This is a genomic window from Psychrobacter sp. TB55-MNA-CIBAN-0194, assembly GCF_040309505.1.
GTDB lineage: Bacteria > Pseudomonadota > Gammaproteobacteria > Pseudomonadales > Moraxellaceae > Psychrobacter > Psychrobacter fozii.
Window position 1 is genome coordinate 1 of sequence record NZ_JBEOOW010000007.1, and the last position, 57,671, is coordinate 57,671.

General features: G+C 42.3%; 42 protein-coding genes and 1 other RNA gene (1 of these 43 running past the window's edge). 17 read left to right on the forward strand and 26 right to left on the reverse strand.

Features of this window, described 5'->3' with window-relative positions; translation table 11 throughout:
* The 6 genes from AAEY75_RS09430 to AAEY75_RS09455 all read right to left on the reverse strand — a co-directional run.
* On the reverse strand, positions 1-884 hold an 884-nt coding region (locus tag AAEY75_RS09430), incomplete at its 3' end, for an Ig-like domain-containing protein (protein ID WP_352259455.1).
* A gap of 83 nt (positions 885-967) precedes the next feature.
* Positions 968-1,930, reverse strand: a complete 963-nt coding sequence (locus AAEY75_RS09435) for an OmpA family protein (protein WP_352259456.1) — start codon at positions 1,928-1,930, stop codon at positions 968-970.
* Positions 1,931-2,305: 375 nt separating this feature from the next.
* On the reverse strand, positions 2,306-2,914 hold the full coding sequence (locus AAEY75_RS09440) for a class I SAM-dependent methyltransferase (protein WP_352259457.1): 609 nt from the start codon (positions 2,912-2,914) through the stop codon (positions 2,306-2,308).
* A gap of 165 nt (positions 2,915-3,079) precedes the next feature.
* Positions 3,080-7,213: an ATP-dependent RNA helicase HrpA gene (gene hrpA, locus AAEY75_RS09445; RefSeq protein ID WP_352259521.1), complete on the reverse strand. Its 4,134-nt coding sequence runs from the start codon at positions 7,211-7,213 to the stop codon at positions 3,080-3,082.
* A gap of 288 nt (positions 7,214-7,501) precedes the next feature.
* Positions 7,502-8,260 carry a hypothetical protein gene (locus tag AAEY75_RS09450; RefSeq protein WP_352259458.1) on the reverse strand — a complete coding sequence of 253 codons (759 nt, stop codon included), beginning with the start codon at positions 8,258-8,260 and terminating at the stop codon, positions 7,502-7,504.
* Positions 8,261-8,317: 57 nt separating this feature from the next.
* A complete protein-coding gene (locus AAEY75_RS09455) occupies positions 8,318-8,926 on the reverse strand; it encodes a DUF1543 domain-containing protein (RefSeq protein ID WP_352259459.1) in 609 nt (202 codons plus the stop codon).
* A gap of 297 nt (positions 8,927-9,223) precedes the next feature.
* Between AAEY75_RS09455 and AAEY75_RS09460 the strand changes: the two genes are divergently transcribed.
* Entirely contained in the window at positions 9,224-9,730 is a 507-nt protein-coding gene (locus AAEY75_RS09460; protein ID WP_352259460.1) for a hypothetical protein, read from the forward strand.
* Positions 9,731-9,770: 40 nt separating this feature from the next.
* Here the strand turns inward: AAEY75_RS09460 and AAEY75_RS09465 are convergent, their stop codons facing one another.
* A complete protein-coding gene (locus AAEY75_RS09465; protein WP_352259461.1) occupies positions 9,771-10,559 on the reverse strand; it encodes a metallophosphoesterase family protein in 789 nt (262 codons plus the stop codon).
* 140 nt (positions 10,560-10,699) lie between these two features.
* The gene (locus AAEY75_RS09470) at positions 10,700-12,121 is read right to left on the reverse strand and encodes an SLC13 family permease (RefSeq protein ID WP_110923844.1); all 1,422 of its coding nucleotides are present in this window, start codon (positions 12,119-12,121) and stop codon (positions 10,700-10,702) included.
* 446 nt (positions 12,122-12,567) lie between these two features.
* Between AAEY75_RS09470 and AAEY75_RS09475 the strand changes: the two genes are divergently transcribed.
* A complete protein-coding gene (locus AAEY75_RS09475; protein ID WP_197217348.1) occupies positions 12,568-12,720 on the forward strand; it encodes a hypothetical protein in 153 nt (50 codons plus the stop codon).
* 53 nt (positions 12,721-12,773) lie between these two features.
* Here the strand turns inward: AAEY75_RS09475 and AAEY75_RS09480 are convergent, their stop codons facing one another.
* Entirely contained in the window at positions 12,774-13,472 is a 699-nt protein-coding gene (locus AAEY75_RS09480) for a YoaK family protein (RefSeq protein ID WP_197217349.1), read from the reverse strand.
* A gap of 145 nt (positions 13,473-13,617) precedes the next feature.
* On the reverse strand, positions 13,618-14,424 hold the full coding sequence (locus tag AAEY75_RS09485; protein ID WP_110923842.1) for an enoyl-ACP reductase FabI: 807 nt from the start codon (positions 14,422-14,424) through the stop codon (positions 13,618-13,620).
* A gap of 342 nt (positions 14,425-14,766) precedes the next feature.
* On the opposite strand from AAEY75_RS09485, the gene folE reads away from it, so the two are divergent.
* Positions 14,767-15,363, forward strand: a complete 597-nt coding sequence (gene folE / locus AAEY75_RS09490) for a GTP cyclohydrolase I FolE (protein ID WP_227681373.1) — start codon at positions 14,767-14,769, stop codon at positions 15,361-15,363.
* Positions 15,364-15,462: 99 nt separating this feature from the next.
* On the opposite strand, the gene msrB is transcribed toward folE, so the two are convergent.
* The 12 genes from msrB to ffs form a co-directional block, all read right to left on the reverse strand.
* Positions 15,463-16,686, reverse strand: a complete 1,224-nt coding sequence (gene msrB / locus AAEY75_RS09495; RefSeq protein WP_197217351.1) for a peptide-methionine (R)-S-oxide reductase MsrB — start codon at positions 16,684-16,686, stop codon at positions 15,463-15,465.
* A gap of 290 nt (positions 16,687-16,976) precedes the next feature.
* Complete coding sequence (locus AAEY75_RS09500) at positions 16,977-18,296, reverse strand: iron-containing alcohol dehydrogenase (protein WP_352259462.1); 1,320 nt, start codon at positions 18,294-18,296, stop codon at positions 16,977-16,979.
* Positions 18,297-18,630: 334 nt separating this feature from the next.
* Complete coding sequence (locus AAEY75_RS09505) at positions 18,631-20,295, reverse strand: ABC transporter ATP-binding protein (protein WP_352259522.1); 1,665 nt, start codon at positions 20,293-20,295, stop codon at positions 18,631-18,633.
* Positions 20,296-20,302: 7 nt separating this feature from the next.
* A complete protein-coding gene (locus tag AAEY75_RS09510) occupies positions 20,303-21,334 on the reverse strand; it encodes an ABC transporter permease (protein WP_352259523.1) in 1,032 nt (343 codons plus the stop codon).
* A gap of 50 nt (positions 21,335-21,384) precedes the next feature.
* Positions 21,385-22,455 carry a microcin C ABC transporter permease YejB gene (yejB, locus tag AAEY75_RS09515; protein ID WP_110923836.1) on the reverse strand — a complete coding sequence of 357 codons (1,071 nt, stop codon included), beginning with the start codon at positions 22,453-22,455 and terminating at the stop codon, positions 21,385-21,387.
* A gap of 58 nt (positions 22,456-22,513) precedes the next feature.
* Positions 22,514-23,293 carry a hydroxyacylglutathione hydrolase gene (gloB, locus tag AAEY75_RS09520; protein WP_197217354.1) on the reverse strand — a complete coding sequence of 260 codons (780 nt, stop codon included), beginning with the start codon at positions 23,291-23,293 and terminating at the stop codon, positions 22,514-22,516.
* A gap of 87 nt (positions 23,294-23,380) precedes the next feature.
* Positions 23,381-25,213, reverse strand: a complete 1,833-nt coding sequence (locus tag AAEY75_RS09525; protein WP_352259463.1) for an extracellular solute-binding protein — start codon at positions 25,211-25,213, stop codon at positions 23,381-23,383.
* Positions 25,214-25,480: 267 nt separating this feature from the next.
* Positions 25,481-26,605 (reverse strand): 3-phosphoserine/phosphohydroxythreonine transaminase, encoded by a 1,125-nt coding sequence (gene serC, locus AAEY75_RS09530; RefSeq protein ID WP_352259464.1) that lies wholly within the window; start codon positions 26,603-26,605, stop codon positions 25,481-25,483.
* Between the two features lie 166 nt (positions 26,606-26,771).
* Positions 26,772-27,632 carry a hypothetical protein gene (locus tag AAEY75_RS09535; protein ID WP_352259465.1) on the reverse strand — a complete coding sequence of 287 codons (861 nt, stop codon included), beginning with the start codon at positions 27,630-27,632 and terminating at the stop codon, positions 26,772-26,774.
* Between the two features lie 156 nt (positions 27,633-27,788).
* Complete coding sequence (locus AAEY75_RS09540; protein WP_352259466.1) at positions 27,789-30,650, reverse strand: M48 family metalloprotease; 2,862 nt, start codon at positions 30,648-30,650, stop codon at positions 27,789-27,791.
* A 72-nt stretch (positions 30,651-30,722) separates the two neighbouring features.
* Positions 30,723-31,319, reverse strand: coding sequence for a LemA family protein (locus AAEY75_RS09545; protein ID WP_110923829.1), 597 nt, complete (start codon positions 31,317-31,319; stop codon positions 30,723-30,725).
* Between the two features lie 295 nt (positions 31,320-31,614).
* Positions 31,615-31,711, reverse strand: an RNA gene (gene ffs, locus AAEY75_RS09550) — signal recognition particle sRNA small type.
* A 261-nt stretch (positions 31,712-31,972) separates the two neighbouring features.
* Here ffs and AAEY75_RS09555 point away from each other — a divergent pair.
* Positions 31,973-32,686 (forward strand): SIMPL domain-containing protein, encoded by a 714-nt coding sequence (locus AAEY75_RS09555; protein ID WP_197101422.1) that lies wholly within the window; start codon positions 31,973-31,975, stop codon positions 32,684-32,686.
* Between the two features lie 139 nt (positions 32,687-32,825).
* On the opposite strand, the gene AAEY75_RS09560 is transcribed toward AAEY75_RS09555, so the two are convergent.
* The 3 genes from AAEY75_RS09560 to glnA form a co-directional block, all read right to left on the reverse strand.
* Positions 32,826-33,578 (reverse strand): DUF4124 domain-containing protein, encoded by a 753-nt coding sequence (locus AAEY75_RS09560; RefSeq protein ID WP_197217365.1) that lies wholly within the window; start codon positions 33,576-33,578, stop codon positions 32,826-32,828.
* Positions 33,579-33,920: 342 nt separating this feature from the next.
* Positions 33,921-34,706, reverse strand: coding sequence for a hypothetical protein (locus AAEY75_RS09565; protein WP_197217366.1), 786 nt, complete (start codon positions 34,704-34,706; stop codon positions 33,921-33,923).
* A 193-nt stretch (positions 34,707-34,899) separates the two neighbouring features.
* Positions 34,900-36,309 (reverse strand): type I glutamate--ammonia ligase, encoded by a 1,410-nt coding sequence (gene glnA, locus AAEY75_RS09570; RefSeq protein WP_110923825.1) that lies wholly within the window; start codon positions 36,307-36,309, stop codon positions 34,900-34,902.
* An 839-nt stretch (positions 36,310-37,148) separates the two neighbouring features.
* Between glnA and AAEY75_RS09575 the strand changes: the two genes are divergently transcribed.
* From AAEY75_RS09575 to AAEY75_RS09595, 5 genes are all read left to right on the forward strand, one after another.
* Entirely contained in the window at positions 37,149-37,772 is a 624-nt protein-coding gene (locus AAEY75_RS09575) for an anthranilate synthase component II (RefSeq protein WP_197217368.1), read from the forward strand.
* A 95-nt stretch (positions 37,773-37,867) separates the two neighbouring features.
* On the forward strand, positions 37,868-38,989 hold the full coding sequence (trpD, locus tag AAEY75_RS09580) for an anthranilate phosphoribosyltransferase (RefSeq protein WP_197217370.1): 1,122 nt from the start codon (positions 37,868-37,870) through the stop codon (positions 38,987-38,989).
* 178 nt (positions 38,990-39,167) lie between these two features.
* Positions 39,168-40,037, forward strand: a complete 870-nt coding sequence (gene trpC / locus AAEY75_RS09585; protein WP_197217371.1) for an indole-3-glycerol phosphate synthase TrpC — start codon at positions 39,168-39,170, stop codon at positions 40,035-40,037.
* Positions 40,038-40,152: 115 nt separating this feature from the next.
* Positions 40,153-40,884, forward strand: coding sequence for a Smr/MutS family protein (locus tag AAEY75_RS09590; RefSeq protein WP_197217373.1), 732 nt, complete (start codon positions 40,153-40,155; stop codon positions 40,882-40,884).
* A gap of 149 nt (positions 40,885-41,033) precedes the next feature.
* Positions 41,034-41,666: a DNA-3-methyladenine glycosylase family protein gene (locus AAEY75_RS09595; protein WP_352259467.1), complete on the forward strand. Its 633-nt coding sequence runs from the start codon at positions 41,034-41,036 to the stop codon at positions 41,664-41,666.
* 100 nt (positions 41,667-41,766) lie between these two features.
* Here AAEY75_RS09595 and AAEY75_RS09600 read toward each other — a convergent pair whose 3' ends face one another.
* Positions 41,767-43,758 carry a mechanosensitive ion channel family protein gene (locus tag AAEY75_RS09600; protein ID WP_352259468.1) on the reverse strand — a complete coding sequence of 664 codons (1,992 nt, stop codon included), beginning with the start codon at positions 43,756-43,758 and terminating at the stop codon, positions 41,767-41,769.
* Between the two features lie 405 nt (positions 43,759-44,163).
* Here AAEY75_RS09600 and AAEY75_RS09605 point away from each other — a divergent pair, with 405 nt between their 5' ends.
* From AAEY75_RS09605 to AAEY75_RS09640, 8 genes are all read left to right on the forward strand, one after another.
* Complete coding sequence (locus AAEY75_RS09605; RefSeq protein WP_201551120.1) at positions 44,164-46,101, forward strand: TonB-dependent receptor; 1,938 nt, start codon at positions 44,164-44,166, stop codon at positions 46,099-46,101.
* Positions 46,102-46,450: 349 nt separating this feature from the next.
* Complete coding sequence (ahcY, locus tag AAEY75_RS09610) at positions 46,451-47,875, forward strand: adenosylhomocysteinase (protein ID WP_194196629.1); 1,425 nt, start codon at positions 46,451-46,453, stop codon at positions 47,873-47,875.
* Positions 47,876-47,888: 13 nt separating this feature from the next.
* Positions 47,889-48,737 (forward strand): methylenetetrahydrofolate reductase [NAD(P)H], encoded by an 849-nt coding sequence (metF, locus tag AAEY75_RS09615; RefSeq protein WP_110923817.1) that lies wholly within the window; start codon positions 47,889-47,891, stop codon positions 48,735-48,737.
* Positions 48,738-48,972: 235 nt separating this feature from the next.
* Complete coding sequence (locus tag AAEY75_RS09620) at positions 48,973-49,839, forward strand: 16S rRNA (uracil(1498)-N(3))-methyltransferase (protein ID WP_352259469.1); 867 nt, start codon at positions 48,973-48,975, stop codon at positions 49,837-49,839.
* A 62-nt stretch (positions 49,840-49,901) separates the two neighbouring features.
* Entirely contained in the window at positions 49,902-51,605 is a 1,704-nt protein-coding gene (locus tag AAEY75_RS09625) for a putative bifunctional diguanylate cyclase/phosphodiesterase (protein ID WP_352259470.1), read from the forward strand.
* Between the two features lie 392 nt (positions 51,606-51,997).
* A complete protein-coding gene (locus AAEY75_RS09630; RefSeq protein WP_110923814.1) occupies positions 51,998-53,791 on the forward strand; it encodes an acyl-CoA dehydrogenase C-terminal domain-containing protein in 1,794 nt (597 codons plus the stop codon).
* A 313-nt stretch (positions 53,792-54,104) separates the two neighbouring features.
* Positions 54,105-55,889: an acyl-CoA dehydrogenase C-terminal domain-containing protein gene (locus tag AAEY75_RS09635; RefSeq protein ID WP_352259471.1), complete on the forward strand. Its 1,785-nt coding sequence runs from the start codon at positions 54,105-54,107 to the stop codon at positions 55,887-55,889.
* A 247-nt stretch (positions 55,890-56,136) separates the two neighbouring features.
* Positions 56,137-57,671 carry the 5' portion of a site-specific recombinase gene (locus AAEY75_RS09640; RefSeq protein WP_352259472.1) on the forward strand. The gene runs 919 nt beyond the window's last position, so only the first 1,535 of its 2,454 coding nucleotides appear in the window; it begins with the start codon at positions 56,137-56,139; its stop codon lies off the right edge, out of view.

Consider the following 57,671-nt stretch of genomic DNA (forward strand, 5'->3'; position numbering starts at 1 on the left):
GTGTCGTTACCCAATACGTCAATCAATACGGGCTGGTTTAATGGGCCTGATCCTACGTCATCTACTGCAACGGGGGCTGATTGTATATAGTCAACGGTAATGGTCGCTTGGTTAGATTTCAAGCCAGTACTGTCTGAAACCACATAGCTAACGGGAGTTGGATCGCCAGTAAATCCTGTTTCTGGCGTAAAGGTAACCACACCTGTGTCTGGGTCAACAATCCATTCGCCTTCGCCTGGTACGGTTAATGTTGTCACTTCAGAGCCATCAGCCGGATCAATGAGCTTGACGCTGGTTGGGTCTATGTCGCCATCAGGGTCGGTGTCGTTAGCCAAAACATCTATAACTACAGGTTGTCCCACCGTACCGCTTTGGGTTTCACCTATTGCTGATGGTGCGCTATTCTCGTCATTATCATCATTACTATTATAGCTAGCAATCAAACCTACCAAACCGAGCCCTGCTGCTGCAGGAATCCACCAAGGTATGGCTGCAGCAATATATTCTTCTCCACCCAAAGCTTGTCCTTCTACATCACCATTTTCTAACTGCGTGACATAGTCATACGTTTCACCAGTATCTGGAATGTAGTAATAATACTCTCCATCTTCAGCAATACCGACTAATGCACTGTCTGGATTGTCATAAAAACCTTCTATGATGAGATCGCTATCTTCACCGTTTTCTTCAAATGAGACATGTAAGTCATTCTTAATGCGTTTGGTAATGATGTGATTAGGTGCACGGTTAATCGCGGTATCATGAAACTCGTAATTGACTTTATCTGTCGCTTGGATGACTGTTGGCACGCCATCTTGGGTCACCACTTCTATTTGGTTGACGGTCTTATGCACATCGTTCGTTTTTACGATTATAGTATTCATGTTATTACCTTCTTTTTTTAATTCAGTGATACCGCTTAGTATTTCTAATTAGGCAAGTGTGGTTGCCTATGCATCATTTTTTATTAGCTGCTTGTGCGCTCTTCAACTACTGCAACCACACGACGATTGAGCTGACGTCCTTCTGCGTTATCGTTACTGGCTCTTGGCTGAGACTCACCATAGCCAATGGCAGTTAAGCGTTCAGGCGCAATCGAGAACTGTGTTATCAACACTTCTTTGACGGCATCTACGCGGCGCTGTGATAAAGCTTGGTTGTAGCTGTCACTGGCACGGCTATCGGTATGACCTTCGATGGTCACGACAGTATTAGGATATTTCACCATAAACGCGGCCAACTCAGATACTTTAGAATAATATTCAGGGCGTACTATGGATTTGTCTGTCTCAAACAAGACTTCAAGTTCAATGGTTACTTTTTCAGCGAGTACAGGTACAGTCGGTTGCACAATAGGTGGCGGTGTTACGACAGGCGCTGGGCAGTTAGGTACCACTCGGCTGATTTGATGCGTTTGATAGCGTTTAGCATCTAGTAATGGTAAGGCACTTTCAGCGGTTATCTGATCAAGCTTACTTTTGCCTGTGTCGTCCATATCTACATAAAAGAAATAGGTTTGACCGCCTACCAGCTGATAGTCTTTTTTGTCTGCTAGTAAGTCATTGTCTTTAAAGACAGTAGCATGTGCACTAACTTGATTGGTACCAACACAAGAATTGACGACGGTATAGTTACCAGGATGCAAGCTGACTTGGAATCTATTATTAATGGATAAATTGGCACTGGTTTGTTCTACATCATCATCATTTTTGCGGATAAAGACCAGTCTCGTTTCATCAGTATCAACGTTAGCAGCCAAGATTTTTTGGAAGTCAGTATCCACTTGGTTGTTCCATGTTACGTTACCCACTCGCCGGCTGTCGCCTTCATTATCAACACTACTGTGACCGGTCATGGCGCAAGCTGACAGACTCAATAAAAGGGCTGGCAATACGATAGCCGCTGTCATATTCTTGAATACTCTTTCCATGGTTCATTCCTAATTCATCAATGATTTGTGGGTAACTTTTCTGAGTTTTTCTAACAATACGCTATATTTGAGCTATGAACTTACATTAAGACAGTTTTTTTATGAACATACTTATTCAAAATAAGTATATCCGTATTATATTTGGCAAAAAAATACACATAATTTATGTGTAAGAAAGTAATAATGTATAATTACACATAACTCTGATGTATTGATTATATATCAATACTCACGATTCGTCATGTAACACAGCCAAACATTAGTCTAATTTTTCAAATGAAATATTCACTCACTCAGGATATATATAGCTTGGCTCGAGAAAAAATTCTTAATATTATCTAATAATTTTTATAAAAATAAATTACTTAACTTTTATTATTCTATTGATTCTTTTTTTCCAACAAACTGCACGACAGCACTAAGTCCTTGATGACGTTTTCCCTCTGATACCATACGCAGCTTTTCGACACCCATGATTTCTGTAAGCCCTGTGAGTTCACTCTGAAAATGATGTAGCGACCCAAAGCGCTCTATTTGACTCGCAGGCGGTCCTCCGATAGCATCTGTCTCTAGCTGCTCTTTGGTATAGGCTTCAACAATAAACACACCATTTGGCTTTAGAGCAGTGACAATCTGCGCATGTATATGTTGACGTAACGCGTCAGGTACATGTGCCCAGATAGAGACAATAGCATCCCATTTATTGGTACCAAAGGGGTAATCGGCCAAATCTGCCACTTGAGTTGTGATTATCACTCCTCTATCTTTTGCCAACTGTGTCGCTTTTGTCAGACCCACTTCGGACATATCCATCGCAGTAACGTTATAGCCTTGCTGCGCTAAGAAAACGGCATTCCTACCCTCGCCCTCTGCCAGACATAATACGTGCCCACCTGTGGGAATCTGCTCAAACGTTTCTCTCAAAAAATCATTAGGCTCTTTACCAAATGCAAATTCTGTGCCGCTATAGCGTTCGTCCCACATGTTTATCATCCTTTTTGTTTGAGATTATCTCTTACTTTGACGGTAGCTTACATAAGATAAGCACAAAGCATTAGTGAAATAGTCACTGTTGAATCAGTGGTTTAAAACTCGTCACACTACCAAGTTTTAAAAAACTTATGATTGTTTAGCACTATAACTATCTGACTAACTCACCTTATCCCACATCTTACTTAGACGCTTGGGTGATACTGCCATACGAGTTTTCATTGGCTGGGCAAATAGCTGAATACGATACTCCTCCACCATCCAGCGGTAGTCACTAATGGCGTCTTTGTCCGCACGCCCTGCTAGTCGCTCCATATGTAAATCTAATGCATAGACGCCATCCAGATCCGCATCCAGATTGTGCTCAAGGCGTTCAAGACGAACCTCTAATGCTTCTAGATAACGTGGATACTGTTGCCAATGGCTATAATCCATACGATAGACAAAATCAGCCAAATGTAAATCTTCTAGCTGATCTTCAATATCCTCGATAGACTCACCAAATATCTCCCGATCTAGCATCAATAATCCTTGGCGAATACGTTGCCATCGGGTATAGACGTTTTTAAGCGTTTTGATCACGCTTTGACCAGTCAATAAAAAATTGCCAGCCACGACTTCTAAGGTTTTCTCATACTCAGCTGAGGTAAACGGTAGCTCCTCAGCAAGCGCCACCGCAGTATCATCTGCATTTTCAGGCAAGTCTGTACTGTGATCAAATAATATATAATGCTCTTCAAGCGCCGCGTCTAATGCTGCATCGATGATGATAGTCTTAAGCTTACCCATATCGCCAAGTGGTGCAAAAGCCAATTTAAAGATACTGTCAACTTGACTAGTAAGCTGCTTTTTCTTTGCGCCAAGCTTGCTCTTAATTAAGGCAAGTACTCCGATACGATGCGCCTGTAATGCCGCATTAACATCCGTATATTGATGAATCGATACCGCTTCACCTGCTTCATCAGCGACCAAAGCCGCAAACTGCTTCATCACCACGCCTGCACTATGATGGTTTTTGCTAAAGGCAAAATGTTCAGGGAATTCAGTATGTGCCCCTTGCTGCTCATTAACGGCTTGACGGGTTTCACTGGCATGTCGAATCTGCAACGTTTGCAGGTCACGACCTTTTTCGATAATACGGTTTTTATCATCAACCACACAGATTTGGGGCTGTAAGTAGCGGTCAATCGTAGACGGACTAAACTTCTCTGGTGTCACTGACATAATACCGCGACGATTGAGCGCTTGGCAGAGCTGCTTCAATAGTCCTTGTCCACCAGCAGGTTGCAACTCGTCAAACAAACCATCAGCCGTATCAGGAATAGGAACTATCTGACGACGGATATCTTTGGGTAATGACTTAAGTAATTGCAGCACTAGCTCATAGCGCCAGCCAGGCACGCCCCACAATAGCTCGATGGCATCAAGCTGCGGCAACGCGACAAGCGGTACGCGAATGGTCACACCATCATCATCACTTGCTGGGTCAAAGATATAACGTAGCGGTAATTTTAAATCACCCAACTTCCATACTTCTGGGAAGTCTCCCGTGGTCGGTGCTTGGCTATTAAGCACATCATCATCGGTAAAGAATAAATGCTTGGTGTCAGATTTTTCGACCTCAGCGCGCCAGTCTTCAAAAGATTTACGACTGGCAATATGCTCAGGGATTTTTTTGTCATAAAACTGGTACAGCGACTCTTCATCGACCAACAAATCACGGCGGCGTAATTTATCTTCAATACGTTCGATGTCTGCGATTTTATCCATATTGTGCTGTAAAAATGGCGCTTGACGACCCAAGTTACCAGTGACCAGACCATCACGTATAAAGATTTCACGTGACTCGCTTAGATTGACTTGCTCATAATTGGTCAGCTGCTTACTGATAATAATCAGACCAAATAAACTAATCTGTGCGTAGGCTTTGACGCGACCTGTCTTTTTCGACCAATGCGGCTCAAAGTAGTGATACTTCAACAAGTCACCAGCAGCGGAGATAATCCATTCTGGTTCAATCTTGGCCACCGTGCGCATAAATACCTGAGAGGTTTCTACCACCTCAAACGCCATCACCCATGGTGGTATCTGCTTAAATACCGTACTGGCTGGAAATATCTTGGCTTTTTGCTGGCGAGCCGCGAGATATTCGCCACGATTTTCAGTTTTGTGAGCGATAGTAGATAACAGACCTGTCATCAACGCACGATGCAGGTTCGCGTACTTAACGGCCTTTAGCTCTTCATCTTCAATCGCCGTAGGGTCGCTAGTAGTAGCCTCTAGCGCCTTGCCCTTAGCAGCAGCTTTGGCATCATTGACATCGGTAAGCTTTAAATCAGTGACCATTTGCACCAGTTGGCGATGCGTCTGATGCCACTCTCGTACACGTGGAAAGCTCAGATAATTTTTCTTAGTAAACTGCTTGCGCTGATTACCAGACAAATTATTGCCGTTTTCGTCTTTTTCAAACAACGCTTTCCATAGGCTTAAATAGAATAGGAAGTCAGAGTCATCTTGGCGAAACTCAGCATGCTTTTGATCAGCTTGCTGACGTTTATTAACAGGACGCTCGCGTGGGTCCTGAACTGCAAGTGCGGCGACAACGATGAGCATTTCACGAATACAATCAAAGTCAGAGCCCGCGACCAACATACGTGCCAGCCTTGGATCGATCGGCATACGTGCCATCTTTTGACCAGTAGGCGTCAAGGCGAGATGATCAAGACCTTTTTTTGGTTTTGGCTTATTGGTTTTATTCGCAGAAGTGGCTTCAGTTTTAGAAGTAATGGCTCCTAGCTCGTCGAGCAATTTATGCCCGTCCGTGACCAAGCGGCTATCAGGTGGCTCAATAAAGGCAAAATCATCGACACTACCTAAGCGAAGATTGGCCATCTGCAAGATAACTGACGCTAAGTTGGTTCGTAGAATCTCAGGTTCAGTGAACTCTGGACGACCGCTAAAGTCTTCCTCGCTATAAAGGCGAATACAAACACCCGGAGCAACTCGACCACAACGACCTTTACGCTGATTGGCTGCTGCTTGTGAAATCGCTTCAATAGGCAAACGCTGTACGCGTGAGCGGTAGGAATAACGAGAGATTCTCGCAAAACCCAAATCAATGACATAGCGAATACCGGGTACGGTCAGCGCTGTCTCAGCCACGTTGGTCGCGATAACGATACGTCGACCACGACCAGACGGTTGAAAAATACGCTGCTGCTCTTCATAGGTCTGCCGCGCAAACAAAGGTAATACTTCGGTGTGCTTAGGTCCATGACGCTCTAGGACTTCTTGTGTCTCACGAATCTCGGCTTCCGTCGCGGCAAATATCAAGATATCTGCCTGATCAGCATGGCCTTTGCTTTGCGCATCACTGAAGCACTCTTCTACTGCGGCAACGATGGCACGTGGCAAGTTCTCTTCAAAGTCATCATAACTATCATCATCGGAGCTCGTAACAGGCTCATCAGTGAGTGGGCGATAGCGCACCTCCACTGGAAAGCTTCGACCCTCGACATTAAAGATTGGCGCAGGCACTTTGCGTTTAAGTTTGGCATCGTAATGACTAAAGTATTCACTAAAGCGCTTGGTATCTAGCGTCGCTGAAGTAATAATGACTTTTAAATCAGGACGCTTGGGCAGCATCTTTTTCAGATAACCCATAATAAAATCAATATTTAAGCTACGCTCATGTGCTTCATCGATAATAATCGTATCGTACTTACTCAAAAACCGATCATGACCCAGTTCAGCCAATAAGATACCATCGGTCATGAGCTTTACGACCGATTGTGCCGACCCTTGCTCATTAAAACGAATTTTAAAACTTATGGTATTCCCTAAGGGTTCGCCCAATTCTTCTGCAATACGGTTTGCCACGCTTCTCGCTGCTAGACGCCTTGGTTGCGTATGCCCTATCTGTCCTTTGATGCCACGTCCTGCTAGCATCGCAAGCTTTGGTAACTGCGTCGTCTTACCAGAACCGGTCTCACCTGCGACGATAATGACTTGATTATCGATGATGGCTTGAATCAAATCATCAGCACGTTGACTCACGGGCAAATCAAGGTTTAGCTTGGCTGGCAAGTCTGCAGGAATGCTATCAATACGTGTCTGTACTGCCTCTTGAGAGCGCGTTTTTATTTTGTCGTATTGCTCACGTTTTTTCGTTAACGCTTCATTGGCTTTTTCGTTATTCTCTTTTTTACTCAACACAACGGCACGTGCCAGCTCTCGCTCTAGACGCGTTAAGTAATAGCTATCTTTGGCGAGTACTGGTAAATCAGCGCTCATATGAGATTGAGCAGCTGTTTTATCACTGCTTGATGTGGCACTGTTTGGTGTGGCACTATGCGATGTAATACGTAAATTTTCGTGATTTGTATCATCACTTTCTTTATTCGGATTAGTGGTGCTATTGGTTTGACGAGTAGCATTTTCGTCAGATGCTTGTGTGGTATTCTCAGAATTATTGGGCATATTTACTTAGGCTATTTATTATTTAAAAGTGTTTAGATTATGGGGGTAATTTAAGTGCGATTCAAGTTGGTTCTGATGTTTGGTTGGTAACCAAAAAGGCGTTTACTGGTTTTCAAAGCGCTCAGTCAAAAGAGATTCAAGCTCGTCAGTCATAGGTTTAAATTTAAAATGCTCTGGCTCCATTTGAGCAATCAAAGCATACTGATCATTTTCAATCGAGTTATTTTCACAAGAAAAATGATTCATCTCCTGACCAGTGATGGCATTAATAATATAAAAAGAGGTATCGCCGTCTTCATACTGTGTCAAATTATAATAATTATTTGGATCCCGCATAGTGATATCAGTAGAATTGAGGTACTTCACATAATAGGCATCTTCAGTAGCTTGCTGTGCTTCTAGCTTTAAAGGGTTACCTTGAGTGGCAAAATAGTACTTGAGCATATAACCAATATCGCTATTAATCACATCCAAACGTAAATGCTCACCGTCTTCCGTGACACATTGATATATTATAAAGGGTTCATACACACGTGGACTAGTGGTCGTGTTTTCATCTTTCACACTCTCCCATTCCATGCCCATAATAGGTGCATCTAACATGACACCTCCCTCTTCCATCAATTTATAACCTATCGGTACGTCTTGATCATTTACCATAGATTGAGAGCTTGATAACTCACTGTTATCTTCTATAGCCTTTTCAGCCTCGTTACTTGATACTCCTGTAGTGTCATCAGATTTTTCTGGTTCATTCTTATTATTCCAGAACTCTACAGCCACTAGAACAGTGAACATTCCTATTCCCATGCCAATACCTGCAATAACCCACTTAAAAAATCCTTTCATGAAATTTTGCAAATATGCTCGCCCTATTTTATTTTTGTGGATGAGTTATTTATTCAATAATCTTGTTAATTATAATGCCAATTTTTTTAAATTCTTGATACTCAAATAGCCGACATATTCTTTATCTGCTAAATCCTCATCTATTGCTTTATCGACAACATCGATAGGCTCAATCACTAACTGAAAGTTTGATATCAGATCATTCACGTTATATATATCGTCTATATCTACTTCAAACTTATCATCAATATGTGAAGCAGCATCAAAAGGTGAGTTGCTATCTTCAAAAGTAAACTGCTGATAAAAAGCACTCTGTTTTGCTTGTTTGATAGCACCTGCTTGATTGGAGGCAACGATGAGTAACTTATAATGAAATTCTTCAAAACTGCCCTGCTGGTATCCACCGAGATTAATGAAAAACAGCTTTAAGTCTTTACTATGATCAGTTTGATTATCAACTTGCTTACTGGGCTCAACCAATTTAATAGCATGACCATCAACGTTGGTAACCGCACGATACGAGTCAATATGCCACTTGTTTTTTACTTCTGGCCAATGCTCATTGATATCTGCGATTAATTCACTCACCTGGTTGGCCACACCAAAAAAAATATCGTGCTGCTCAATCAAGCGACCTTTGGGCCGAGCACCCAGTTGAATCATATATAGGATTGGCATAAATCATTGCCTTATATCGTCATTCCACTATAAAAGTATGACAGCGTTAACCTCGCTTGAAGTATCAAATATACATCTACACTCGGTTGCCTTGTACTACTTCTAAATTGAATCGACTATAGGTAAAGTTATTAGGATGCACTTTGGCTTTGAACAACTGTCTTACTATTATTATCTTCAGCATATGAGCATGTTGCCAATGATAGAATACTTATGTATATTTTCAAAACTCTAGATATCATGAGAGTTTTCTCTACGTTCTTAATAAAGCGCAATCAATCATAAAGAAGACTCTAGATGAAAAAGTCGTTACCAGTGGTAAAAGTAATGTTTGCAGCAATCATGACTTTGTTAGCACTGTTTTCAATAGAGACTTTCTTTCAGAAAGAGTTAAAACTCACCTTTAAGGCCACCTATCACAACATTATTAAAGTCGAGGTTAAGTACCCTGATTCGAAAAATACAATATTGGTTTACGACGTACAACATCATCCTGAAAAAATTACCGCCATAGTCAATGATATAAACATACAAAGCTATAAATCATGGATAAGAGCCAATGGTGGTAAAGAAACAGGTGGTGTCGTCGGTATTTCTCTTTATGACAACACCAACCAAGCAGTTGCGAGTTTTTCTTTATCTCCAGATATACTACTGGAACGAGGAGAAAATCATAGACAGCTTGGTGTCAGTGGTTTTTATAGACTTATAAACCTAAAAGACTACCCAGCATTACAAGAAGTCTGGTGCAACCCTATAAATACTGGCACCTACAACAGTTTTGTACAAAACAAACTATGCTGAATACAATGTAAAACATCAATTATTGCTCTAAATAATAAGCTTACAACACACGCCCCGTTCTCAGTGCAAATGCCCAATCTTCTCGACCATTCTTTGAAGCCAATTGAGCAGCAGCCTCATAATCGTAAGGCACCTTAATATGTTCGGTTTGCCAGCGCTTCCCCTGCTCGGTATCAACACACCTAATGATTGCATAACTTGCATGAGGAGAATAGGTCTGCATTCTATGGACATTAGGCAAGTCATCTTCGTAGGCGGGATAACCAACGCTACCAGTATTGATAACCATTTGATCGGTCGATAGCTTTACCGTACGTGGGATATGAGTGTGACCACATACGACAACGGCACTATCAATACCATTGAGCAATGCCAGAATATCTGCATCGCTACGTACTCTCGGTTGACCTGTTTCTATATTTTCTAACAGATATACCATGTCATCCGTCGGCGACCCATGACACAGATAAACGTCTTTGCTTAAATAGCAATCAAAAGGCAAATCTTGCATCCATTTTATCGCGGCGGCAGGCAAGTCTTCGATAATAAAATCTAGCGTTGTATTACTCTCAATATCTGCCGCTGTCGCCTCATATATCTGCCTATCTTGGTTACCGCAAATAGTAATAATATCATCTCGATAGGTCATCAGCAGCTCATAAGTTGCTTTCGGCGCAATCGGGCCATACAAAATATCACCAAGATTGACGATTTGTTCTACATTACGACGCTTTATGTCTGCAAGAACCGCCTCTAGAGCAAAGACATTGCTATGAATGTCAGAAATTGCAGCGATGGTACTTATCTGCTGATCATCAAGGTTCATCATATTACTTACCTCCTCTCACCAATAAGATCTTATACAAATACTAAGAAGAAAATATTAAAAACCTCAGAAAGTAAAAAACCCGATGTTTAAGCATCACTTAAAACATCGGGTTTGGTTTCATTACTATATTATTTGCTAAGCTATATTAAGAAAAAATATGCCCACAGCCCCACAACAAAGGTGGCGATAATATTAAGAATGATACCGGTACGAATCATCTCTGTTTGCTTGATGAGACCTGTACCAAACACAATAGCATTCGGTGGCGTCGCAACTGGTAGCATAAAGGCACATGATGCACCAATACCAATGACCAATACCAACACTTCATGTGGCAAGCCCATCTGCTCTGCAATAGCAGCAAATACTGGCACCAACAATGCAGCAGATGCTGTGTTAGATGCAAACTCAGTTAAGAAGATAATGAACGCAGATACCGCAATCATCACAACAACCAGTGGTGCCGAAGACAAGGCATTAGCGACCGTTTCACCCAGTACTAGAGATGCACCTGATACTTTTAACACTGTCGACAGCGCAATACCGCCACCGAACAGCATGAGAACACCCCAATCCGTATTGTCAGAGACTTGCTTCCACGATACCAATCCTAAACTCACCACTGCTGCCGCTGCCGATAAAGCAATGATGGCATCTGTATCAGTGATATCTAGTGCTTCACCAATTTGTTTGGAAAATATCCAACTCAACGCAGTAACAATGAAGACAATAATCGTCACCACACGCGGTTTGTTCCAAGCAATAGGCTCATCTTCTACGATCACGATTTTACGATTTAGATTAGGTTTGAGGAACACATACATCGCACCTAATAATAGTGGCAATAACACCAACATCATAGGTATACCAAACTTCATCCAGTCAATAAAGGCGATATCCAGTGCCTTTGCTGCGATAGCATTAGGTGGCGAACCGACGATAGTACCCAAACCACCCAGACTTGCCGAGTAAGCAATACCTAGTAGGACAAATACAAACGTACCACGATCTTTTTCACGATCGACCTGTGTCAATATCCCAAGCGCTAACGGTAGCATCATCGCCGCAGTGGCCGTATTCGATATCCACATTGACAAAAATGCCGTCACGCCAAATATCAAAAACACAGCAGTGTTTAGCTTACCACCTGACATCGATAAAATCTTTAATGCGATTTTTTTGTCCAATTGCTGTACATGCAAGGCGGCTGCCAAAGCAAAACCACCAAAGAACAAATAAATCGTCGGACTAGCAAAACTCTCTAAACCGATTTTGGCATCGAAGTCTGGTATGCCAATCAGTGCACCCACGACCACGACCAATAGCGCAGTAATGGTAACGTGTACCGCTTCCGTTAACCACAGCACGCCAATGAAAAACAACAAGGCTAGCCCTTTATTGGCATTAATATCGAATGGCAACACATTATAGATAATCATAGCGACAATCGCCGCAATAGCGACAACAATCAATCCTTTACCAGTACCCTTTGGAAAGGTATCGGTAAATAAATACTCATTACCATCGTTAGGTAGATGGCTGTCTAGTTTTTGCTCTGACATAAAACGTCCTTATTTCCTCAAAGACAGTGTGAAAATGCCCTACATATGAAGGCAACTATAGTATTCACTTTGTCATTAACCCAAAAAAATACGTGGCTATCATAGCAGATATATGACAGAAAAATTAATTGACAAATTACTTAATAAGTTTATACCAGAACATTCTTTTAACTATTCTTAATGCTCACATATTTATTAGCAATGAGTTCTATGTTACCTGTGGCGTAATTATGCATTTTATCTATGCACTAGAAATAGAAGCGCACCATTGAAGACCTATATAATCTCTGGTTACATATATTCACTAAACAAGTGTACACCGTATGTATACAAGAGTATAGCCGTCTCTCATACTGACAGTCGAGCTAAATAATAGTAGATATCTCAAAGCCTATTTCTATTAGAGATTTATGCTAGAAATACATAAAAATAAACAGGAGCACTTTATGACAGATGCAAATAAAACTGACTCAACCACAAAAATGGCACCGACAGACATCAATCAAGACGGTCTAGCCAAAGAAGATCAGCAACGTACTGATGACTCTGCATTAGATATGATGCAAGGTATGCACGAACATGAGGACCATGAAGAATAAAGCGAAAAATAAATGACCGCTTCATGTTTAAAACAAAAGAGAATAGGCGCTTATTATGATGATGAGCGCTTTTCAGATCTTGGCAGTCTTTTTTCTGGCAAGTGATCTGACGCATAGTTATATATAAATGCTGCTGTCAGTACGATAGTGATAGGCACTAGCAACGCGCCATAGCCTACTTTGGCGTACAAAAATGCCCCGACGACACTGCCACCGCAAAAGCAATACCAAATAATAGCTTGGAAACCTAGTGTCGGCTTGCTGATCGAACGACCTGCCAACCAATTACCAATCGCTGCGCCCATGTCTGACGTCAATCCTGTGAGGTGAGTGGTACGGATGACGGCACCGCTATAAGTAGCAACCATGGCATTCTGTAATCCACACGCCATCGCAGCGGCTAACTGTCCTAAATAATCGTGCTGTTGATACAACCAATAGCTAATCAGCAGTAATGACGCCTCAAGATATAACGCACGGCCATAACGTTTACCCAGCTTTAAAGGTGCTTGGCCTATCACGAAACCACTCAAGACCGCACCCGCTAAAAAAGACAGCAGCAGCGCACCAATATACAAAATACTGTGCACATCTAAATAAGCAATCGCTGATGCAAATAAGCTCACATTACCAGTAACATGAGAGACTGATAAATTAGCAAAGCCCATCAATGCAGCAGTATTGACGCAGCCCGCACTAAACGCAAGCACTGCACCACCCCACAATATCCACTTTGGTAGTTTAGTTATCATATTCACTGCCTGAACGCTAACTTAAAAATAGCCCCTAGTATAAACCAAAAAAGGCAGCCAATTGGCTGCCTTCCTTATTTCTTAAACGCTATTTTTTAAACAATGCTATTAATTACCTAAGAATACTCTCAATTATCTAAGACAGTTACTTTGGTTCGTCCAACATCATTAACTGCTCGCTAATGGCAACGGTATTAAAACCAGCATCAACAAACATAATTTCACCAGTAATCCCAGATGCCCACGGAGATAATAAGAACAATGCAGCATTACCTACTTCTGTCTGGGTAATGTTACGTTGTAGTGGTGCGATTTTTTCGCTGACATCGAGCATTTTACGGAATGATTTGATACCACTAGCAGCAAGCGTACGGATAGGACCTGCTGAAATCGCATTAACACGGATGCCTTCACCGCCCATAGAGGTCGCAAGATAGCGTACACTGGCTTCAAGACTGGCCTTTGCCATGCCCATGACATTGTAGTTCGGCAATACTGAGATGCTACCTTCATAAGTTAATGTCAGCATAGAGCCGTGACGCATGGCTAGCAATGCGCGAGCTTCTTTGGCTAATGCAACAAAGCTATAGCTTGAGATATCATGCGCAATATGACTGCCTTCACGAGTGGTCGCGTTGACAAAGTCGCCATCTAGCTGATCCATCGGTGCAAAGCCAATTGCATGTACCACACCGTCAATACCATCACCCCAATGAGCAGTCACTTGCTCAAAGCAAGCAGCAATAGACTCGTCAGATGCTACGTCACACTCTAGTACCAAATCTGCTTCGAATTTTTCTGCAGCCATATCCACACGTTTTTTGATCTTATCGTTTGGGTAAGTCAAAATCAGTGAAGCACCTTCACGGTGTAGCGCTTCTGCGATTGCCCAAGCGATAGAGAGTTTACTTGCAATGCCCGTTACGACAAATCTTTGTCCTTGAAGTAGCATAGTATTTCCTTTTGAATCGATCAAATTTATTGATATTAAAAAATTATTTAGAGTTGTTATATATGACAGATAGCCAGTGATAATTAAACACAAATGATAGGTGAACTATTATACACGAATTAATTTAAGTAAACAGTCGTAAACTAGATTTGCCTACAATGGTGCCTAATATTGATTAAACATTGAACTACGAACCACAGCAGTATGAAGTTAAGCAGATTTCAAGTATAATCACAGCCCTTCCCAGCTTGCACAATTTTTATAATAATCCTTTACAACCATTGTTTGTAAACAAGGATTTAGCGTTAAGCTACACCCACATTTTGGATGGCTGCCAAACTTATGAGTAACACCCTAACAATAACATCAAATTACCAAGAGAGCGCCGATTCTTATCGTCAATTGATCGGCTCAACTGGTGAAGACTTGCACCGCCCTGGTCTTGAAGAAACACCCATGCGTGCCGCAAAAGCTTTTGCCCATTTAACCCAAGGCTATCATCAGAACTTAGATGAAGTCGTCAATGATGCGCTGTTCCCATCGAGCAATCGTGAGCTAGTATTGGTACAAAATATTGAGTTTTATTCATTGTGCGAGCATCATATGTTGCCGTTTCATGGTATCGCACATGTCGGCTATTTACCTAACGGACAAGTCTTAGGCTTATCAAAATTTGCCCGTATCGTTGATATGTTTGCCCGTCGTTTGCAAGTTCAAGAGAACCTAAGCGAACAAATAGCACAAACTATTATGGAAGTCACTGGTTGCCGCGGCGTCGCTGTCGTGATGGATGCCGCACATATGTGTATGATGATGCGTGGTGTAGGTAAACAGCATTCCACTACACGTACGATGTCGATGTTAGGCGAGTTTGTCCATGATAATCAAGCTCGTACAGAGTTTTTGAGCGCGATACCTAAGCGTCAACCTGCTTTTTGATTATTAGCATAAAGAGTCATTAAATATAGAGTCATTAAATATTCAGAAATAAGAAAAGGACGCATTAGCGTCCTTTTCTTATTTTAGTTCTGTCAAAAGTTAAGAAGCAATTGGTTTTACGTCATCAATCCAATCACCGTAACCTTCTTTTTCCATATCTGCTAATGGTACAAAACGCAGTGCTGCTGAGTTCATACAGTAGCGCTTGCCTGTTGGTGCAGGGCCATCATCAAATACATGACCGACATGAGAGTCAGCATAGCGACTACGAATTTCCGTACGAACGGAGAAGATACCGCGATCTTCTTTTTCAACGACCATATCTGTGCTTAATGGACGAGTAAAGCTTGGCCAGCCTGTTCCAGACTTGTATTTATCACGAGAAGAGTACAGCGGCTCACCTGATATGACATCGACATATAAACCAGGCGCTTTATTATCCCAGTATTCATTATCAAAAGCGCGCTCAGTGCCCTCTTCCTGAGTCACCTTATACTGAATATCACTGAGTGATTTCTTTAATTCACTCTTGGCAGGTTTTACAAAGGTCTTTGAATTAAAACCAGTAGTAGCCACTGCGGTATTTGAAGGTGTGGTTGATGTATTTACTGTCACACTACCAGCAGCTGGTTTGAACTGACTAAAATCCAACTCATAGTTTTTACCATATACGCTCTCGATAAACTGGTAGCGACCAGAGTTGAAGGTATACGCTTTATAACGAAGTGGGTTCTTTTTATAATAATCTTGATGATAATCTTCTGCTGGGTAAAAGGTACTGGCAGGAACGATTTCTATCACCACTGGCTTGTCATAGACGCCAGAGTCTTGCAACGCTTTTTTCGCCGCTTCTGCCGTTTGCTTTTCTTGTTGATTATTATAGAAAATAGCAGGTCGATACTGGGTTCCACGATCTACATACTGGCCGTCAGCATCGGTTGGATCAGCGATACGCCATAATGCTTGTACTATGCCATTATACGTTATTTTCGTCGGATCATAATATACTTGTGCCGCTTCCGTATGACCGGTACCACCTGCCGATACCTGTTTATAAGTTGGATTCTGAGTCTCACCACCTGTATAACCTGATACCACTTCCACAACACCAGGTATCTTCTCATAACCCGCTTCTACACACCAAAAACAGCCGCCAGCGACTGTTGCCACAGCCAAATTAGGATCTGTAGGCGCATAAGGGTTATTACCAGTGGTTGGTGGCGTGGTCTTCGCAGTATTTTCAGTGGCAGCACAGCCGACAAAGAAGGTACTGCTCGCCGCAACAACCATAGCAGCGACCTTGGTGTTTAGTTTGAGGTTCATTAGAATATCCTAAAAATAATGTTATGGAGTGAGGCTACACAGTTATCATAACCCTTGTGTGTCACTGGAATACACCTAGTTTGTTATAAAAATTTAACGTAGATTAAAAACTCTGTACTTAAACTGAACAATCATCGTCTAATGTTTTTGGTTTAAGCTATTTCTTAGGTTTTTACTTTCGAATAGCGGTTTTTTGAGTATTTATAAGCTAAACCCATACAGCGTAATAACGGAAAAAGAGCACGCTACACTGGTGGTAGCATGCTCTTTTTATACCGCATTTATATATCTTAGGCTACTTTAGTACTTTCTGTTTTGTCATTCATACAGTGATCACTTGCCTGCTTGATCTTTATCAAGATATCTTTTATTTCAAATGCTGTGAGGTAAAGTGGTACTGCATAGGTATCACTGACCTCTTTTGCAGCGGCTTTAACAATATTATCAAAATCACTGGTTTGTAAGCCATCAACAGTAGGGTCTATATTTAAGTCTGTAATTAGCTCACGTACTTGAGCGATTAGATAATCCGTTATTGCACTGTCAATACTGTCACTTCCAGCTGCTTGATCTGTGTTTACTATGCCTGTTTTTCTAGCCAATGCCGCCAGTCTTTTTTGGCTTGCTTGACGGTTCACATCCAAAACATAAGGCAACACAATAGCATTTGCACGACCATGAGGAATACGATAATACGCTCCTAACTGATGAGCAATCGCATGCACATAACCGAGACCAGCTTTATTAAAGGCAATACCACCATAATGAGCAGCCACACCCATCGCTTCTCTTGCTTTCAGGTCGCCACCGTCCTGATAAACTATCGGTAAGTACTGCATAACAGACTTGACCGCAGAGGCCGCATAATAGTCGGTCTCTACGCTAGCGTTCACACTCATCCATGCCTCTAACGCATGTGTCAGTACATCGATACCCGTATCAGCGGTAATATGAGCTGGCATGCCTTTCATAATAACCGGATCAATCGCAGCTGCTAATGGTACCATTCTAGGATCAATAGAGAGCGCCTTTTGATGTGTCTTGTCATCAGACACTACCGCACCGAGTGTGGCTTCTGAGCCAGTGCCCGCCGTCGTCGGCACACAGTACAGCGGAATGGCGGGTTTTCTTGCTTTGAGGATACCAATGAGCTGCTTAGGTTCGCAGCGATTACCCTGCGACATCGCCATCATTTTGGCAGCATCAATGACCGAACCGCCACCGATGGCGATGATTGCATCGCATTTTGCTGCTATAGACTGGCGTAGTCCTTCTTCGATGACTGCAAAAGTAGGATCTGGCGTAACACCATCATAGACATGATAGCTGATATTTTTTGCGTCTAGATAATCGGTGACTTTCGCAGGTATACCAAGCTTATTTAGTACCGCATCAGTGACAATAAAGACATTGGTGCTGCCTTCATTGATGAGCATATCGCACAGCTCATGACAGGAAGACTCACCGACGAACAGCATTGGTCTTCTGATCGAAATGACGTAAGAAAATGCCTTCAGCACTTTGGCGCGAGTCTTAGCAACGGCGACATACCCTGCATGTTGCAATCCAGTGCTACCTACTAATTTCGAAATACTATTTTGCTTCTTCATGGGTAAACAGTCCTTTTAATAATACCAAAATAGTAATAACAACCATTTTAATCAGCGACTAAAAGCCATTAGTAAAGTGACAGCACATCTATATAGTCAATCCTCTATAAATTGGATACGGTGTCAGTCTCGCTTAGTCTACGACTTGTAGTACTTTCACTCGGCTTCCTTGTATCCAAATTATATTGAACTAACTATAGTGTCAAAGCGTGCCTTAATATTTACGCTGAAAAAACGATGCTCTATCCTTAGTTTATCACTGCTATCCATATGATATCGCTATTAATATGAACTGCTACAGTCAATTCCATTTATGTCAGGTCTGATGTCACGACTAAGTGCTACTCGCCTGTAGTAAACGCCTGACATACGGATGTTGCGGATTATGAAAAATATCTTCAGTACTCCCTGACTCTACACACGCACCGTCTTTTAATACCATAATTTTTTGACATAGCGCCCGCACGACTTTTAGGTCATGGCTGATAAATACATAGCTAATTTGCAGTTTTTGCTGAATCTCACGTAGTAAATTAACCACTGTCACCTGCGTGGTACTGTCCAGCGCAGAAGTCGGTTCATCCAATATTAATAGACTTGGCTGCATGATAAGCGCCCGTGCGAGTGCCACACGTTGTCGCTGACCACCAGACAACTCATGCGGATAGCGCTGCGCAAACTCAGCTGATAAATGTACGGTAGCCAAACTATCAATGACTGCCTGCTGACGAGTGGCCTTATCGACACCTTGGACGAGCAACCCTTCTTCAACGATTTGCATCACTGTCATACGAGGATTGATACTGGCAAACGGATCTTGAAACACCATCTGAATCTGCGAGCGAAAAGTGCGTAGCTCACGTTTCGATAATGCCGCAATATCTTGCCCATTGACTATTATCTGTCCATCAACACGCGCCGTATTACCAAGTAACTGACTTAAAGCAAGCGCCGTCGTCGTTTTTCCAGAGCCGGATTCACCTACGATACCCAGTGCCTGTCCTTTATGCAGCGTTATATCTAGACTTTTAACCGCATCAAACCAACGCTTTGTACCGCCAAATAAGCTTTTTTCCATTGGGAACTGTACTTGTAACCTATTTACTTGCAATACCGTTGACGGCTCACTTTTATTATCATCCAATATAATTAACGCTTGACCAAAATCCTGCTGGATAAGCGTGCGGGTATACTCTGCTTTGGGCTGATTAAATACAGCGGCCGTTTGTCCTTGTTCAATCGTCTTTCCTTGGCTCATAACGATGACATCATCACTATAACGTCTGACCAAATTGAGATCATGACTGATAAGCACCATTGCCATATTATGCTGACGCTTTAGATCGTCTAACAGCTCAAGAATCTCATGTTGCAAGGTCACATCAAGTGCCGTAGTCGGCTCATCAGCGATTAAAATATCAGGCTGCTGTGCCAATGCCATCGCAATCATGACGCGCTGACGCTGACCACCTGATAGCTCATGCGGATAGCGATTCATCTTATCAGCAGGATCGGTAATATTAACATCGTCTAGCAAGGCGATACTTTGTTCGCGCCATTGCTTTTTAGGAATACCACTTAGGCGCAGTGACTCAGCAATTTGTTTAGCGACCGTATGTAGAGGATTAAGCGCAGTCATTGGCTCTTGAAATACCATGCCAATACGCTGCCCACGCACAGCACGTAGTGCCGTGTTCCGCCCTTTACCATTAGCTACCGGCAATGCTGTCATACCTGCTGAATCTGCCAGCTGTACCTTGCCTGTAACGGTTAAGCCATCTGGTAATAATCCCAGCAGCGCGAGACTGGCTATTGATTTACCAGAACCTGACTCACCAACGATAGCTAGGGTTTGCCCTTGCGTCAGCTCATAAGACAACTCATCCACCAAAGGCACGCCCCCATCGGTATGAATACTGAGCTTATCTACCGACAGTATGACTGTGTTTGTTGCCTGACCATTATTTTTATTTAATCGGTTATTTTTAGCAGTCGTCATTGTCATATTAAGAGCGCCTCGGATCAAATGCATCACGTAGCGCTTCGCCAACGAAGATGAGTAGCGATAAAATAAAGGTCAAACTGAAGAACCCAGATAAGGCCAGCCACGGTGCATCCAGATTATTTTTACCTTGTACCATTAGCTCACCAAGCGATGGTGAACCTGGCGGTAAACCGTATCCTAAAAAGTCTAGTGCCGTTAAGGCAATGATATTCGCCGTTAAAATAAAGGGCAATTGCGATAAACTTGAGGCCAAAGCATTCGGCAAAATGTGTCTCAGCATAATCTGGCTGTCCGACACACCAAGATTGCGAGCAGCTCGGATATAATCAAAGTTACGCGCGCGCAAAAACTCTGCCCGTACCAAACCCACCAGACCCATCCAGCCAAACAATAGCATCAGGGCAAACAGCATGGTGATACTTGGACTGAATAAGCTGACCAAAATAATAATCATAAACAGCTGAGGCATCCCGCCCCACACTTCCATAAAACGCTGCCCGATTAAATCAACCCAGCCACCGTAATAGCCTTGGATGGCACCGACAATGATACCTATCAATGCGCCTGCAAGTGTCAATGCCAAGCCAAATAGTAAAGACACTCGCAATCCATAAAGTATGCGTGCCAGTACGTCACGGCCTAAGTCATCCGTACCAAGCCAGTTTTGGGCGTTAGGTGCCGCTGGATAAGGAATGCCTAGCTCTACGTTGGGTGTCTGATCGGCAAAGGGAATCGGCGGCATAATATAAAAGCCCTGCTCATCAATCAATGCTTGCACCGCAGGATCTTTGTAATTGGTTTCGGTTTCAAACACACCACCAAAAGTCGTTTCAGGATAAGCCTTTATAACAGGAAAGTAATAGTCACCTTGATACTGCACCAGTAGCGGTTTGTCATTGGCAATCACATTGGATGCCATACAAATGGTAAATATCAGCGCAAAAACAAATAGCGAGATAACACCAAGGCGATTTTGGCGAAAACGGTTTAGGCGTGCCTGCCAGATAGGATTTAGCCGACGTTTTTTTGGCATAGAAACAGGAGAGTCAGATGAGGGTATTGAAGGTAATAGATGACTTGACATTAGCGCCCCTCAAAATCAATACGGGGATCAATCAAGTGATAACTTAAATCGCTGATTAATTGTAATAACAATCCCACCAAGGTAAAGATAAATAACGTACCAAAGATTACTGGATAATCGCGCTGTTGAATGGCTTCAAAGCCAAGCAAGCCCAAACCATCTAATTTGAAGATAATCTCAATCAGAAAGTTACCGGCAAAGAAAATACCAACGATAGCGGCTGGAATACCAGCGATAATGATTAACATAGCATTACGGAAAACATGCCCGTATAACACTTGCCGCTCTCCTAAACCTTTGGCACGAGCGGTAAGCACATATTGCTTGCCTAACTCTTCTAAAAAGCTAAATTTGGTCAAATAGGTCAAGCCAGCAAACCCACCGACCGTACTTGCCAATAAAGGCAATGCCAAATGCCAAAAATAATCTTTCACTTTTCCAAGAGCACTCAATTGGTCAAAGTTCTCGGAAGTTAGCCCTTGTAGTGGAAAGATATTCCAGTAGCTGCCACCCGCAAAGAACACCAGTAGTATGACGGCAAATACAAAGACGGGTATCGCATGACCGATAGCGAGCAGCATAGCCGTTGCTTTATCAATCCCAGAGCCATGATGCATGGCTTTATAGACCCCGAGTGGAATCGCTATCATATAAATTAGCAGCGTACTCCATAGCCCAAGCGAGATTGATACTGGTAGCTTCTCTACAATGAGGTCGGTTACTGTCTGACCTTTAAAAAACGACTCACCAAAATCTAGCTGGGCATAATTCTTTAGCATCAGCCAAAAACGTTCGGGGGCCGATTTATCAAAACCATATTGCGCATTAATCGCTGCCACCATCTCTTCAGATAGACCGCGCGTACCCTGATACGTGCTGTTATTGCTACCTGCACTGCCCGCACCAATATTACCAGCCAGCGCATTGTCTTTTGCGCCTTGTTCAATAAGCGCAAGCTGCTGCTCAACAGGACCGCCGGGGGCTGCTTGTACAATGACAAAGTTTGCGAGCAATATTAAAAATAGCGTCGGTAATATCAACAGTAATCTTTTTAAGATATAACGACCCATAACAGCAGCTTCCTAACATAACAAACATGACGATAGAGAAAACGAGCGGTGAACGCAGTTAGAAGTTATTTTTTAACTCACGTAAAGCAGCAAATACGGTCAAAGACTTATCATCGTTGATGCTCATTTTAGCCTTCACACCTGCTATCACACTGGGCTCTTGTGTACGTAAGAATACATTTACCATACGCTCATGCTCTAGGGTCACAGGTAATGTCGGCATACCTTGTGCGGTTTGCGCTTCTGCTTGTGCCAATGCTTGCTGCATTGCCTCATTGGCAGGCTCAATCGACAATCCAAAACGTAAGTTACTGGCCGTATATTCATGCGCAGGATATAGTAGCGTCTCAGCAGGTAGACCATTCAAACGCTTAAAGCTGTCATGCAATTGCTCAATCGTACCGGTAAATACACGTCCGCACCCTGCACTAAATAGCGTGTCACCACAGAAGCAATGCTTTCGCCCATCGATATCTAAAATATAGGCCACATGGCTCGCTGTATGACCAGACACATCCCAAACCTGTGCGGAGCAGCCCCATGCACTTACCGTACTGCCGTCTTTGATAGTTTGATCTTCATCGACATTATGCTCCGTATGCGCCACTAGGTGAGTCATCGGATAAGACTCTTGTAGCGCTGCGACGCCGCCGATGTGGTCATGATGATGATGCGTGGTCCAGATAGACGTCAGTTCTAGATTATTTTCTTCTAGGTAGGCAACGACAGGTTCAGCCTGACCTGGATCAATGACAATCGCTTGCTTATTGTTTTCATTAATCAATGTCCAGATATAATTGTCATTGAACGCTTTAATCGGGTGAATACAAATACTCATGGTAAATCCTTACGAATAGTTATCTCTGTTGCTTAATTTTTATCAGATGTTTTTGTGAAACGCTTCAACATTCAAAATTGTTGATTTTTACTTTTTTAAATAGGTATTAATACGAGCTTCTGCTGCTTTATCCGTCCACCAGTAGTCGATGCCGACAGCATTGGTAGGCAGTTTTTCTGTATGGCGGTATTGATTCCAGTAGGCGACATTGGTGCCTGACTTTCCATATAGTGGCACTAAATAATGACCAGCACGTAATAAGCGGTCTAGCACTTGGGTATATAGCACAATCTCTTCACGATTCTTAGCACGACCCAACTTGTCTATGACATCGTCGATTGCCACGTTTTTAATACCCGCTGTATTTCTATTACCTGCTTGGTCAGCTGCCGCGCCACCCCAAAAGCTGGCCTGTTCAGCGCCAGGAGATAAGCTCTGCGCAAATACATCCACCACCATATCATAATCAAAATTGCGCATACGCTCATAATATTGCGGGCCATCGACTTGACGCAAGGTCGTATCAAACCCTAAACGCTTCAAGTTGCGAATGTATGGCAACAGCACTCGTCCCATGGTTTCGCCTGTCATCAAAATCTCAATTTGAGCAAGCTGTCCATCAGGCTGATACAGCTTCATATCCTCATAATAGAAACCCGCATCTAGCAATAGCTGACGTGCCTCTAATAGCCCTTGACGATTAAAACCGCTACCATCAGTAGTAGGCAACTGCCATTCTGCCAATACAGCCTGACGTTGTATGGGTTCAAGCTTAGATAACAAAGGGGTTAGCACTTGCATCTCAGCAGTAGATGGCGTATTCGTGGCAGCAAGCTCAGAGCCATGAAAGAAGCTCTGTAAGCGCTCATATTGCCCATGAAATAAGGTTTTATTCATCCATTCAAAGTCATAAGCCACCGTCAATGCCTGACGAACACGAATATCTTGAAAGATTGGCCGACGCATATTCATCACCAGACCTTGCATCGGTACTGGATTTTGACTGCTTATCGTCTCTTTGTTAATCAGTCCTGCTTTTACCGCAGGGAAATTATAACCGGTTGCCCAGTTAGACGCTTTGTTCTCAGGGCGGAAGCGATATTGACCAGATTTAAAACCTTCAAACGCAATCTCATCACTTTGATAATACACAAACTTAATTATATCAAAGTTATAACGACCACGATTGACCATTAAATCACGTCCCCAGTAGTTGGAATCGCGTATATAGCTGACCGCTCGCCCTGCATCTACACGTCCGAGCTTATAAGGACCACTGCCCATCAATGGCGTTAGACTAATCTTCTCAAAATCAGCATCGATAGAGGATTTGGCAAAGATAGGAAACTGCCCGACCGTTAACAAGATTTCTTTATTCTCATCAGACACAAAGACAAACTTTACTCGTTGCTTATCCAGAACTTGAACGTCCTTAATATCACCCAAATAGCTGCGAATATACATCGGGCCTTTGTTCAATATCGCGTCAAAAGTGGCTTTGACATCATCGCTAGTGACTGGCGACCCATCCCAAAATCGTGCAGCAGGATTGATATGATAAATAATCCAACTGGTGTCATCAGGGTCATACGTCACCTTGCTTGCTAGCTGCGGATACATCGTAAAGGCTTCATTTAATGAGCCAGTCATCAAGGTATCATACAGATAGTCGGTACCAGCCATTGCCACACCAGTGGTCATCCATTTATTGGCAGCATTAAAAGTGCCACGCGCATCGAGCGAGAGCGTGCCGCCTATCGGTGCATTTGGATTGGCATAAGGCATGAATGTTGCGTCAATATAGTGAGTAGGACTGTTATGACCAAGCGCAGTCATGGTGATTGGCGCTGCGATACTGACAGGTATACAGCTCACTGCGGCAATTAGCATTATGGCTTTTAGCATGGTGTTTTTTATCATAATAAAGTTATAACAAGCCCTTTTGCCAAACTAATGAATATATTTAGAATTTAACTAGTGACTGCATGCTAATTGAAAACTCGCTAAGCATGATAAGTTGCACAAAATTTATCATAACAAACTTCAGTTTTTTAACCTAATGGTTTGCCATGCAAAATGTGTGGTATTACAAACCATTCATCTATCCACCAAGCAAACATGCTGATTTTAGACAAAAAAAGACGCAGCTCATAAAGTTGCGTCTTTTTTTCTAAAACTGGTGCTGATTTAAGCGTGCTTTTTTTCAAAGGCAATCATAAAATCAACCAGTTGCTGTACCCAGTCTAGTGATACGGCATTGTAGATACTGGCACGCATACCGTCCACATCACGGTGACCTTTTAGGTTCATCAAGCCTGCGGCGGCTGACTCTTCTAAAAACACTTTATCAAGACTGCTGTCTGCCAAGGTAAACGGCACATTCATAATAGAACGATGTTTAATGGCTACTGGATTGTTATAGAAATCGCTGTCATCAATCGTTTTATAAAGTAAGTCTGCTTTTTGCTGATTAATCTTGCCGATAGCAGCCACGCCGCCTTGCTCTTCTAACCAATCAAAGACCAGTCCTGCCAAGTACCAAGAATACGTTGCTGGCGTGTTTGACATAGACTCTTTTTCGGCTTGATGCTCGTAGTTCATTAGCAGCGGACACCACTCACTCGCCTGCCCTAATAGATCCTCACGAATAATCACAATAATCAGTCCTGCCGGACCAATATTCTTTTGTGCACCCGCATAAATCATCCCAAATTTAGAGACGTCAATTGGCTGTGACAAAATGCAAGAAGACATATCAACGATAATCGGCGCATCGACTGTTGGCGGCTCAAATATTTGCAAGCCATGAATGGTTTCATTAGCACAATAATGGAAATATGCCGCATTTTCACTTAATTGCCACTCACTTTGATCAGGCACATCGGTAAAGTTACTTTCTTTACCTGTTGCGACCACGTTAGTCTCGCCCAGACCCAGTTTGACATAGCGATCAGCTTCTTTGATGGCCTTGCCTGACCAAGCACCTGTCGTTAGATAATCTGCGCGCCCACCATTCAATAGGTTTAATGGAATCGCTGAAAACTGTAAGCTAGCGCCGCCTTGTAAAAACAGTACTTTATAATTATCTGGAATGTCCATCAACGAACGCAATTTCGCTTCAGCTTTTTCCGTAATAGCAATGTACTCTTTACTACGGTGACTTACTTCCATGACCGACATACCGCTTCCCTGCCAATCAAGCAACTCGTCTTGAGCGCGTGATAATACAGCAGTTGGTATCGTAGCAGGCCCCGCTGAAAAGTTAGGCACACGGTTAGGAGCGACGGTATTGATAGTTGATGTGGTGGTCATAGTCATTATCCTAAATATGATGAAATCATCGTTGTTTGTTGGAGCGTAAAAGTTGCCTATCAAAATCACTGTAAAAGTGACTTTCGTTGTTTTTATTTGCTAATGTCTGTTGTTTATGCCGATAGTTTATACAAGTAATTTATGACTACACCAATGGTCAGATGGCTTAACCTGATAACTTTTCCCACAGCTGGCGCTTTAAGCTGCTATCAGTGAGCATTTCATCTAACGTGGGCACAGCCGTAAGCGTCGGATGCTCAAGCCCTTCAGGCAATTCAGTCAATGCTACCACTTGTATTTCTTCACTGCGGCCAATTTTAAAGACATACCCAGCAAGACTGGCATTGGCAAGCTCTGCGGTATCCATTCCTTCACAAATAGGAAAAGAGGTGGTCTCACAATCGATGGATAACGCTTGGGTAATATTTTGCCATAGCTTTTGACTGTCATTATTGAGTGCTTGGATATCAACCAAAACTACCCAGTCGCCATAACGACCGCCTTGCAAATCAAATGGTGCTACTTTTTTAAAGCTATCATCGTTACTTATATGCGCAATAGGACTCTGCCCGATAGCAGCAATGGTTTGTTGGGCTATGTCGTTTACGAGGGATTTGACAGGTACATCACCTACAGCTTTGACGCTAGTATCAAAACTATAGGTGACAGGGCTTTGTTCGTTAGGTGATTCTAACTCTACATCACTAGCATCATGGTAATAGTTGCGCGTGGCGTCATCATCGATGGCCGCTGATACAGAATCAGCAAATGCTATATTTGACATCTCGATGCTCGCGGCATTATTACTTTGCTGCTCTATACTTGGTTGTTCAGTGTTAGTAACAGACGACACAGCCTGAGTAGGCGTATCAATTGTAGAATCAGAAATAGTAGGCGCAGAGATATCTGCCATATTGATAGTGGCGGAGCTTGGCTGCACCCACTGATTGATACCCATAATCGCTAAAATTTGACGCTGCTGCATACGATGTTGCAATACAATTAGCGGGTCTGCAATGTCACTCATACGTCTTTACTATCCTACTCATCTAAGATGGGTTTACAGAATATCTGTATTAAAAAATGTCAAATAACAACTTAAATCATGCAACTTCTAGCCAGCCCAATGCGTGTCAAACAATGCCTAAACACTTCGCTCAGTCATAGCATTCAGTCATAGCATTCAAAAGAGCTTTCGAACGCCTAGCCAACGCTCTGCTAACAGCATTAGGCAGTCATACTCATCTTGACTGACTATCGTATCGTGTAACATCACTGTATGCAATGTACTCAGCCATTGCTGGTAATTATTATAGGTGTAACTCTCACTATCCGTATCATTATAATCTATTTGATTGAGGCTCTGTTGTCTCTCTTGATAATTATCACGGCGTTTGGCATCTATTACAGACGACTCAACGGTGGATGCTATGAACACAGGCACAGTCTCTATTAATGCCAATAGCTGAATACTATTGAGGTTTTGAACAGTCAACAGCAACCACTGTAGATTGGCATCGCTAATGGCTGCTAAATCAATATCAATCAAGCGTGCATGGCGGCGCAAATCCACGATATAGTGGGCCACACTAGCATCGTTATAGTCAAGCATTGAACTATCTAGCGCTGATGTCATTTGGCCTTTGACATCTTTTGATAAACGATATGCTAGTAAAATTAGCAGCGTTCTCTTAACATCGTTCAGTCGAGTAAACACTTGACCTGAAGGATCAAGCTGGGCATATATACCCTTTGTGCCAACTCGCAATGTGTGCTGCCATGACTCATATTTTCGTATCTGTGACGGCTCATCACTTAGCACCGTAGATAGTACCGGTAACAGCTGTTGTAAATGCAGCGCTTGCCATAATGACAAAATAGAAGGCATCCAAGACGCATCACTTTTGGCATCAGCTGATGCTGACTGAATACTATGCGTAAGAAAATCTTTGTCCGCCATCTTATCTGCTAAGTCTATACTCAGATCAGCAGTTAGCTGGCCGTTAAAAAGTTCAGTGATACCTTGTTGATAGCGCATAAGCATCATACGACATTTTTTCTGCTGACTATAATATTGATAGCTTTCATTGCTATGGCTACTCTCATGCTTCAGACGTAGCTCTGCAATCACGCTTTCGGATAAATTATGCTGACTCAGATTTTTTATGGCAGTTGTGATTAGCGCACTGTCTAATCGTCGATCAATACTCGCTACGGTTTCTATCAATTTATGGTCGATGGCATGCGGTAGTATTTGCGCTTGGCGATGATCATCGGTTTTTTTGTTAGTAACTTCGTACCAAATGTCAGCCAAGTCATAAGTGCTTGTCGTTACTAGAGCTTGACCCTGATGACATAGCATCACCGCTTCAATCAAGGCCTGTGCTCCTAACGGGTGGTGACTGTGATTGAGCACATACTGTGGTAGCGAGACTTTTTCAATATCATTAATACTAATCAGCGCTGCCGATGGTAAATCGCTATCAGGTTTTGCCTGCCAAGGTTTTAACTGTTCATGGATATCCATATCTTGCGACGATACCTGCAATCGCCCATCAATGACGACATCTTCTGCTACAACGAAATCTAGCCCTTTCTCTTCTTTCTCTAATTCACTATTCAATGCTTGAGTAGAGAGTGATTCTGCGTGGGGTAATTGTTTGTTAGCATTTTCTTTTTTATCTATACTTAGGCTATTTATTTTTACCTTGCCCACGTCCCCGAGTCGACGCTGCTCATATATTTCTTTTATTTTTTGCTGATTAATGCATTTTTCTTTAGCAACTTGTACGGCAAACTTATGGTAAGCGTTGGCATTAATAGCACTCATACGCTCAGACAAACTGGGATGAGTCGCAAACCAAGAGACATCCCCTAGGTCTGTGCCACTACTGGCAAAGAAAAAATGACTGAGTCCATTGATATCAGTGATACCTGTCAAGCGTGAACCAAGTGAATCTTGGTGGATGGCTTTTAGTGTCTCCATAATCGCAGGAGAGCGCGTCAACTGCACACTAGTCGCGTCGGCAAGCAGTTCGCGCTCACGGTTGAAGCTATGTTTGATAAGTTGAGCACTGGCCATGCTCGAAAAGCTCAACCCATGTAACAACAATGTCCAAACGCTACGAGGCGCTTGGCGATCTACTACCGGTTTGTTTTGTAGCCATTTCGACTGACTTTTTGCGGTTGACTGTTGATTTTGTGATTGGCTCTGCCAGTACGCCACCCACTCACTGTGAGTGGTAAAGCTTGCGGTTTTCGCTTCCGTACTGCGAGCATGATTATCGATGGACTTCTGTGATAGATCGAGGTTTTGATTGACGGTATTATCAAAATAATTGCCATTACCGATAGGATCGCTCCAGTCATATAGTATCTGCAAGCCTGCCAACACTACCATCAGCTGCAGATTGAAGGTGGCATCGCCATGGAGGATATGACCATACTCATGGCCAATGAGCCCGTACAAAGCCTCATCAGACAACTTATCCAGTGCACCTTGCGTCACGACCAGCACCATATCCTGACTGTGCCGACCAGCCACAAAACCATTGATGCCCTGCTCATCAGGCAACACATACAAGATAGGCATACTTAAGCCTGATGCAATGGCCAACTGCTGCGCAATTTCATAATAGCGGCGGTAGACTGGTGGAAAGTCACGCTCATCACGCACCGCGATATGACGTGCACTATAGCGAACCTTTTGTACAGGCTCATGCTGATGAGCAACACCCTGACTGTGCTCCCAAGCGTCTTGGCTATGATCAATAAATAATCTAACAGCACCTACGCGCTGAGCAATGGCACGACCGCCCGCTTTTAGACGACGATACTCTAAAAAACTACCACCAGCGAAGCTGCCTAATGTCCAGATAATGACCAGTACTAACGCCCAATAATAAATGCCACCCGTAAATAATGTGAGCAACAGTGCCATGACACCGAGCGCCACTGCCATATGCGCAAATACAATGAGAAAAAATAGCCCGTAGAGCAATAGACTGCGCTGAGTACGTGTGCGCTGTTCACCAAAAAAATCCATCTACTTGTCTTACCTAAACTTTATATTGTCTAAATTTTAGATTATCTAAACATAGCCGAACGCATGTGAATATCAGCCCATATTGACAACGGGGGCTTGAGCAATCGCCTTTCTGTCTTCAAACACCAACTGACTTAATGGGCGAAAGCCAAAAGTCGTGCTAACTAGATTATTGGGAAATACTTCGCGATCGTTATTATAAAACATCACACTATCATTATAGTGTTGACGCGCAAAACCAATCCGATTCTCCGTATTGGTCAGCTCATCCATCAACTCTTTAATCATACTGTCTGCTTTTAGCTCAGGATACGCTTCCACGACAGCTGAGAACTGTCCTAATGCTTTGGACAGCATGCTCTCTGCTTTGGCAAATAAGGCCATATGTTCCAGTGAGTCTGGCTGATGTTTACTCGAGTCCTGCAAGCTTTGGGCATGATTACGCGCACTAATCACACGAGTAAGCGTTTCTTCTTCATGCGTCAAGTAACGCTTGGCCGTCTCAACGAGATTTGGAATCAAATCATGACGGCGTTTCAGCTGCACATCGATCTGAGCAAAACCATTTTTTGCTTGGTTACGGGCGCGTACCAATTTATTAAATATGGATACCCCAAATACAACTACCAACACCACAAAGGCAATAAACAGCCAGACAAACATCTTCATAATCAAATCCTAAAACGTTTCGTATTGATATTAAGGCCTGTTGCATACTCCACCATGGCACTAACAGCGACTATTGGTGAAGACTCAACACACTCTAATGTTACTAAAAAGTTAATACATTGTATTTTAACTCATATTAATCAATGAAGCTTCGAAATTGAATAAGAAATTAAAATATAAAATAGATAAAATTAACGCAAAAAAAAGCCCTTTACAATGAAGGGCTTAATACATAATACGAGTGTTTCTGACTGATTATAAAACCAATTATCAAATTTTAGGCAAAAAAAAGCGACTCCAAAAGCACATCCTCGGCACACACTGTGACTATTACCGTTGCTACCTTCCGGTCCTGGCGGGATTCATAGAACAATGTTGCGAGGCTACCAATGGAGCCACCAGTTGCAAATTATACAAGAATTTTTTAATTTTACAACCCCTATCGTAAAACTGTTTTTGTAAGGCAAAAAAATCAGTAACTTAGGTGACAAAATTATCACAGCATCGCGTCTGAATTTTGCTATGTTAGCCTATAAAGCTGAGCATGATGGATAGCAACTAACAAATAAAATGCACTGCTTTTAATAGAGAGAGACAGCGTTTAATGATAGCGTCTCTCTTTATCATTGATATAACTTACTGAGGAGATAGTGATGAAAACTACTTTACTAAACAAAGCAGCCCTAACGACTGGCTCTGCACTTCTATTAACCGCTATGATGGGTAGCGCGCATGCAGAACCAACTGGCTACGACCAGCTTACTTTTCAAACAGAAGTAAAAGAAGAAGTGCAAAATGATGAAGTACGAGCCAGCTTATACAAAAAAGCACAGGCAACTGACTCAAAAGCATTGGCCACTACGCTCAACACTTCTATCAACAATGCCATGAAAATCGCCAAACGCTATCCTAGCGTCACTGTCAGCACAGGACAGCAGCGCACTTACCCTAGTTATGATAAAAACAACAAAATCATAGGCTGGACAGGACAAGCCAATATAGATTTGAAGAGTACTGATTTTGCCGCGACCAGTCAGCTCATTGCTGATCTACAAGAAACGCTTGTCATGGAAAATCTCAGCTTTGGTGTGTCTGACACCAAAAAAGATGCGCTAGAACAGAAGCTAATGACAGATGCCTCCCGCGCGTTTCAACAACAAGCTAAAAACCTAACTAGCGCATGGAGTGCTCGCGGCTATCGTGTGGTGAACGTCAACCTAAATACAGGTAGTAACTACCCGCGTCCAATGTATAGCGCCATGAGCATGAAATCAGACTCACTTGAGTCAGTACCAAGCCAAAGCTTTGAGTCTGGCAACAGTACGATCTCAGTGACCGCAAATGGTACGATTGAGCTGACTAAATAAATCAACTTATACCAGCAGTTGGTTCGTTCATAAATTGAACTATTCATACTAAAAAGGCAAGCACCATTAGGGTGCTTGCCTTTTTTCTTAAGCTGTTATTTATGCTGTCGTTATTCATCATTCATCAATAAGACAAGCTCTAATCACTTTGACGTAACTTTAATAATAGTTTTTGGTACAACGATAGGTTCTGATAAGCCAACAGCTGCTCTGCCTTTCTTTTATTATCTTGCAAGGTTGTATTGTTTTGGATGACATAAACAGTTCGTGCTACTTGTTGCAGGGTTTTACCTTTCTCATTGGTCACAACTGCCGTGATACTGTGCGATCCTGGTAAAATATCTACCGTTGGGATGGAAGCATTAAGACCCTGTGCCACCTCATTACCATCCAAGTAAATACTCACGTTATCGCCTGCTTGTAAAGATGGCTTTACTTGTACATTTACAGCGATATTTTGGGCAGGACGACGATAAGCACGCTCTTCGCTTGGTTCAGTGATCGTAAGCTGATAATTGACCGCGGTTTTGACGGTTGAACTGTCAGCATCAGGTGTAATCGTCGTCTCTGTGCTGGCAGCTTGAGCAGTACTGCTAGACTGACCACTCGTATTGCTATTGTTACTTGAGTTAAGAGCATCACTTCTAGTCATGACACTGGTCTGACTGACTTGCTTATCCGCTTGCTGCTCATAATTCTGTGGACGATCGGTGAAGGTGACTTGACCCGTCTTTTCATCAACGACTTTATAAATAGCAGAGGCATTTGCTAAAGGGGCGTAGAGGCTGGCTGTGAAGACGAGCAAGCCTGTAAATAACATCTTATTTTTGGTATGACTGCGTATGGTCATGGCGGTCTGAATCAAACGGGAATGTTTTGAGAGTGAGTGCATAGTCAGTCAACCTAATAAGTGCGCGTATTTAACAAATATGATAGTACCATTATGGGGTATTTTTCAGCGAATAACACTAGGGCGTGTCTTCATTTTAAAAATGGTAATAAAAATGAGATAAATTGCAGTCAAACAAGGAAAATAGCGCAGATAATATCGAGATATTAGTCAGCTATTTGACGCCGTTTGGCAAGATTTAGCCATTTTTAACCCATTTAGATGACTATCGATTGAATTGAGGACACGCCCTAGAGCGTGTCTTCAATCTGAGTATTAAACATTGAAAGCTTCATAATAGTGCCTGTTGTTATAATCATGATGGCTGATTTAAGTAATCAGTATTTACTCTATTGGCGATATATTCCACGTTTCTATCAAATCCCATATTGCAGTATCAATTTCCTGCCAGTGTTGTAAGTTGCTAGGATGAAAGTACCATTCGACTTTGATGCCCCCATAGATAGGCTCGTATGAAATAGCTTTGATTTTCTCATCATTCCAAAATGAAAAAACTATGCCAGAGACTTGTGGATTAATAGAATTACCAAAGCAGTGTGGTATTCCAATATCATCTCTAGTACGGCAATGTAATCCATACTTTTCTGAAAGCTCTTTTTCGTATTTAGCCTTTACCTCTCTTTCTTCCTTTTCTGTTGCCTCTTTAGTTGTAAGACTAGCTTGATATGAGTTAATCACTACCTTCACCTGATCAGGATGATCTAAAGTATCATTAGACTCAACTACTCTATCCGACGCCTGCACTGTAGAACCATTAAGCATCAGATTAAACTCATATCTTCTGCCTGAGTGCTTAGAGATAGGCATGTCTCTTGCCTCTGACTCGCTTATCTTGTCAAATCCTATAGGCTGATAATCAATAGGAAATTGTCCAAGATAACGCTCATACTGTGGACGATAGAACTCGGCTTCCCCTCTTTTAGAGTGGTTTTCAAGAGAGTGCTCTCGCCTTTGTCCGACTTCAGCTTTTAAAATAAGATGATTATTAATCTTCCAAGTAACGATATCGCCCTCTTTATAAGGATCTTGCTTTTTATCTTGTTGCATACAACTTATTTGAAACAGTGACAAGGTTATTATTACTAAAGAGCTTAACGTTGAAAGCTTCATGGTAGTGCCTGTTGTTATAATTATGATGGCTGATTTTGGAAAATTGAGCGTTACGGCTAGTATTTGTTATCGACTATCCACTCTTAATCTCTTATTTTAAGATAATTATTGGTTTAAATTCCATAAAAAAACCAGCTAAGAATAACTTAGCTGGTTTCTATGAATCAAAATAACTGAGTGCTTTAGCGACTAATTAGCAGCTGTAGTACATGTCAAATTCAACAGGGTGTACAGTTACGTTCAGACGCTGTACTTCTTCTTCTTTCAATGCGATAAACGCTTCTAGCATGTCTTCAGTGAACACATCGCCTTTTAATAAGAAGTCATGATCGTCACGCAATGCTTGTAATGCGACGTCTAAGCTCTCTGCAACCGTTGGGATTTGTGCTTCTTCTTCTGGTGGCAAGTCATACAAGTTTTTGTCAGCAGCTTCACCTGGATGCATTTTGTTTTGGATACCGTCAAGGCCAGCCATCAGCAATGCAGCAAATGCTAAGTATGGGTTCGCTGTTGGATCAGGGAAACGGGCTTCTACACGTACCGCTTTAGGGCTGCTCACGTGTGGAATACGGATAGACGCTGAACGGTTAGATGCTGAATAAGCAAGTTTAATAGGCGCTTCATAATGTGGTACTAGGCGCTTATAGCTGTTGGTCGATGGGTTGGTAATTGCGTTCAAAGCACGAGCATGCTTGATGATACCACCAACGAAGAACAGAGCTGTTTCAGACAAACCAGCGTATTCATCACCAGCGAAGGTGTTTACGCCATCTTTAGCGATAGACATATGCACGTGCATACCTGAACCATTATCACCAACGATTGGCTTTGGCATAAAGGTAGCCGTTTTACCAAACTGATGCGCAACGTTATGAACAACATATTTCAACTGTTGAACTTCATCTGCCTTACGTACCATCGTGTTGAATGCTACGCCAATTTCAGACTGGCAAGACGCTACTTCGTGATGATGTACTTCAACTGAACCTGCACCAACGATGTCTTCGATACGCTCACACATAATTGAACGCATGTCTTGTGAGCTATCGATAGGTGGTACTGGGAAATAGCCGCCTTTGACACGTGGACGATGCGCCATGTTGCCCCACTCATACGTCTCGCCTGTTGACCATGCTGCTTCTTCAGCAGTGATTTTATGGCTAACACCAGACATATCAATTGACCACTTCACATCATCAAAGATGAAAAATTCAGGCTCAGGACCAAAATAAGCAGTATCACCAATACCAGTAGACTTTAAGTACTCTTCAGCACGGCGTGCGATAGAGCGTGGGTCACGATCATAACCTTGTAGCGTTGATGGCTCGATAATGTCACAAGTAACGACAACGGTAACTGAATCAAAGAACGGGTCAACAAAAGCAGTTTCTGGATCTGGGCGCAAGATCATATCTGAGGCTTCAATACCTTTCCAACCAGCAATAGATGAACCATCAAACATCTTGCCGTCTTCCATTACTTCTTCGTCAATGGTATGTGAAGGAAAGCTGATATGTTGTTCTTTACCACGGGTATCGGTAAAACGAAAGTCAACCCATTTAGCATTTGTTGATTTGATAAGGTCTAGTAATTTGTTCGACATAAATAATCTCCGTTGTGTTGATCACGTTATTGCGATTTAAAGTGACTGATGCAATTTACTGGTTCAAGAATATCAGCTGTGCTCTTAATACTAAATAGCGCCTTCAATATTATGCTTATTATCAGCACTGTCAATGTCTTTAGTCAAGACATCCTTATAATGCTTTTTCTCATTCTAACAACATATAACTCACAATAGTAAACTCTTCTAGCACTTATTAATAATTATTTTTGAGTCAATTTTTAGCCATAAATAATCATGAAAATAGTAATGCAAACGCTGTGCCAACTTATAAAAATAATAATATTTGAGAAAACACCCATCAACTTAATTCGCAATTATTACAATTACCTATAACATGATTTATTCTTTATCAAGCATGGCCTATCAACGACCCACTCACCTCTTATTTCTCATTTATAGACATAAAACATCATATTTTTGCACTTTTTCGGTGCTAAAAAACCGCACCATTAACGAACAATGTTCTTTTTTAGTGCATATCTTACAATTAAAAAATATCAGACAAGCCAATAACCAAAGTCTCCTCGCAAGTATTTCGTCAAAAGTATTGTGAGGTAAAATAATTTTTACGCATGACTTACTTGGATAGCCTGTACCTTACATTTGATAGACCACAAAATAATGGTAAGATAACTGCGCCTGACAAACGTATGAATCCAGAAGCACTTGCGTCAAAAATTACTTAAACCAAGAACCAAGAACCAAGAACCAAGAACCAAGAACCAAGAACCAAGAACCAAGAACCAAGAACCAAGAACCACTATAGATAAATATAAGTCTAAAAAACACAATCACATCCACAAGTTGAAAACCCAATGATTTTGATGATCGATAATTACGACAGCTTTACGTACAATATCGTACAGTACTTCGGTGAATTACAGCAGGACATCACCGTCTGGCGTAATGATCAGGCTACCATTGAACAAATTCAAACCCTTGCACCAGACGTAATTGTCATTGGTCCTGGCCCATGTGATCCTGATCGAGCTGGCATCTCTTTAGCAGTGATTGAAACATTCAAAGGTATCATACCGATATTGGGCATTTGCTTGGGTCATCAGGCCATTGGACAAGCATTTGGTGGTCAAGTGGTCAAAGCTGGTGAAGTCATGCATGGTCGGCTATCAGCCGTCTACCATAACGGTCAAGGTGTGTTTACTGGATTGCCTAATCCATCACAAGTCACCCGTTACCACTCGCTCGTCATTGACAAATGCAGCCTGCCCGATTGTCTTGAGCTGACCGCATGGACACAGTATGCCGATGGCAGCATTGAGGAAATTATGGGCATCCGCCATAAAACTTTGGCCATCGAAGGGGTGCAATTCCATCCTGAGTCTATTTTGAGCGAGGCCGGTTATCAGTTGCTCAATAACTTTTTGCAAACACATAATTTGGCAGTACTGGCCTCGAACGAATTACCACAAGTCGGCTAAGTATCGTTAAAAAATAAATCTAAAATATCTATAATATTAAATTTGAAACCAACTTAATCTAAAACAAACTTATAAAAATAGTAAGAGAGAATATAATGAGTACAACAAAAATAGAGGGCAATCACACTCCAGATAGTATTGCTCAATTGTCTGATACAGATATTCATAAGTTATTGACGGCATCCTTAGAAAGAATTTTTCAACACATTGATTTAACCTTTGATGAGATGTATCAAGTGATGCTGATCATCATGCAAGGCAGATGTAGCGACGCCATGATGGGCGCTATTTTGACTGGCTTACGTATGAAAGGTGAATCAATCGATGAGATTACTGCATCGGCCAGTGCCATGCGTGCCTTGGCTTCTAATATCGAACCAAAGAACTGTGATCACTTAGTGGACATCGTTGGTACTGGTGGCGATGGCGCTAATTTATTCAACGTGTCTACCGCCTCTGCTCTTGTGGCAGCAGCGGCTGGCGCGCAAGTTGCCAAACACGGCAACCGCGGCGTGTCTAGCAAATCGGGTAGCTCAGACTTACTCGAACAAGCGGGTATTAGCCTTGCGCTCACACCTGAACAAGCACAAAACTGTATCGAAAACCAAAGTATCGGCTTTCTGTTCGCACCCAATCATCACAGTGCCATGCGCTATGCCATACCTGTGCGCCGCGAACTCAAAGCGCGTACGATTTTCAATATCTTAGGGCCATTAACCAATCCTGCTGGCACGCCCAATCTGGTCATTGGTGTTTTCACTGCCCAACTGTGTGAGCCTATCGCCAACGTCATGAAAAACTTGGGCGCCCGTCATGTAATGGTCGTGGGTGCAAAAGACGGCCTGGATGAAATTAGCCTTGCTACTTCCACTACGGTCGCTGAATTAAAAGATGGCGAGATATCTGTTTATGAGATGATGCCAGAAGATGCTGGCATTGAATCGCAGACACTGATCGGTCTCGATGTCGACTCTCCAGCGCAAAGTCTGGAGCTGATTCGCGCTGCACTATCTGGAGCCGATACTCATGACCGCTCTGTACTCAAAGCACGTGATATGATTGCGCTTAATGCAGGTGCGGCCATATATACGGCAGGACTTGCCAGCAACTACGCCAATGGTGTGAGCCGAGCGCAAAAAGCCATCCAAAATGGTGATGCATTGGCTAAACTTGAGTCTCTGGCCAACTACACACAGCAATTAGTGGCTCAGGGTTAACTTGTAAGCACTCATATGATGCAAACTTTGCCACCACTGTCTATAGACAAAGAAATCTAAAACGGATACAAGGCAGCCGACTGCAGATTGTACAAGTCGTACATCTAAGAAGGGTAATGCCGTAGCCGTTTAGTAGTTCTTTGACTATATTTACATTTAATATTATTCGGATACCAGTATGACCACAACTCACTCAGACATACCTTCAGTATTGCAGCGCATTGTCGCAACCAAAATAGAAGAAGTAAAAGCCGCGCGTGAGATGCTTTCTCTTGAGGATTTACAAGCGCAAGTCGCAGCTGATAATAAACCACGCCGAGGCTTTGCTGCTGCTTTACGAGCGGCCAGTACGAACAAAAACAGTGTCGGTATCATTGCTGAAATCAAAAAAGCATCACCATCTAAAGGCATCATCAATCATAACTTTGCACCGGCATTATTTGCCCAGCAATATGAGCAAGCTGGTGCCAGCTGTTTATCAGTATTAACTGATCGTGATTATTTTCAAGGTGATGATAGCTATCTTCTTCAAGCGGCTAATGCTGCAAGCCTACCAATATTGCGCAAAGACTTTATGGTGGATGTATACCAAATCTATCAATCTTATCTAATGGGTGCAGACTGTATACTACTTATCATGGCTTGCCTTGATGACACGCAAGTACATGAGCTGCACGCACTGAGTATTGAGTTAGGTATGGATGTATTGATAGAGATACATACCAAATCTGAGCTTGATCGTGCACTAACATTGCCACGCTCAGCACATAATATTTATGGCATTAATAATCGCGACTTAAATACTTTTGACGTCGATCTGCAAACCACATTAGATCTAAAAAATATTTTGATCGAAGCATTAGCGGTAGACAATACAACCCTTAAACCGCTTGTCGTCACCGAGAGTGGCATTCATAGCAGTGATGATATTCGTTTGATGTTAAGCCATGATATTCAGCACTTTTTAATTGGTGAGCAGTTTATGAAAACCGATCATCCTGGACAAGCGTTACAATCCTTACTTGCGGGCGTCGCAGCAGACGAGTAAAGTAACCAAAATAGCTTAGGCTACGATACGACTCGTAAGCTTATATCAATATAGAACCAGCGACGATATAGACTATCAAGTCATTCATTCATCAACCAACGATACATTAACTTTTATGTCAAATTCTCTGTTTTCAAAAGAAATGCAAGACCAACTTAAAGAGCTAAAAGGCCAACTAAGCAAAGGTCGTGATACCACTTCACCTGAAGGTGAGGATCAAAAGCCAACAGAACCTGTGTCATTACCCACGCAAAAGCAAGTAAATAAGACTGTTAAGCAAATGAACAGCGAACATGTTGATGATGATAAAGTACTGTTTATGCAAGCCATGCATGGTGTCAATCAGCTTGACGATAAAAACGTCCGCTCACCTGCAAACGCAGCAAAAGTGGGCAAACCTGATGCAACCACACTGTCTAAACGTGCAGCTGCTCAAGGTAGTGAAGCGAGTGACTTGGGTGCAGGCTTGTCAGATATGCAAGCACTGCTCAACCCTGTCGCTGCTGAAGCATTTTTATCGTACAAACAGCCAACCTTGCAAAACAAAATCTTTGATCAACTTAAGAAAGGAAAGCTACGTTGGTATGATGCTGTAGATATTCATGGTTGCACGATAGAAGAAGCTCGCGACGCCATGACGCAATTACTGAGTCAAGCGAAGCAGAAAAATGAAACGATGGTAAAAATAGTCCATGGCAAAGGCTCTGAGGCCATTCTAAAGACGTGTGTGAACGGTTGGTTACGTCAATTACCAGAAGTACTAGCATTTTGCTCTGCCCCGCCTAAAGATGGTGGTAATGGTGCAGTATTGGTATTGCTCAAAAAGCCTAAAGCTGATGGCGAATAGTCTGTATTGTTAGCCCAGTATTAGAAATAAAAAGGACTGCAAATAGCAGTCCTTTTTTATATAAATAAATCGTCTATTTCTATAGTAGCAAGCTGTAGACACACAGCTATACGACTGTCATGCACAATTTTTATTAGAGTGAATCTATCATGAGCATACAAACAATTGAAAGTATTGAAACACTAAATGAGCATATCACTGCTTTAATTGCTATCGAGCCAAGGTTTTCGCCTGTCCATAAGCAAGTTGGCACGCCAAGCCTTAGACACAATACAGGTGGGTTTGAGCAGCTGATGAGAGCAATGGTTGGTCAGCAGTTATCTGTCGCTGCCGCAGCCAGCATTTGGCAACGGTTGGTTGATGCAGGCTTGACGACACCGAATGCAATCATTGAGGCAACAGATGAGACTTTGCGAGCACAAGGACTGTCTAAACAAAAAACTCGTTATATTCGCTCATTGGTTGAGCACGATATAGACTTTAATACATTAGAAACTATGCTAGATGAAGATGTCATACTTACGCTAACCGGTGTCATTGGCATTGGTCGCTGGACGGCTGAGATGTACTTGTTGTTTTCTTTAAAACGCGCAGACGTATTCGCTGTCGATGACTTAGCCATCAAATTGGCTGCAATGGAGTTGCTAGGTTTAGCAGAGCGACCGACGCCGAAACAATTAAAGAACCTGACCCAAGACTGGTCACCACACCGTAGTGCTGCCAGCCTATTGCTATGGTCGTATTACGGTGCATTACGCAATAAAACTGCCGTGCCTTTATAAAGACCTAGTATTAAAAAAAGTGAGTAATGCCATCGTCTAAATCTTATTGATAACAAACTCTGTATTTAACACCATTACAAAGGTCTCTTTAATCTTTACTCTAAAATTGGTTCCATATAGAAAAGCTAGGTCTTTTTTTGACATGCTTAAACTTGCTTTTCTTTAATACATGGCTTTTATGTATGAGTCCTTTGAGCGTGTGGCTTTTCTTGCTTTTCAATGTTGCCTTCTTTTTTTCATTGAGGGCTTCATCGCTATTAGTACTTTCATTGCCTTTATCTTTATTTAAATCCACAGCATTATGGTCATCAGAACTGTCATTATCAGTATCTTTACTAGTTGATACCTCTTTTACCGATTCAATGGGGTTGTTTGCTTGATTATTGCTTTCTTGATTATGGTTTTGATCCTCATTATCAATGTGATCTTCTAGCTCGGCTTGATTGACGATAAGCTGCTGAGTCGGCAATGCATGTTCTACTTTATATTTCGCGACTTTCTTTAATACATCGATAAATAACGTATTTTGCTTGTCATAGAATTCAATAATTCCAGTAGCATTGACATAAGCCTGCAACTGAATGACATAGCAATCTTGACGCAGCTCTAAGATATTGACCTGATTCCACTCTGGGTTGGTTAAATCATGCTCTTTTATGAATTCATCCAAGTCGTTTACCATTTTGAAAATCACATCAAGATCAGCGGTACGCTTCAGATATAAATGATGGAAAAAACGAAACATATCACGAGAAGTAAAGTTTTCAATCTGCATCGATGAAAAGTCACCGTTCGGTACCGTCACGATCGTACGCGTCAATGTCCGCACACGCGATGAGCGAATACCAATATCAATCACCGTACCTTCATAAGTGCCAAATTTACAATAGTCACCGATTCTCACTGGCGAATCTGCTACGACGACGACACTACCAACTAAGTTTTCGATGGTCTTTTGCGCACCCAGTGCCAACGCCAAACCACCCACACCCAATGCAGCAATACCTGTGGTCAAATCAAAACCCAAATTACCAAAGATGACAATCACAGCAAATATCAGCAGCAGCGCTTTAACCACTTTGCGCATCAGCCCTAAGATTGAAACCCGCTCAGTATAGTTTTTCTTATAGCTCAAATTTACCGCACGAGTGAATATGGCATCGACGACTCGTAGTAGTAGCCATGTTATCGCCACCCACGAAGCTATTTCTGTAAATCGGTTGACTGGCTCGCGTAGCGTCACTGATACGCCAGCGTATACCATCACCTCAGACAGTATCAGTGCCATAATTACTACGGAAAGCGGCAATATCACTTTATCCGGTAATGGCAATGTCACACCGCGAACATGCGGATAAGTGATTCTCAATAGATGATACAACAGCCAAACCATGATGTAAGTCAATATAAAGCTACTGACGATCATGGCCAGCGCCGCGACCAAATCAGCCAACTGATAACCGAAAAGCTTTTTGCCGTCCAATGAATCAATAGTATAGCGAGACACCAAAGTGGGTTCAGTGTTCTCTATTACTTCCGGTATCGAGCTGAGCGTATCGCTTGAAAACTGCCAATACTTTTCATTTCTCTCAGACGTAACTTTTTCGAGTATCAGTGACACGCTTTTTTCACCAATATTAATCGCACCTACATTTTCTTGATTTGGTGGTAGCTGATCAGTGAGGTTACCCTCAGGCGTATTGCTCAGCTGCAAATCCGGCTGAAAACGGCCGCCTGCATCTAGCGCTTGCTTAAATTGCCGTACGATGGTCGTTGGGTTGTCAGACTTTGATAAATTTAGATAGTTACTCGCCAGCAGATAGTCATTTTCACCCAGTGCGCTGATAAACCCTTGCACCGTTTGCCTTGGTGTATCTCGTCCAAATGAGTCCGGTCGCGGTGATTTTTCTGACTCTTCACTGCTACTCTCACTAATACCCAATGAACTGGCTTCTGCCGCAAAAGTATGAGTTGGCCATAACAAACTCAACAGCAACACAAGTAAAAACACCATCGAGAGTAATGGTACTTTAATGATTGAGTATGGTGAAGATAACTCGGTGCTGGGAATCAGACGATACTTAGTAGACAAAACAAACCTCTTAACTTATGGATAGTACAACAGAGAACAATGAAATCCTGACTATGATAGCAATTATTTATCACAGCAGTGCTTTTGATTACGCATTTTTGTAGCTATCTATATCAATAAATGCCTAACGATATTGCTTACTAATTTAGTTCAAATCTCTCATGAATATCAGCCCATTTGAAAGCCGAAATGATTATCAAATGAATAATTAGCAACTAACCATGAAAGTTACTCATGTTAGCGTGAAGAAACATTAGGTTAAAGTGGTTTATAAAGTGGTGATTTTTATAGATAATGAGCATAGTTTTGCTCACTTATTGCTTTTTGTAATTTTTAACCATAGTAGCGTCAAAATGGTTATTTTTTATTTCTGTACTTCTTAATATGATTACTTTGGAATTGACTATGTTTTTACCACGTTCTTCTTCGACTGCCTATCTTCGCTTATGTATTCTGAGCGCACTTGGCGTATTTTCTTTGAATGCAACAGCAGCAACCGATTCTACTGTCGTAAGCAACAACGAAGTACCAGAAGTTGAACTCGATGAAATCGTTGTAACAGCTACCCGCACACCGACTAAGACCAGTAACATCATTGCTCAGACAAGGGTTATTGATAGCGAAGAATTACAGCGTTATCAAGGTCAAACCGTAATTGATGTACTAAAAAATCAATCCGGTATGAATATTGCTCAAAGTGGTGGTACAGGAACCGTCAGTAACTTTTATATGCGTGGCTATGATAGTAAGCAAGTCCTTGTAATCATTGATGGTATTCGCTACAGCTCTATTTCTACAGGCGCGCCTGCACTAAATCTATTATCTGCCGATCAAATCGACCGTATCGAAATTTTATATGGTGCATCAGGTTCTAGTATTTACGGCTCTGATGCGATGGGCGGTGTCATTCAAATATTCACTAAAGGCAATAACGTAGAACAATCTAACGTTTCAACGACCGTTGGTTATGGTAGCAATAATCATTACCAAGTAGGCATAACAGGTCAGCTTAAAAATGAGACTTCTTCATTGAGTTTAGGTGTGAGCCGCAACGAAACAGACGGTTTCAACGCGATTGCTAGTCCTAGTTCTTATGATTACAATGCTGATGATGATGGTTTTAAATCTACCAATGCCAGTCTAGCATTACAACATAAGATCTCAGACTCTCTAAGTGCTGGAATCAGTGCATTATATTCTGACTCTACAACGGATATTGACTCTGCAGGCAATGCTTTTCCAAATGCTTATTCAGATCAAAAAAATGGTAGCGCCAATGTTTTTATTCAACATCAAACACCATTAGCTGTCACTAAATTTAGCTATGGCCAAAGTATCGATAAATCCACTACTCATGATGCTAACTCTATTGATTATCAAGATGGCAGTCAATTCAATACCATTCAACAGCAGGCACGTTCAGAAACAAGTATTAATGCACAACCTGGTACCGTGATTATTGGCGCAGAATGGTTATCACAGAAATTAGATGCATCTGATGTTTTAGATTTTTCAGGTTATCCTGCCCCTGCCACTCAAACTGCTTACGATCCTGAAGATAGAACCGTTAAAAGTGGTTTCGTTGGCTATCAATTATCAGAAGATAATTATGACCTACAAGCCAATTATCGTGTCGATGACAATTCGCAATATGGCAATGAGAACACATATAACATAGGTGCTGCTATACGTCCATTAGATGGCTTGCGTATCGGTGCAAGCTATGCGACAGGATTTCGTGCGCCAACCTTCAACGATTTATACTACCCTGGTTACAGTAACCCAGACTTAAAGCCTGAGACCAGTAAAAATACGGAAGTGTTTGTAGAGTACAATAAAGGTAATCAAATTTCCCGTCTGACTGGCTATCATACTGACGTTGATGACTTGATTGGTGGTAATACCAACACGAGTGAGGCACAAATCAAAGGCTTAAGTTTGACTTCAGACTGGAGCGTTAGTTCGTTTGTATTTGGTTTGGGTTATGACTATCTAGAAGCTAAAGACAAAACCACCAATAGTGCTAACTATAACAACGACCTTGTATACCGCCCTCAAAATAGCAGTTTGATTTATCTTGGTTATCAGCAACCTGCTTTTGATGTGCGTTTAGAAGCTAAATATACTGATGAAAGATTCTCTGATGCTGCAAATACTACTAAGTTGGATGACTACACTCTACTAAACTTAAGCGGCGTCATCTATCTGACGACCAATCTTCGTGCTAACTTGCGCGTTGACAATATCACTGATGAAGATTACACACTATCTAATCAATTCGGTACAGAATACGCTACCGAAGGCACTAGCTATTTTGGCTCTTTAACCTATGATTGGTACTAAACTCATCGAAAATTGAGATCGTATTTATTGCAAGTAATAGAAAGGTCATCAATCGATGGCCTTTTTTTATGACTATAAAAACCTGAAATCAAACATAACACTGCTGTCTATTATTTCTATTAGCCAGTAGGTGACATTTTACCTGTCATCTATTACAATGACACCCTCCGAGAGGTGTTGCGCCATAATTACTGATTATTGCATCTAGGCTTCCAAGCCATGCTGATCAATCATTATGTTAGGCTCGGTTAACTGTCGAGTGTCTTATTTTTGGTCACTCACAGCGCAAACAACGGCACCTGCGTTTTTATTCTTTTTATCATAAATTAACCACTGATAGGAGCATATTATGGACGCAGTGTCTAACACCCCATCTGCCCATACGATCGATCCCTCTTTCACTGACTATAAAGTCGCTGACATTAGCCTTGCTGATTACGGCCGTCGTGAAATCACCCTTGCTGAAGCCGAAATGCCTGCCCTAATGGGTTTGCGTCGTCGCTACGAAGCAGATCAGCCGCTTAAAGGCGCTAAAATCGCTGGCTGTATCCACATGACCATCCAAACTGCCGTACTTATCGAGACACTAGTCGCGCTAGGTGCTGAAGTACGCTGGACCTCATGTAATATATTCTCAACTCAAGACCATGCTGCTGCTGCGATTGCTGCTGCTGGTATCTCTGTTTATGCTTGGAAAGGCGAAACAGAAGAAGAGTACGAGTGGTGCTTACGTCAACAAGTTCACGTTGGCGGCGAAGCGTCTGGCCAACTTTGGGATGCCAACCTAATTTTGGATGACGGCGGTGACTTAACTGCTTTGATTCATAATGATTATGCTGAGCTGCTTGATAGCATTCATGGTATCTCAGAAGAGACAACTACTGGTGTCCACCGTCTGGTTGAGATGCTTGCCAAAGGTACACTTAAAGTACCCGCAATCAACGTCAACGACGCCGTTACCAAGTCTAAAAACGACAACAAATACGGCTGCCGTCATAGCTTGAATGATGCTATCAAACGCGCTACCGACATGTTCCTTGCTGGTCGCCGCGCTTTGGTTATCGGTTATGGCGATGTAGGCAAAGGCTCTACGCAAAGCTTACGTCAAGAAGGTATGATCGTACGTGTATCAGAAGTTGATCCTATCTGTGCCATGCAGGCATGTATGGACGGCTTTGAAGTATTATCACCTTACATTAATGGTGATAACACTGGCGGCGCAGAAAACATTAACACGCGTCTGCTAGAAGATACCGATATGATCGTTACCACCACTGGTAACTACCATGTTTGTGATCGTCATATGCTAGCAGCACTGAAACCTGGTGCAGTCGTTTGTAACATTGGTCACTTCGATACCGAAATTGACACCCAATTCATGCGTGATAACTGGCGCTGGGTTGAGATCAAGCCACAAGTGCATCAAATCTTCCGCTCAGATGATGAGAACGATTATTTGATCTTGCTTGCTGAAGGTCGTCTAGTGAACCTAGGTAATGCGACTGGTCACCCATCACGCGTGATGGACGGCTCATTTGCTAACCAAGTATTGGCTCAAATGTATTTGTTCGAAGAAAAATTCGCTGAGCTACCAGCAGACAAGCGTACTGATAACTTATACGTAAAAGTATTGCCTAAGAAGTTAGACGAAGAAGTAGCCGCTGCGATGGTTGCAGGCTTTAATGGTACTTTAACCAAGCTGACTGAAAAGCAAGCTGAATACTTAGGTGTATCAGTCGAAGGCCCATTCAAGCCTGACGCTTATAAATACTAAAAGGAGCCAGACTGTGAGTAAGCCTGCGTTCTCTTTTGAGTTCTTCCCTGCAAAAACAGAGCAGGGACACGAAAAGCTACTGAGTACTTATGATGAGCTAAACAAGCTGTCACCGAGTTATTTTTCGGTGACCTATGGCGCTGGTGGTTCCACCCGCAGTCGCACCTTGGATATTGTGCAAGCATTATGCACACGTGGTGATACTGGTGTTGCTCCGCATATGTCCTGTATTGGCGATGATAAAAGCGAAATCGCTGAACTATTGACACATTACAAGAGTTTAGGCATCAATCGTATTGTCGCGCTTCGTGGTGACTTACCGTCAGGTCAAGTTGGTATGGGTGAGCTGCCGTTTGCGTTAGACTTGGTCAAGTTTATCCGCGAACATTCAGGTGATCACTTTCGTATCGAAGTAGCCGCTTATCCAGAGATGCATCCACAAGCCCGTAGCTTCGATTCTGATATCGACAACTTGGTCAATAAGTTTCAAGCTGGTGCGGATGCAGCGATTACCCAGTTCTTCTATAATGCTGATAGCTATCTATACTTGCGCGACACCCTAGAAAAGCGCGGTGTTGATACGGTTGCTAAGCCATTGGTTGCTGGCATCATGCCAATTACCAATTCTAGCAATCTGATGCGTTTTGCTGATAGCTGTGGCGCTGACATTCCACGTTATGTACGTAAGCAATTGGCAGATTTTGGTGATGACCGCAAGGCCATCCGTGAATTTGGCTTTGATGTGGTGTATCGCTTATGTGAGCGTCTCATTAGCGAAGGTGTACCTGCCATGCATTTTTATAGCATGAACAAGGTTGAGCCAAACAAACGTTTGGTTGAAGAACTAGGGTTAACCACGTAAATTATTATTCAATTTACTGCATAATAACTGGCGTTCTTCGGAGCGCCAGTTTTTTTTGGTAATGACTTTTTGAGATTATTAGAGACAATCAGAAATAATTAATATTTCTTACAATAAAAATTATACTAATAAGCATTATGCTAAATGTACTAACAGCAATAACTTCACCTACTTTGACGATATTCTGCTAAGATATTTAAAAAACTTATTATTTAAACTATAGGACTAAGCAACTGTGCGACGTTTTTTTTATGCTACTAGCAATGACACCAATAATGCAGAAAATACAACTTACTCTCGACTTAGCACTTTATCTATAGGTGCCAATGTCGAACTTACAGAAAATATTGTTCATCATTGGTGCCGCGTATTACGGGCAAATGTTGGCGATCAAGGTGTTTTATTCGATGGGTTTGGCGGTGAGTATCAAGTACAGTTACAGACCATTAGTAAAAAGCATGCCACTGTCACTCTATTGGCTCATATAGAGGATGATCGTAGCGCATCAGTACTCACTAAAATTGGTCTGGTAATGAGTCGCGGTGAACGCATGGATTATGCGATTCAGAAGTCAACCGAGCTGGGTGTAACAGCTATTCAGTTACTAAGTAGCCATCACGGTGAGGTAAACCTAAAGCCTGCACAAGTTGAGAAGAAACTGGCACATTGGCAGCAAGTAGCTATTGCAGCCTGCGAGCAATGCGGCCTCAATCGTCCACCGCTCATTCTCGCACCTATCTCTATCCATGACTGGTTAGCCAAAGTAGCAGATAACAATCAAGAGACGGTAGTCAGCCCTATAGTAACCACACTCAGTCAAGACGCCTATTATCATCGGCTACAGCAGCCAGCTGACTTACGTATGCAGTTGAGCGTGCCAGCATTAGGACAGCCCGCGATGCCTGAATTGTTACCAGTCACCCTAAAACAGTCGACACCTTATATTGAACTATTAATTGGCCCTGAGGGCGGGCTCAGCGACGATGAATGTCAGCAAGCATCAGAGCTCGGCTTTCATCCTTGGCAAATTGGCCCGAGAGTATTACGTACCGAAACCGCCCCGGTAGTTGCATTGGCGACCTTACATGCTTTGAGTCATTAGTTATCAAAAGGCCATGTATGTAACCTTATTTATTCTTCCACTTTAATGTTATGGGTCCGATTATGACTAATGCCGCCACTATGCCAATCGCAGACAAGCAACAGTTGCTGGCTCAGTTATGCGAACAACTTGATGACTCTATATTCATCTTAGATGCCAATTTGCGCTATTTATCGGTCAATGCCTGTTACGAGATGACTATTGGTTATACCGAGTCATTTTTACTTGGGCGACCGCTTGGTATCTACGCGGCAGAATTTTTATCTAAAGAAGAAAGAGATATTTTAGCGGATATCACTAGTCATCTAGATACTAATGGTTTTTACGAAAATGATTTTTCGATGGCCAATCGCTATGGGGAGATCGTTGATTGTCATATTACTTATCGCAAACTCTATGTCGAACAGACTGTTTACTATGTTGGTATGCTGCGTGATACCTCTTCTGCCATCAAAGACAAAAAACAATTGGTTCATTTGCTCAATTATGACCAAGTGACAGGCCTGCCAAACCGTAAAGTATTTTTGAGTCAAGTCAGTGACTTGCTATTAGACAGTTATCAAGAAGTTGTTATTGTACGTTTGAATATCGACCGTTATCGCAGCCTTGCAAGCTTACTAGGCCCTGATGGCATAAATGCTTTGATTAACAGTTTTGTCAAACGCGTCAAAAAACTCAAACTCGATAATTTGCATTGTTTTTCGCATTTTGGTGGTGATGATTTTGCCTTATTATTCGAATGCCCTAATGCTAATATCATTCGTCACCAGCTAGACAGCTTAATGCAAATGTGTGAACGGCCCTTTTCTCCAGATAAATCAGAAGCAAAGATATATTGTCACGTATCCATTGGTGTTAGTTACTTTCCTAAAGATGGTGAAGGATTGACAGGGCTGTTGACCAAAGCCGAAAAAGCGCTGCATTATGTCAAGAATCAGGGTGGTGATGATATCTGCTGGTATGACACCGCTATTGATGAAGCCACCACTGATAGTTGGCAGTTAGAGGCTGAACTCAGAGTCGCCGCCTCTGAAGGTCAGTTTATTCCTTACTATCAGCCAAAATTTGAATTAGCGACAGGCGCTATTACTGGTTTTGAGGCATTGGTACGCTGGCAACATCCGACTCGTGGACTGTTGAGCCCAGTACACTTTATCGATGCCATTATCGCTCATAAGCTATCATTTGAGCTATTCTCACAAATGGCCATTCAAATTGCCAAGCAGCTGTCGATTTGGCAAAAACAAGGCTTTCTTCAGCATATCTGTATCAATGCGGACGCCGCGGAATTTAGCCATCCTAATTTTTCTGAGATGGTAAGCAACCTCCTTACACAGCACGATATTTCTACGCATCAATTGCATATTGAAGTGACAGAGTCTTCTCTCATTCAGCGCCATAGCAACGTTAAAAAGCAACTGGAGTTACTCAAAGAGTTGGGAATCTGTCTGGCCTTAGATGATTTTGGCACCGGTTATGCCTCGTTAAGTTACTTACAAGAGTATCCGTTTGATTTTATTAAAATCGATAAGAGCTTTATCTCTAATATTGAAAATAATCCTACCCAACATGCGATTGTCAAGGCTATTTTAGATTTGGGCAACGCCCTTAATATGCAGGTCATCGCTGAAGGTATCGAAACCGAGGAGCAGCGTGACGTACTATTTGCAATGGGATGTAAGCAAGGTCAAGGCTATTGGCTGAGCAGACCCGTGCCAGCTGACTCTGCAACCAATATGTTAATTCAGCAGTACAGTGTGGTATAACCCAACCTGATTGAGCGTCACTTACTTAGTATCACTAATAATTTCATGTGGTTATTCGTCTTTATCTTGAACGCCTAGCTTCGATTACACAACGGATGCAAGGCAGGTTCATGACTTATCAGTCCTGTCACCAAACTTGTATAATCTTCTGTGAAAGCCTATCTTTTATAGTGAATTTGTTAGGTCTTATTCAGCCTCAAGCCGACTCTAACAATCACCACTCTTTTCAATACGATTTTATGTAATCGATAACTTAGTCAATCTGTATTACAGCCTAGCATTTATTTAGGATGTTCAGATTAAAGTGACCAGGACTTTTGTGCTATCTAATAGTGCAGCGACCTACCTACTCTTGACGATTATTGATTATATTCCAAAAAGGACAGGAAGTTATGCAATATAAAGCGCCCTTACGTGATATTCAATTCGTAATGCATGAGTTACTTGATAGCGAAAGCCACTATAAAACTTTACCTGCGTTTCAGGAAGCTGACCGTGAATTGATGGATAGCCTGTTCGAAATGGCTGCAAGCTTCGCTGAAAATGAGCTATCACCATTGAATCAAAGCGGTGATGCTGAAGGCTGTCATTTTGATAATGGTGTTGTTACCACGCCAAAAGGTTTTAAAGAAGCGTACAAAGCGTTCTGTGAGCTTGGCTTCCCTGCTTTGTCTGCTGAAGAAGAGTTCGGTGGTCAAAACATGCCTTTTTCATTATCAACGGTTATCAATGAAATGGTTGGTACGGCCAACTGGTCATTCTCTATGTACCCCGGCCTATCACATGGTGCTATTCAAACCATCGAACACCATGGTACTGATGCACAGAAACAAACCTATCTCGAAAAAATGATCAGTGGCGAATGGTCAGGTACGATGTGTCTGACTGAAGCGCATGCGGGTTCTGATTTGGGTATTATCCGTACTAAAGCTGAGCCTAAAGAAGATGGCAGCTATAGCATTACTGGTCAAAAAATCTTTATCTCTGCCGGCGAGCATGATTTAACTGACAACATTATCCACATTGTATTAGCGCGCCTACCAGGCGCACCTGCTGGCACAAAAGGTATCTCATTGTTTATCGTCCCTAAAATGACGGTCAATGAAGATGGTAGCGTTGGTGAAAGCAACAATGTCGTTTGTGGTTCTATCGAGCATAAAATGGGCATTAAAGCCTCTGCCACTTGTGTCATCAACTTCGATGGTGCAACAGGTTACCTAATTGGCCCAGAAAACCGCGGCCTACAGTGCATGTTCACCTTTATGAACGTTGCCCGTATCGGTACTGCTGTTCAAGGTCTAACAGCTGCTGAGTATGCGTTCCAAGGTTCACTAACCTATGCAAAAGATCGTCTGGCCATGCGCTCTTTATCAGGCACTAAAGCACCAGAAAAAGTAGCTGACCCGATCATTGTGCATCCAGCGGTTCGCAACATGCTATTGACTGAAAAAGCCTTTGCTGAAGGCGGCCGTGCATTGGTTTATTACCTCTCGCATTTTGCAGATATCGTCGCAAAAGGCGAAGGCGAAGAGCTTAAATTTGCTGATCAAATGCTGTCGCTATTGACACCAATTGCCAAAGCATTCTTGACCGAAACTGGTTTAGAAGCCGCCAATCATGGTATACAGATTTATGGTGGTCACGGCTTTGTGAGCGAATGGGGTATGGAGCAAAACGTCCGTGATACTCGTATCGCTTGTCTATACGAAGGGACGACTGAGATCCAAGCACTTGATTTATTAGGTCGTAAAGTATTGGGCTCACAAGGCAAACTACTTGGCAACTTTGTCAATATCATTCAACAGTTCTGTGAAGATAACAAAGAAAATGACGAGATGGGTCAATTTGTTCGTCCACTTGTCAAGCACCTTAAAGAATGGGGTGATCTAACGGCACGTATCGGCATGCAAGCGACTGAAAACCCTGAAGCAGTAGGCGGTGCAGCGGTTGATTACATGTACTTCAGTGGCTATGTCACACTAGCTTACTTATGGGCTCGTATGGCACTAGTTGCACAAACTGCTATTGCAGACGGTACTAGCGAAGCCGCATTCTATGATGCCAAAGTAAAAACCGCACAATTCTACTTTGCTAAATTATTGCCACGTACTACCACTCACGTACAGCGTATCAGCACTGGTGTTGAGCCATACATGAGCATGGACGTCGATCAATTTGCTTTTTAATTGAAGACTTTATAAATTAGCTAAGATACATGATCGGCAACATACCACGGTATGTTGCCGATTTATTTTGTGCCACTGTTCGTCGCTTTAGTGCTTTAGTATCTTATATCAACAACGGCCTTCGCCCTTGAGAGGTAGTTCAGCATCACAATAGTCGCTACTAACTTTTGGTGCACGCACGATTCACGAAGAAATACACCCGCGCGCAAGCTTATTTGTTAAACTTTAATTATTAATCGCTCAGGTTACATTAGAAAAACAACCTATAACTTTAATACTCTTAACTCTACTCATTTGAACCAAAGGAATGTTTATGGCTGTCTATAATGCCCCTCTTAACGACATGCGCTTTATCTTAAATGATGTGTTTAATGCGCCTAAATTTTGGCAAAATAACGAAAACTTAGCTCATGTTGATATAGAAACTGTCGATATGATTTTGGAAGAAATGGCAAAACTGTCAAAAAATATTCTGTTGCCTATCAACCGCAGTGGTGATGAAGAAGGCGCAACCTTTCATGGTAACGGCGTCGTTACTACCCCAACTGGATTCAAAGAAGCTTATAAGCAATTTGCTGAATCAGGCTGGGTTGGTCTAAGTGGTAACGCTGAGTACGGCGGTCAAGGCTTTCCAAAAATGGTCACCATGTTGACTGAAGAAATGGTTTTCACTGCAAACCAATCGTTTGCACTGTATCCAAATCTGACAGTCGGTGCGACGCTTTGCTTGAACGCTGCTGGCTCTGAAGAGCAAAAACAGACTTACCTCGAAAAAATGTACAACGGTGAATGGTCAGGTACTATGTGTTTGACTGAGCCGCATGCCGGTACGGATTTGGGTATCATCAAAACCAAAGCAGTACCTAATGATGATGGTAGCTTTGATATCTCTGGTACCAAAATCTTTATCACTGGTGGTGAGCATGATCTGACTGACAATATTATTCATTTAGTATTGGCAAAAACACCTAATGCGCCAGAAGGTTCAAAAGGTATTTCATTGTTTGTGGTACCAAAATTCTTGGTCAACGAAGATGGCAGCTTAGGCGAGCGCAACACATTAGCAGTGGGTTCTATCGAACATAAAATGGGCATCAAGGCATCAGCCACTTGTGTGATGAACTTTGACAACGCTAAAGGTTGGATGGTTGGCGCAGAAAATACAGGCCTATCTTCAATGTTCATTATGATGAACTATGAGCGTGTCACGATGGGTCTACAAGGCCTTGGTGGTTCTGAGCTTGCCTATCAAAATGCCGCTTTATACGCCAATGATCGTGGTCAAGGCCGTAGCGATACGCAACTACAAAGCCCAGAAAAACCAGCTGATGCTATCATTCATCATGCTGACGTACGCCGTATGCTACTGAATGCTAAAGCGAATACCGAAGCCTCTCGTTGTTTTGCCATGTACGTTGCGAAAAACCTTGATGAAGAGAAATTTAGTACAGATCCTGAGTTGGCAAAAGCGGCGGCTGCCCGTGTTGCCCTACTCACGCCAGTAGCCAAAGCGTTTTTGACCGATAAAGCGTTAGAAGCTACTGTTGATTGCCAGCAAGTATTTGGTGGTCATGGCTATATCCGCGAATGGGGTATGGAGCAAATTGTACGTGATACTCGTATTGCACAGATTTATGAAGGTACCAACGGTATTCAAGCGCTTGATTTATTAGGCCGTAAAGTTGCTCGTAATAACGGCAAATATGTCACAAATTTCTTGGGTGAAATCCGTGACTTTATCGGCAACATGCAAGCAGATCATGGCATCAAACAAGCCACATTAGATGCTGCAGATACGATCGAAGCATTGACTCAGACTGTGCTTGGTAATATTGGCGAGCGTAAAAATGAAGTCAATGGCTGTGCCGTTGATTATATGCATGCCTTTGGCTACCTAGCATATTCGTACATGTTTGCACTGATGGTCGAAGCGGCCAATGGCAAAGAAGGTGATTTTTATACCAACAAAGCAAAGCTTGCTGATTACTTTGTCGGTCGTATATTGCCACGTATCGAGTCACATGCACAGATGGTACAAGCTGGTAGTGATCCGATGATGAACTTTGATCTTGATTACTTTAATGTACCTGCTAGCTAAGTAATTATCATATAAAACACTCTTAAAAAAGGACAGCCACATTGAGCTGTCCTTTTTTGTGCCAAAATGATTCTCATCATAATTACTAACAAAATAAGTGACTATCAATGAATGGTTCAGATTAAAATGACGTACAATAAAGCGTTATTTTAACCAAATAAAGAGGTTGCCATATTTTTAGAAAAACGCTTACTGTGACCCATTACATAATAAAAGCTACCAAAATAATCATAACAAAGGGTATGACGTGTCAGAAATGAAACACATTTTACAGCAGATTACTGCCTTAAGTGATGTACCCGATAACGCGGTACTAAAGCGTTTAATAGACGAGCTACGGGTAAATGATAAAGAGCCCGCCCTCGCCAACGCAAATATTCAATCACTTATTGATATCCTTCGTCAGCATCCAGAATATGCTGATGGACTCTCTAGCTTCGTCCTAAAGATAATCATTCAATACCGTCAAATCGCTTTGTATACTGATACTGGCATCATGTCAGACCAAGGATTCTTTAACAGCTTACGCCGTTTGGTTGGCCATCGTTTTTTGCCGATACTACCGCAAGAAGACTCTGTCGTAGAGTTGGTTGGCTACTTGTTCGATAAAAAGTCTGATGAACGTTGGCTTGCCAATATCGAAAAAGATAAATGGGATACGTTAATAGAGCTGCTTAAAGTAGAAGAGAAGCATTTAGACTTAGTCGCCACCGTAAAAAACAGTATTCTGAATGCGATTATTATCTTATCTTATCGCATCAGTGGTATCGGTTTGCATCCTGATTTGATGGACTCTTACCCACAAATGTTGAATTACTCAGCGTCTTTCGTGGCTCAAAACCAAGAAGCAGTCCTGTTTGTCAATGAATACAGAAAAGCGCATGAGCTTGACACGTTAACGGACATCACCCCTGAACAAGCGGTTGATCCAGCTCCCTTACTCGTGATGATTGAGCAGTGTGAGGATATCGTTGCCACCGTACGCAAACGTATTTACAAAACTGGTATCTCTATTCGTCTGACGAATATGATGCTGCGTTTAGATCAAAGCTTACAGCGTATGCGCATCTTGACGGAGCTGGTCACAGATGACGATAACAAGCGCGATCGTGCGGTGATTGATCTGATTCAAACGCTGATTACGACTGCCAATCGTCGCTACAGTATTGGCTATTTAATCGATAACAATACCAAGCTACTCTCTCGTAAAGTGACAGAAAATGCGAGCCGCGTCGGTGAGCATTACATCAGCACCGATAAGTCTGGCTACCGAAAGATGTTCAAAAAAGCCTCTATTGGTGGCTTTATCATTGCGTTTATGGCCACGATCAAAATATTGGCTTATCAATTGGCACTGGCTCCGATAGGTCGAGCATTTGTTAACAGTATGATTTATGGTTTAGGCTTTGTCTTCATCCATGTCATCCGCGGTACCGTTGCTACTAAGCAGCCAGCCATGACGGCGGCGGCTATTGCCTCTACCATATCTGAAAGCTCTGGTAAAAAATCCCATCAGCTGACCAAATTATCAGAGTTGGTCGTCGATATTTTGCGTACTCAGTTCGTTGCCATCATGGGTAATGTGATGCTGGCGATACCCGTTGCCCTCATTATTTCTTTTGCGTGGCTGCAATATACGGGTACGCCGATGATAGACTCAGAAAAAGCGGGTCACCTACTCCATGATCTAGATCCCTTTCATTCGCTGGCACTGCCCCATGCTGCGATTGCAGGTGTGTACTTATTTTTATCGGGTTTGATTGCTGGTTATTATGACAATTT

Bases quoted from the DNA above. Each gene is read 5' to 3' on its own strand.
- AAEY75_RS09435 (WP_352259456.1), bottom strand. From the start codon at position 1,930: ATGGAAAGAGTATTCAAGAATATGACAGCGGCTATCGTATTGCCAGCC.
- AAEY75_RS09440 (WP_352259457.1), bottom strand. From the start codon at position 2,914: ATGTGGGACGAACGCTATAGCGGCACAGAATTTGCATTTGGTAAAGAG.
- hrpA (WP_352259521.1), bottom strand. From the start codon at position 7,213: ATGAGCGCTGATTTACCAGTACTCGCCAAAGATAGCTATTACTTAACG.
- AAEY75_RS09455 (WP_352259459.1), bottom strand. From the start codon at position 8,926: ATGCCAATCCTATATATGATTCAACTGGGTGCTCGGCCCAAAGGTCGC.
- AAEY75_RS09460 (WP_352259460.1), top strand. From the start codon at position 9,224: ATGAAAAAGTCGTTACCAGTGGTAAAAGTAATGTTTGCAGCAATCATG.
- AAEY75_RS09465 (WP_352259461.1), bottom strand. From the start codon at position 10,559: ATGATGAACCTTGATGATCAGCAGATAAGTACCATCGCTGCAATTTCT.
- AAEY75_RS09470 (WP_110923844.1), bottom strand. From the start codon at position 12,121: ATGTCAGAGCAAAAACTAGACAGCCATCTACCTAACGATGGTAATGAG.
- AAEY75_RS09475 (WP_197217348.1), top strand. From the start codon at position 12,568: ATGACAGATGCAAATAAAACTGACTCAACCACAAAAATGGCACCGACA.
- AAEY75_RS09480 (WP_197217349.1), bottom strand. From the start codon at position 13,472: ATGATAACTAAACTACCAAAGTGGATATTGTGGGGTGGTGCAGTGCTT.
- AAEY75_RS09485 (WP_110923842.1), bottom strand. From the start codon at position 14,424: ATGCTACTTCAAGGACAAAGATTTGTCGTAACGGGCATTGCAAGTAAA.
- folE (WP_227681373.1), top strand. From the start codon at position 14,767: ATGAGTAACACCCTAACAATAACATCAAATTACCAAGAGAGCGCCGAT.
- msrB (WP_197217351.1), bottom strand. From the start codon at position 16,686: ATGAACCTCAAACTAAACACCAAGGTCGCTGCTATGGTTGTTGCGGCG.
- AAEY75_RS09500 (WP_352259462.1), bottom strand. From the start codon at position 18,296: ATGAAGAAGCAAAATAGTATTTCGAAATTAGTAGGTAGCACTGGATTG.
- AAEY75_RS09505 (WP_352259522.1), bottom strand. From the start codon at position 20,295: ATGACGACTGCTAAAAATAACCGATTAAATAAAAATAATGGTCAGGCA.
- AAEY75_RS09510 (WP_352259523.1), bottom strand. From the start codon at position 21,334: ATGCCAAAAAAACGTCGGCTAAATCCTATCTGGCAGGCACGCCTAAAC.
- yejB (WP_110923836.1), bottom strand. From the start codon at position 22,455: ATGGGTCGTTATATCTTAAAAAGATTACTGTTGATATTACCGACGCTA.
- gloB (WP_197217354.1), bottom strand. From the start codon at position 23,293: ATGAGTATTTGTATTCACCCGATTAAAGCGTTCAATGACAATTATATC.
- AAEY75_RS09525 (WP_352259463.1), bottom strand. From the start codon at position 25,213: ATGATAAAAAACACCATGCTAAAAGCCATAATGCTAATTGCCGCAGTG.
- serC (WP_352259464.1), bottom strand. From the start codon at position 26,605: ATGACCACCACATCAACTATCAATACCGTCGCTCCTAACCGTGTGCCT.
- AAEY75_RS09535 (WP_352259465.1), bottom strand. From the start codon at position 27,632: ATGAGTGACATTGCAGACCCGCTAATTGTATTGCAACATCGTATGCAG.
- AAEY75_RS09540 (WP_352259466.1), bottom strand. From the start codon at position 30,650: ATGGATTTTTTTGGTGAACAGCGCACACGTACTCAGCGCAGTCTATTG.
- AAEY75_RS09545 (WP_110923829.1), bottom strand. From the start codon at position 31,319: ATGAAGATGTTTGTCTGGCTGTTTATTGCCTTTGTGGTGTTGGTAGTT.
- AAEY75_RS09555 (WP_197101422.1), top strand. From the start codon at position 31,973: ATGAAAACTACTTTACTAAACAAAGCAGCCCTAACGACTGGCTCTGCA.
- AAEY75_RS09560 (WP_197217365.1), bottom strand. From the start codon at position 33,578: ATGCACTCACTCTCAAAACATTCCCGTTTGATTCAGACCGCCATGACC.
- AAEY75_RS09565 (WP_197217366.1), bottom strand. From the start codon at position 34,706: ATGAAGCTTTCAACGTTAAGCTCTTTAGTAATAATAACCTTGTCACTG.
- glnA (WP_110923825.1), bottom strand. From the start codon at position 36,309: ATGTCGAACAAATTACTAGACCTTATCAAATCAACAAATGCTAAATGG.
- AAEY75_RS09575 (WP_197217368.1), top strand. From the start codon at position 37,149: ATGATTTTGATGATCGATAATTACGACAGCTTTACGTACAATATCGTA.
- trpD (WP_197217370.1), top strand. From the start codon at position 37,868: ATGAGTACAACAAAAATAGAGGGCAATCACACTCCAGATAGTATTGCT.
- trpC (WP_197217371.1), top strand. From the start codon at position 39,168: ATGACCACAACTCACTCAGACATACCTTCAGTATTGCAGCGCATTGTC.
- AAEY75_RS09590 (WP_197217373.1), top strand. From the start codon at position 40,153: ATGTCAAATTCTCTGTTTTCAAAAGAAATGCAAGACCAACTTAAAGAG.
- AAEY75_RS09595 (WP_352259467.1), top strand. From the start codon at position 41,034: ATGAGCATACAAACAATTGAAAGTATTGAAACACTAAATGAGCATATC.
- AAEY75_RS09605 (WP_201551120.1), top strand. From the start codon at position 44,164: ATGTTTTTACCACGTTCTTCTTCGACTGCCTATCTTCGCTTATGTATT.
- ahcY (WP_194196629.1), top strand. From the start codon at position 46,451: ATGGACGCAGTGTCTAACACCCCATCTGCCCATACGATCGATCCCTCT.
- AAEY75_RS09625 (WP_352259470.1), top strand. From the start codon at position 49,902: ATGACTAATGCCGCCACTATGCCAATCGCAGACAAGCAACAGTTGCTG.
- AAEY75_RS09630 (WP_110923814.1), top strand. From the start codon at position 51,998: ATGCAATATAAAGCGCCCTTACGTGATATTCAATTCGTAATGCATGAG.
- AAEY75_RS09635 (WP_352259471.1), top strand. From the start codon at position 54,105: ATGGCTGTCTATAATGCCCCTCTTAACGACATGCGCTTTATCTTAAAT.